The following is a 57671-nucleotide window of genomic DNA, read 5'->3' as shown; positions in this document are numbered from 1 at the left end:
GCGCGGCGCTGCGGAGCCGCGCGGCGGGTGTCGATCGACATCTCGTCACATACCTTCCCGGGTCGACCGCATGGACCCGAAGCCGCTGAGGCGGACCATGACAAGCGAGATGCTCGTGGCCACCACGACCAGTGCCGTGGCGATGGCCGCCGCATAGCCGAGGTCGTACGTCTGGAAGCCGGTCCGGTACATCAGGTAGGGCAGGATCGTCGTGTCCGTGCCGGGACCGCCCTTGGTCATGATGAGCACGGTGTCGAAGTACGTCAGCGAACCGACGATCATCAGGACCGACGAGGTCGTCATCGTGTGGCGGAGCTGCGGCAGGGTGATGTGGAAGAACTGCCGCACCATGCCCGCGCCGTCGATCGAGGCGGCCTGGTAGAGGACTTCGGGGATCTGCCGGGCGCCGCCCTGGTAGATCAGCGTGTGGAAGGGCATGAACTGCCAGCCGCCGACGAACGCCACGACGAGCAGGGCTCCGGTGGACGAGCCCATGACGTTGGGGTCGACACCGATCCAGGGCCCGATCGTCTGGATCACACCGAAGTTGGGGTCCAGCAGGGCGTGGAAGAGCATGGCGATCGCCGTGGTGGAGAGCAGCAGCGGGATGAAGAAGACGGCGGAGAGGAAGGCGCGGCTGCGCTGGCGCCCTGCCGCCCACACACCCAGCAGCAGGGCCACCGGCGTCTGGAAGACCCAGCTGATCGTGGTGAGCAGCAGGCTCAGCCAGGCGGCCTGGCCGAACTCGGAGTCCTTGAACAGCCGGGTCCAGTTGTCCAGGCCGGTCAGGGTCGGGGAGTTGAGTCCGTCCCATCGGCAGAAGGAGAGGTAGACGGCGATCGCCAGGGGGACGATCGCGAAGAGGGCGAAGAAGAGGATGCCGGGGACGGCCCAGGCGACCGGCGGGCGGCCGACGTTGCCGACGGCCGCCTTCCCGTCTCCGTGCCTCTTGGCGACCGGAGTGTGGTGGGACATCGTTACTTGGCGGCCTTCATTGCTTCGACGAACTGCTCGGGAGTCGTCTTGCCGGCGAACAGCTTGCTGATCTCCGTGAGCAGTGGCGTGGCGTACTGGGCTTCGAGTGCCTGGTCCCACGAGAGCGTGAAGCTCGGGGCCTTCTGCACCATCTCGTACTGGTCGGTGGCGAACTGCGGGTTGGGGGAACCACTCAGCATCGAGGCCGCGTTGGACGTGGTCGGGACGTCACCGTTGTCGACGAGGGCCTGCGCGTAGGACTTCGACGCCATCGTCTTCAGGAAGGCGACGGCGGTGTCCCTGTGCTTGGTCCGGGCGTTGACCGACCAGTAGTTGGTGGGGTTGCCCACCACGTTGGCGGGGTCTCCCACCCCTCCGGCCACCGTCGGGAAGCCGGTCCAGCCGAGATCCTTCTTCGCGAACTCGGGAGCCTTCCCCAACTGGGTGGAGTACTCCCACGAGCCCATGAGGTGCATGGCGGCCTTGCCCTTGTTGAGCAGGGTCGGGGCTCCGCCGTTGCCGTAGTCGACGGAGTTGAAGTTCTTGCCGAACGCGCCCTCGTCGATCAGCTCCTTGACGGTCTGCGCCGTCTTGAGCACCGCGGGATCTCCCCAGCCGTCGGTGTCGCCGTCCTGGATCTTCTTGAAGACCTCGGGACCGCCGATCCGGTCGAGCAGGTACTCCATCCACATCAGCTCGGGCCACTTGTCGGAGCCGCCGAGTGCGAAGGGGGTGATTCCGGCGGCCTTGAAGGTCTTGATGGCCGCCTGGAGGTCCTCCCAGGTCTTGGGGGGATCGACCTTGTGCTCGGCGAAGAGGGACTTGTTGTAGAAGAGCATCACGGGCTGCATGCCGCGCATGGGCACCCCGTAGACCTTCCCCTCCAGGCCGCCGGCCGTCATGATCGACGGAAGGAAGCCGTCCTTGAGCGTGGCGTCGTTCTTGACCGTCGACGTGAGGTCGACGAGCTCCTCGGAGTCGACGTAGGGCTTGATGGACCCGCCGCCCCAGTTGAAGAAGACGTCCGGAGCGCTGGGCGATCCCATGGCGCTGCGCAGCTTGTTGACGTATTCGGTGCCGGGGACCGACACGAGCTTCACCTTGACCTCGGAGGTCTTGTTGAAGGTGTCGACCGCGGCCTGCTGGACCTTGACCGCGTCGTCGCCGTAGACGTAGGCGGTGATGGTTCCGCTGCCGCTGCCGCTGTTCCCGGACCCGCAGCCGGCCAGCACGCCGGCCATGACCATCGCCGCACCCGCCGCGGCCCATCTCGTCGTACGTGTGCCCTGAGTGAATATCCCCGACCGCATGACCGCACCCTCTGTCGAATGTTTCGGCGTGCCTTTCGAATGTTGCCGGAACCGTACGGTCGTGTTTCGGGCCAGTCAAGAGGGCAGGAGCAAGGATTTACGAACCTTGCCCAGCCGCGTATGCGGGGCGGCGGGCGAGCTACGATTCGTGCATGAGCCCTGCAAAGGTCCAGCCCCAACAGGAGAAGGCGCCCGCCGGCGAGCCGTCGGAGAGCACCGCCACGCTGGCAGAGATCGCCCGAGCGGCCGGAGTTTCGGCTCCGACAGTTTCGAAAGTGCTGAACGGCCGCGCCGACGTCGCCCCGGGTACGCGCACGAGGGTGGAGGAGCTGCTGCTGCGTCACGGCTACCGCCGCAGGCGGGGCGCCTCGCAGCAGTCGCAGCTCATCGATCTGGTCTTCCACGAGCTGGACAGCGCCTGGGCGATGGAGGTCGTCCGGGGTGTCGAGAACGTCGCCAGGGAGGAGGGCCTGAGCCTGGTCCTCTCGGAGAGCGCCGGCCGGCTCACCCCCGGCCAGACGTGGGTGGACGGCGTCCTCGCCCGCCGCCCGGCCGGAGTGATCCTGGTGCTCTCCGACCTCGACGCGGCACAGCGGGCCCAGCTGACGAGCCGCTCCATCCCCTTCGTCGTCGTCGATCCGGCGGGTGATCCCGGCGACGACATCCCGTCGGTCGGGGCCGCCAACTGGCAGGGCGGCCTGGCCGCCACACGCCATCTGACGGGTCTGGGCCACCGGCGGATCGGTGTCATCGGCGGACCGGCCCGCATGATGTGCAGCCGCGCCCGGCTGGACGGCTACCGTGCGGCCCTGGAGACATCCGGCGTCCCGATGGACCCCGAGCTCGTCCGGGAGGGGGAGTTCAACCACGAGGACGGCTACACGGCGGCCCTCGAACTGTTGCGGCTGCCGGAACCGCCCACGGCCGTCTTCGCCGGGAACGACCTGCAGGCACTCGGCGTCTACGAGGCCGCCCGCGAGCTGGGGCTGCGGATCCCGGAGGACCTCAGCGTGGTCGGCTTCGACGACCTGCCGCTGACCCGCTGGATCGGCCCCCCGCTCACCACGGTGCGCCAGCCGCTCATAGAGATGGCGGAGACCGCTGCCCGGCTCGTGCTCGACCTGGGCCGGGGCAGGCAGCCCGCGACCACCAGGGTGGACCTGGCGACGAGCCTGGTCGTCCGCAGCAGCACGGCCCCGCCGGCGCGCTGAGGGGGCGGGCCGTGCGCCCGCCCCCACCCCTCGCGAGATGCCCACCGCGACCGGCGCATCCTCGCCACGACCGCTGTGACCTGGGCCGACACCCCAGCTCCCGGCCGCTGTCAGTGGCCGGGTGCAGACTGGCCCCTGTCCGGCACAACGGCGTTTCGGGAGGTCCTGTCATGACCGATGTAATCCTCACCGTGGGCACCCGCAAAGGGCTCTTCATCGGCCGCAGACGCGGTGGGACATGGGAGTTCGGCGATCCGCACTTCAACGCCCAGGCGATCTACTCGATCGCGATCGACACCCGGGGAGCGACGCCCCGGCTGCTGGTGGGCGGGGACAGCGCGCACTGGGGCCCCTCGGTCTTCCACTCCGACGATCTGGGCGGGACCTGGGTGGAGCCGCAGCAACCCGCCGTGAAGTTCCCGCGGTTCACCGAGGCGTCGCTGGAGCGCGTCTGGCAGCTGCATCCCGCCGGCCCCGAGGCCCCGGACGTCGTCTACGCGGGGACCGAACCGGCCGCACTGTTCCGTTCGGACGACCGCGGCGAGAGCTTCGAACTGGTCCGTCCGCTCTGGGAGCATCCGACACGGTCCGCGTGGGTGCCGGGCGGGGGCGGTGAGGGGCTGCACACCATCCTGACGGACCCGAGGGACGCCCGGGCGGTCACCGTCGCGGTGTCCACCGCGGGCGTGTTCCGCACCGAGGACGGCGGTGAGCGCTGGGCCCCCTCCAACAAGGGCGTCTCAGCGGTCTTCCTGCCGGATCCCGATCCCGAGTTCGGCCAGTGCGTGCACAAGGTCACCCGCGACGCCGCCGATCCCGACCGGCTCTACCTGCAGAACCACTGGGGTGTGTTCCGCAGCGACGACGGCGGGAGGCGCTGGAAGGACATCGGCGACGGCCTTCCCTCGGACTTCGGCTTCGCCGCCGCCGCGCACCCGCACCGCGCGGACACGTTCTACGTCTTCCCGATCAACGCCGACGCGGACCGCGTCCCCGCCGGCCACCGCTGCCGGGTGTACAGGACCCAGGACGCGGGCGAGACCTGGGAGCCCCTCACGCGCGGGCTTCCGGACGACGACCACTACGGCACGGTGCTGCGCGACGCGCTCTGCGTGGACGACGCCGACCCGGCCGGCGTCTACTTCGGCAACCGCAACGGCGAGGTGTTCGCGAGCGCGGACGACGGCGACACCTGGCAGCAGCTGGTCTCGCACCTGCCGGACGTGCTGTGCGTACGGGCGGCGGTGCTCGGCTGACCGGCTGCTGCCGGGGCGCGTTCGATCAGCTGAAAACCACGGACCGGACCTTCAGCCGCTCCGAGGCGCCCCCGCCCGGGCGCAGGGTGTAGTAGACGTCGCCCTCGCAGTCGGCCCCGAGGAAGACGGTCGCCGTCGCGTCCGTGACGTTCTTCGGCGCGTAGGCGGGTGGCAGTGCGTCCGAGTCGGCACCGGGGAGGCTGATGCACTCCCCACTCGGCGGGTCGTTGAGGAACCCGACCGCTTCGTAGCCCTCGTCGGTCTCGTACGTGTACCTGAACTGGCCCTCGGCAGCCGAGGCCGGGGCGGGCAGGGTGACGACGAGCGCGAGTGCGCCGAGGGCGGCGGCTGCATGGTGGCGGAGGCGCATGGAGGCATTCCTTCGTGGGAGGTGGGTCAGGTGCACCCCAGGCTTCCCCGGTCGGACCGCCGGATGACCGTCTCCCACTCCGACGGCGCGGCAGAATCGTTCCCCCCTCACTCCGGTGGAGGGCTGCCCTTCCCTGACCGCGCCCCGTCACGGCGCTCCGCCCGGCTCACTCCTCGGTCGGCACGCACAGCACCGGAACGGTCGACAGGTGCAGGAGCTTGTGCGGGGTGGAGCCGAGCAGCGCCCCCCGCATCGGGCTCTCACCCCAGCTGCCCACCACGATGACCCTCGCCGCGTGACGCGAGGCGGCTTCGATCAGTGCTTGCGCAGGACTCAGGTCGATCACCTCGACGGTGGTCGGCACATCGGCCTCCTCCGCAGCGGCGACCGCCCGTTCCAGCCCCGTACGCCCCGCCTGGCGGATGGCCTCGTAATGGGCGCGGTACTCCTCGCCGGTGGGGCCGGGCGGGGCCGCCCCGTAGACCAGGACGAGCTGCTCTCCGAAGGCGGAGGCCACCTCGATCGCCGCGCGCAGGGCACGCGCGGCACCCGGTGACTCGTCGTACCCGAGGACCACGGACATCTCAGGGCTCCTTGCCGTGTACGAGGTCGGGGTCGACTACGCCTCGGCGCTCCGCCCAGAAGGCCGGCGACCGGAGGCGCAGCACCACCATGAGCACCACTCCGACGAGGCTGATGCAGATACCGATGACGAGGGGCGGGCCCAGCCCGAACCAGGAGGTCCCGCTGTAGGAGTTCGCCGGGTCGGACATGTCCATGACCGACCGGACGAGGAGCCAGGTCAGCAGGCCGGCTCCGACCACCGGGCCGAGACCGATGAGGAAGAAGTTGCGCGCGCTCTCGGTGAGATGCCTGCGGTAGTAGACCGCGCACGCCACCCCGGTGAGCGCGTAGTAGAAGGCGATGAGGAGGGAGAGCGCCGTCAGTGAGTCGAAGAGGGCGTTCTCGCTGATCTGGTTGACGACGAGGTACCAGGCGATGGCGATGACAGCCACCCACCAGGTGCTCACGTCGGGGGTCCGGAACCGCGGGCTGATGTGTCCGAAGTGCGCGGGCAGCGCGTGACGCCGGGCCATCGACAGGGCCGTGCGCGAGGCCGGGATGATGGTGGTCTGCGTCGAGGCGAGCGCCGACGTCGCGACCGCGAGCAGCACGATCCAGTCCCAGCCCCCCATGACCTCGCCCGCGAGCAGGGCGAAGATGAACTCCTCCTCATCGGCGTTCTCCGCGAGGTAGGCGGGGCCGGCGAAGGCGACGACCGCGAAGCCGACCGACAGGTAGGTCACCAGCAGGATGACCGTCGACCACACGCCCGCCCTTCCGGGAGCGGTCGCGGAGTTCTCCACCTCCTCGGTGAGGTTGACGCACGACTCCCAGCCCCAGTAGATGAACACGCCCAGCAGCAGTCCTCCCGTGAGCGCCGCGCCGCCCGCCCCGAAGGGGTTGAGCCACTCGACGGAGGGTCTGACGTAGTCGAAGTCGGTCGTGCCCGCGTAGACCCGGTAGAGCGCGACGATCACGAAGACGAGGAGGAACGCCACCTGAGCCAGGATCAGGACGTTCTGCACCTTGGCCGAGATCTCGGTCCCGATGACGCACAGGCCGGTCATCACCACGATGAGGATCACGGTGAGCAGCTGGCGGACGAATGTGTTCTCGGCCCAGCTGTCGAGGCCGACGGCCAGCAGCCCGAAGCTGACGGCCACGTCCGCCAGTGACCCGACCACGAGGACACCGGTCATGGTGATGGCCCAGCCACCGAGCCACCCGGTCCACGGCCCCATGGCGCGCGTCACCCAGGAGAAGGTCGTCCCGCAGTCCTGGTCGACCTTGTTGAGGTAGTAGAAGGCGGCGGCGATGAGGAGCATCGGCACGAAGGAGGCGAAGAGCACTCCGGGTGCGTAGATACCGACGAGCGCCACGATCGGACCGATGACCGCCGCCACCGAGTAGGCCGGTGACGTGGCGTTCAGTCCGATGACGAGCGCGTCGACGAAGCCGATCGCATTCGGCTTCAAGCTTGCCGGCGGTCGTGATCCGGCACGGTCCTCTGCCACGCTCCCTCACTAGGGTCACAGGCCTGAAGAGAAGGCGGAATATGTCGATTCGTATGTTATTGAGCTACGTCGATGTGCGCATGTCCGGCGGTGTCCCCGGGACCGGCCGCAGGAGCGCTTCCCGGGGCCTTCATTGCTCGCGGAGGCCCCACGGCGCGCCGTACTCGGTCAGGAGATCGAGGAACGGCCGGGGCGGCATGGCCTCGGGGCCCAGCACCCCGGTGCCGCTCCAGATGCCGCCCGCCATGAGCTCGAGCGCGGCCACGGGGTTGATCGCGGTCTGCCAGACCACGGCCTGGGAGCCGTACTCACGCATCGACCACTGGTTGTCGACCACGTGGTAGAGGTAGACCTCGCGGGGCTTCCCGTCCTTGCTGCCCTTCACCCAGGTGCCCGCGCACGTCCTGCCGTGCATCCGCTGCCCCAGCCCGGCCGGATCGGGCAGGCAGGCGGCCACCACGTCCCTCGGCGAGACCTGGGCGGCGCCGGTTCCGCTCTTCACGGACACGGGGTCCGTACGGTCCAGACCCAGCTTGTGGAGCGTGCGCAGCACCCCGATGAACTCGTCGCCCAGGCCGTACTTGAAGGTGACGCGACGGGCCTTCAGCCAACGGGGGACGAGCAGCACCTCCTCGTGCTCGACGTTGACGCACTCGACCGGCCCGATGCCCTCGGGGAAGTCGAAGACCTCCGGTTCGCTGAAGGGTGCGGTGGTGAACCAGCCCCGCCCCTCCTCGTAGACGACCGGTGGATTCAGGCACTCCTCGATGGTCGTCCAGATGCTGAAGGACGGGGCGAAGTCGTAGCCGTCCACCGTGAGGTCCGCGCCGTCACGGATGCCGATCTCCTCGATCTCGTCGAAGAGCTCGTCGGAGGCGTAGCGGGCGAACACGTCCGAGAGCCCGGGCTCCACCCCCATCCCGACCAGCGCGAGCAGCCCTGCGGCCTCCCACTCCGCCGCGCGGTCGAACTGGGCGTCCCCGAGCTTGACTCCGCACTCCTCGTACGGGCGGGACGGATGCGGCCTGGACAGCGACATCGCCATGTCGAGGTAGTGGACCCCTTCGGCGAGTGCCGCCTCGAAGAGCGGCATGACGAAGCGCGGGTCGGTGGCGTTCAACAGGACGTCGCAGCGGTGTTCGGCGAGGGCGGCGCGCACGGCCACCGGGTCGGAGGCGTCGAGCCGGACGGCACTGAAGCGGTCCCCGCGCTCCCCGAGGGCGGCGACAGCGGTCTCCGCCCGTTCACGGTCGTAGTCGGCGACCGTCATGTGCTCGAAGAAGGGCCGCCGGGCCGCGATCCCGGTGATCGCCGTGCCCACTCCTCCCGCGCCGACCAGGAGAACACGCATGGGACACCACTCCTCTGCCGATTCTGCCGATGGCACGGCCGGGCCGGCCGGTCCGGTGGAGTGGGGACGCTAACAGCCCCGCTCCCGGGCGGCGGGCAACGTCGGGCCGGTGTCCCGTGTCCCGGCGGTACGCGCACCGGGGAGCCACCCGGACGGCTCCCGGCACCGGGCGAGGACGACGCGGCGGAGCGGTCGGGCGACATCCACCGCCGGATGCTCAGGACCGGACGGTCACCGCGGCCCGGAGAAGGAGCCGGCCCCACCGGCGGGGGGATGCCGGTGGGGCCGGGTGCTCACGGAGGTGCGGGGGGCACCGCCCGGAGCTCGGGTCACAGGGTCTCGTGCCCCGGTTTCGAGAACCTATGCACCGTGTCGGCGTGTGCGTCCCGGACCGCCGGCGGATCCGCGCGGCCTCGGCGCCCGCGTCCCGGGCCCCGGTCCGCCGGAGGGACCGGCTCCGGCGTGGTGCGTGGTCCGCGGGGCACCGCTCACGGGAGGCGCCAGTCCACCGGCTTCTCTCCCACGCCGGCCAGGAAGTCGTTGGTGCGGCTGAAGGGCCGCGATCCGAAGAAGCCACGATCCGCGGACATGGGAGAGGGGTGCGCGGACTCGATCGCGGGCAGGTCCCCGAGGAGCGGCCGCACATTGCGCGCGTCCCGGCCCCACAGCACGGACACCATCGGCCTGCCACGCGCGGCGAGAGCGCGGATGGCCTGCTCGGTCACCTCTTCCCAGCCCTTGCCCCGGTGGGCGGCGGGTTTGCCCGGTGCTGTGGTCAACGCCCGGTTGAGCAGGAGCACGCCCTGCCGCGTCCACGGCGTCAGGTCTCCGTTGGAAGGCCTCGGGAGGCCGAGGTCGGAGTGCAGTTCCCGGAAGATGTTCTCCAGGCTGCCCGGGAGGCGCCGCACGTCGGGGGCGACCGCGAAGCTGAGGCCGATCGCCATGCCCGGGGTCGGGTAGGGGTCCTGACCGACGATCAGGACGCGCACGTCGTCGAAGGGCTGCTGGAAGGCGCGCAGGACGTTCGCCCCCGCAGGCAGGTAGGTGCGGCCCGCTCCGATCTCCGCGCGGAGGAAGTCCCCCATCGCCGCGATCCGGCCGGCCACGGGCTCCAGTGCCTGAGCCCATCCGGGCTCCACAAGTTCACTCAACGGTCGCGCTGCCACACGTGTCACCCTACCGGCCTACACCGACAACGTGATCATGCGGTCCCCCTCCAGAGGCGCCCGGGGGTAGGCTGCGCGGCGTCGTCAGTCCTCCAGTCCCCCGGAGCCGTTCCATGAGGTCGCTCAGGCGGTGTCGCCCCCAGTGATGGATACGGTCGAACAGCGGTCGGCCGAGCGGTGGTTGCCGTGACCGGCGCCCGGGGCCCGTTCGTCCTCGGTGTGGACTCGGGCGGTTCCGGGCTGAGGCTGGCCCTGGGTTCCGCCGACACCACGCGCCCCGTCACCACGGACGTCTGCGCCGAGCCGGTGCGGACCGGGCCGGCCGGTATCGACGCCGGACACCTGCTGGAACAGCTGCTTCCGGCCGCCCGGCGGCTGCTGGAGCGGGAGGGCCCCGGGGCGTCCGTCTCCGCCGCGGCGATCGGGGCCGCGGGCATGGCGACGCTCGGTGACCAGCTGCGCGCCGAGGTGCCGGCCGCACTCGCGGACGCGCTGGGTGTGCGGCGGGTGGCCCTGGCTGCCGACGCGGTGACCGCGTACGCGGGGGCGCTCGGGCAGCGGCCCGGGGCGGTGGTCGCGGGCGGTACGGGAATGATCGCGCTCGGCACCGATCTCAGGACGTGGCGCCGGGCGGACGGCTGGGGGCATCTGCTCGGGGACAGCGGCGGGGGTGCCTGGATCGGCCGGGCGGGGCTCGACGCGGCGATGCGGGCCCATGACGGCCGGCGCGGTGGTTCGCCCGCGCTGCTGGAGCGGCTGGAGGCGGCCTTCGGTCCCGTCACCGGTCTGCCGGGCCTGCTATATCCGCGTACGGACCGTCCCGCGCTGCTCGCCTCCTTCGCCCCCGAGGTCGGTGCCTGCGCCGTCGCCGACGAGGTCGCGGCGGGAATCCTGCGGGACGCGGCGGCACACATCGCCGAAGCCGCGGCCGCGGTGTGTCCCGGCCCCGCCGACTCCGGTGGCTGTGAAGTCGCCTTCACCGGTGGGCTGTTCCGCATGGGTGAGCCGCTCCTCGCACCGTTGCGCGGAGAGCTGGCCGAGCAGGTCCCGCAGGCGCGCGTGGTGCCGGCGGCGGGCGATCCCCTGCACGGTGCGCTGGAGATCGCCCGGGCTCTCGCCGGACCGGGGCTGCGCATCCCACCCCACCCGCACCTCTTGTTCGTACCGGGAGTAACGTAGACGATTCGAACGATCCTCCGCCCGGACAGAGCAGGTCAGTCGCCTGTTTTGCCACTCAACAGACATATACGGACAGATGACGCCTGGCCGCCCCCTCCCCGAACAGAGGGGCACCCAAAACCAGTAGCATGCGGCGCCATGAGCACCCCCACTGGGCCCGCTTCCGGCCTGCCTGTACGAATGCCGCGACCTCGCCAGTCCGGACGGCACCGCCGCCCGGAGCCCGTGGTCGCACCTGAGGGCGCTGCCGCGCTCGTTCTCGCCCTTCCCGGTACCCCTTCTCCGGCCTCCCGCAGCCTGGCCGAAGAAGTGATCAGCATCGCCCGGTCCGAGCTGCCCGGTCTGAATGCGCAGATCGGCTATCTCGACGGCGACGACGCCGAATATCCCGCGCTCGCCTCCGTACTCACCCATGCCGCCACCGAGCGCACCGCGCGCTACGAGCAGGCCATCGCCGCGGGTCGCGAGGTCGCCGAGCCCTCGGGCCCGTCCGCCGTGGTGGTCCCCCTGCTCGCGGGGCCCGACAGTGCCCTCATCCGGCGCATACGGAAGGCCGTCATGGACAGCGGCACACAGGCCGAGCTGACCGACGTACTGGGTCCGCACCCGCTGCTCGCCGAAGCGCTGCACGTGCGCCTCTCGGAGGCCGGCCTGGCCCGCGCCGACCGCGCGAGGCTCTTCACCGTGGCGACCGCGGCCGACGGCATCGTCCTGGCCACGGTCGGCGGCGAGGAGGCCGTGCAGGCCGCCGGCATCACCGGCATGCTGCTGGCCGCCCGGCTCGCGGTGCCCGTGATGGCCGCGGCCCTGGACGTGGAGGGGTCGGTGGCCTCGATCGCGGCACAGCTGCAGGGCTCCGGCTCCGCCCAGCTCGCGCTCGCGCCCTACCTGGTGGGCCCGGAGATCGACGCAGGGCTGCTGGACGCTGCCGCGAAGGAGGCCGGCTGCGCGACCGCCGAGCCGCTCGGCGCGTACCCGGCCATCGGCAAGCTCGTGCTCTCGCTGTACGCGACGACACTGGGGATCACCCCGGCGACGCCGCAGGGAGCCCAGGCGCACTGATCCGGCGCCCGGGACACCATGAGGCGCGGACCGGTTCCTCCGGTCCGCGCCTCATGGTGTGGCGGCCACGTGTCAGGCGAACACCACGCAGGAGGCGGCCGGGACCTCGATGGAGCCCGCGTGCTCGGGGATTCCCGTCTCCGCGTCCACGGCGAACCAGCTGACGTTCCCGGAGTGCTCGTTGGCGGCGTACAGCCACTGCCCCGAGGGATCGAGGGTGAGATCGCGGGGCCAGCGGCCCCCGCAGCCCACGGCCGCCGCCAGGACGGGCTTCTCGGCCGTCTCGTCGAGCGTGAGGACCGAGATGCTGTCGTGCCCCCGGTTGGCGGTCCAGAGGAACCGGCCGTCGTGCGAGACCACCACCTCCGACGGATACGTGCGCACGGCATCGCCCTCGTCGTGGCTGTACGGCAGCACCGGCGCCTCCCCGAGCGGCTCGAGCAGCCCGGCGGCAGCGTCCCAGCGGCACACGGTGACGGTCGGTTCCAGCTCGTTCAGGACGTAGGCGTGTCCCCCGGACGGGTGAAAAGCGAGATGGCGCGGCCCCGTGCCCGGCCGCAGTGACGTCTCGGAGTGAGTCCGCAGGGAGCCCGTGCCGGGGTCGAGGGCGCATACGCGTACGGAATCGGTACCGAGGTCCACACTCAGCACCCACTCCCCCGACGGGTCGGCCAGCACCTGGTGCGCGTGCGGGCCGGACTGCCGGCCGTCGTCCGGACCGCGGCCCTCGTGCCGCAGCACGCCGGCCGCCGGGCCGGGCGTGCCGTCATCGCGCACGGGCAGCGCGGTGACGCTTCCGGACCCGTAGTTGGCGGTGAGCAGATGGCCTGCGGCGAGAGCCAGGTGGGTGGGGCTGCTCCCGTCCACCGGCCGGACCTCACCGATCAGGCGCGGAGTTCCGTCGGCGTCGACAGAGAAGGCCGCGGCGGCGCCTTCAGGGGCCTCACTGACGGCGTACAGCACGGTGCCGCCCGTGCCGGGAGCACGCCCGACCGCCAGGAAGGACGGGTCGGCGACGACGTCCGTGGACGCGAGCACCGTCGGCGCCCCCGTGTCCCGGTCGACGGCGGCGACGGTGATGCCACGGCCCCCCGCCGAGGTGAACGACCCTATGAATGCCCGCTTTGCGTGGTCGGCGCCCATCGCGCTACCCCTCTTCACGTCCGTCACGATCTTCCCGGCCGACGGTAGCAGGCAGCGCTTTCTGGTCCAGACCAGGAAGAGGCCTCAGAGAGGGGCGCGCGAGCGCGCGGCGTCAGGGATCCGGGCGTCGCCCGTGACCCGGCCGGCGCCCCGCACGCGCGACGGCTCAGGCGCCGGCCGGGAGGCGGCCGGGCCTCCGCAGGGGCACCGCGAGTTCGAGCAGGGCCCGCTCCAGCGCATGGAGGTGGGCGAGCACGTGTTCGGCGCCCGTCGGCCCCGCAGCCGTCGCGTCGTCGAGCTGCGGGTGCCGCCCGGCGGCCGGCGCGTCGGTGAGGGCCTCGACAGCGACCTCCACCCGCCAGCAGGCCGCGGCGAGCCGGATGTCGTGCGAGGCCTCCGGATCCGCGGCGACGGAGGCGAGACCACGCACCTCACGTGCGCAGTCGTCGAGCAGCGCGAGCACCTGCCGCGCCCGCCGCTTACGAGCCTTCATCGGGTTGAGCGGGTGCACCAGCGGGGCGAGCGACAGGCGCACCCGGCCGAGGATCGCCTCCAGCTCGGCCACGCGCCGGGGCGGGTCGGCGTCCTCGCTCCCGGCGAGCCGGGCGGCGGCCTCCGCCGTGCAGGCGTGCACACAGCGCAGCGCCCGCTCCACCCACGCCTCGGTCACCGAGTGCGTGGTCACCGGCAGCACGAACAGCACCGCCAGCACGGCACCGAGCGCCCCGACCGCCGTCTCGGTCACCCGCAGCATGAGCAGACCCGCGTCGAGCACGCCGAGCAGCCCGTAGAGCATGCTCGCCATCACGGTCACGGACAGCATCATCCAGGTGTAGGAGACAGCGGCGGTGTAGAAGATCCCGAACACGCTGATCGCCACGACCACGGCGGCCACGACCGGCTCATGGTGCAGCGGCACGGCCACGGCGAAGCCCAGTCCGATCCCGAGCACCGTCCCCAGGAAGCGTCTGAAGCCGCGCACGACGGTCTCGCCCCGCGAGGTCGTGGCCACGAACACCCACCAGGTGGCGCCGACCGCCCAGTACCAACGCTGGTCCGAGAGCAGCTGGCCCACCCCGAGCGCGAAGGCCGCGCCCAGTGTCGCCTGCACGGCCTGCCGCGTCGTGATCCGCCCGAGCCCCGCCGCCCCCGTGGGAGGGACGACTGCCACGGGTGCCGCGAGCCGCCGCTCGTAGCACCACACCCCGAACCGCACCACCGACGACGCGATGAGCGACAGCAGCACGGCCGCGTACAGCTCGGGCAGCCGGCCGGGCACGGTGTGCAGGAACTGGGCGGAGAAGTAGGCCATGAAGCCGAACACGCCCAGCGAGTGCCCCCGGGGCCCCCACCGTCGCGCGTACACCCCCGCCCCCACGACGGCGAGGAACGCCAGGTCGCGGGCGACGGGCACATCGTGCAGCACCGCGGCGAGCGTGAGTGCCGGAAGACCGACGACGGGGAGAAGCGCGGTCGTGGTCGCCTGCCCACGCACCGTCGGGTCGGTCACCGTGAACAGTGCGAGCAGCGCGGCCAGGCCACCGGTGATGGCGGCGGCCAGCGACTGCCCGGCCGCCCCGCACAGCGCGACGGCGAGCCCGATGCCGAGCACGGCCCGGGACGCGAACCGGAGCCGTATCCGGCCCGGATCGTTCGCGACGAACGCCCTCTTCAGCAAGTTACCCCGCACCTTTCGTACATGGACCAGCGCAGACATGAGAAAGGCGCCGCAGAAATCCCCGGGGGGACCCGCAGCGCCATTGATGGACATATCTCAGCATCTGAAGGGCTGATGGTTCAACCGGGACCCATTTCACTGTGCCAATGGCTCAGAATCAGCGCGCCTTGCACGGCCACAGCAGAGCCAACGGACCAGCCCGCACGCGCCACCGGTCCGCGGACGGCGGACAGCGCTGCGGAGCCTGGGTCCGATCACTGAGGGGAGCCGCGCGCCGCCGGCCGGACAGGGAGCGCCCCAGCGAAGAGGCACCGTGCCGGGCGCGGCCCGTCCCTGGCCGAACGGGGCGGCGACCTATCGACGAAAATGGTCGGGCTGCGCCGTGCCGGATCCGCCACGCGAGAACCGCCGGCCTGCGGCGCGGGCGGCCGGAGGGGCCGCCCTGTGCCGGCCTCCTGGGATGCCGACAGCGTGCCTGGACGTCAGGAGCGCGCCATCAGCGTGGCCAGGGCGGCACGGGAGGCGACGTCGGTCTTCCGGTACACCCGGGAGAGATGCGTCTCGACGGTGCGCGGACTGAGATAGAGCCTTTTGGCGATCGCCTGGTTGGTGAGGCCCTCGGCGACCAGCTCGGCGACCTCCCGTTCACGTGCCGTCAACGACGCCAGCCGTTGCGGGACGGCGTCAGGCGCCGGAGGTGCGGGCTGCCGCGCCATGGCCGCCAGACCGGCGAGCAGGTGGGCGCCTCCGGCCGTGGCCAGCCGGTGGCCCTCCTCGCGCGCCGCCTCACCCCGTGCCGTGAACCCCGCAGCCGTGAGAGCCGGGGCGGCGAGCAGTAACGACCGCGCCTCCCAGAAGACCGCACCGGACCGTGCGCACTCCTCGGCCGCCTCGGAGAGCAGGGCCGCCGCTGCGACCGGGTCGCCGCCGTGCAGCGCCAGCTGAGCCGCGCTCCGCATGGCGGAGGCACGTTGGAGGGGCAGGCCGAGTCGGTCGGCCTCCCTGCGCGCCCGCTCGGCCCATGCCGACGCGGAGTCGACGTCCCCCGTGAACATGGCGGCGGTGACGAGCAGTTCCAGGAACAGTGGGCGCATCGAGGGCTGCAGACCCTGCAGGTCGTCACCGCCCGCACGGAGCAGGGCGTCCCGGGCGCGGTGCGGGTCACCGCCGGTGAGCGCCGCGTACCCGAGCATGCACCAGGCCATGGAGGCCCGCCAGTTGTCGCTCGGTCCCATGCAGGCGACTGCTTCCTCGGCCACGGCCAGTGCCTCCGGAGCCCCGGGCGCCGATGCCACCACCAGGACCTGCGCCTTGTTGGCCAGGACGAACGCGAGCAGCTCGCGGCTGCCGATGCCTCGTGCGATGTCCTCGGCCTCGTCGGCCAGTTGCCTCGCCGACCGCAGCCGGCAGGTCTGGATCCGGACGTGCGCCACGCACAGCAGCAGGAGCGGGAGGAGATAGACCTGCCCGCTGCGCCGTGCGATGTCGAGGCCCCGGGTGGCGTGGCGCTCGGCGTCGGCGAAGCGGCCCAGGAACGCCTCCGCCCAGCCGAGTCTGGCCAGCGGCTCGCACAGCGATGTGAGGTCGTCGTCGGGCAGGCCGTCCATCAGCTCCGCCGCCTGCCCGGCGAACCCGGCCGCCGTGACCGTGCCGCCCTCGTAGGCTTCGCCGAAGGCGGCGAGCGCCAGCGCACCTGCTTCGCCCGGTTCGTCCAGGAGTGAACGGGCGGCCGCGAGGGCGCGGACTATCTCGCCCCGCACCTGCGGATAGGGGGTGTTGTGCGGTGCGGTCGAACCCAGTTCGATCCCGATGGCAATCCTGTCCGCCGGCGACAGCCCCACCTGCCGCCTCAACTCCCGGCGCAGCAGGGCTATCGCCTCGGGATATCTTCCGAGGTGCCGCTCCATCAGGGCGCACAGCACGACGGCCGACGTCCTGACGTCGGCCTCGCCCGGACCTGAGGTACTGAGGACCTGGTGCAGCAGTTCCCGGCTCTCCCGAAGACCGCCGGCGACACCGAGCGCACGTGCGCGCCCCAGCATCAGCCGGCGTCGCTCGGCGGTGTGTTCGGCGGTGTCCGGAAGGAGCCGGAGCACGATGCCCAGCCAGTGTGCGCAGCTCGTCGGGGCCGTCGACGCGGTCTGCTCGGCGGCCTGCTTCAGCACGGCGATCGCCCGGGGGTCCCAGGTGGTCACCGAGCGTTCGATGTGCTGCGCCTGCTCGATGGCCGGTGCTCCCGCGCGAGCCAGCTCGACCGCGGCCGTGCGATGGATGTCGACGCGCCGCCGGGCCGCGGTGGACTCGTACACCAGAGTACGGAGGACCGGGTGGCGCAGCATCGACCGACCGCCCGGTCCGGTGCGCACGAGATCACGCCGGGCAAGGGCGTGCAGATCCTCGTCGAGCTCGGCGTCGGTACGGCCGGCCGTCGGACCGATCACGGGCGGTACGGCGTGGTCGCCGAGCGCGGCGACCACCTCCAGGGTCCGGCGCTGCGCAGGGGTGAGCGGCGTCAGCTCGTCCAGCAGCAGCGGTCCGAGGCCTGCCGGCAGCCCCTCGGAGACATCACCGGCCGAGGTGGAGGCCGGAGCACCGCGGTGCACGGGGCCCTCGCGGTGGGCGTGCACCAGCGAGAGGAAGTAGAGGGGGTTGCCCTCGCTGGCGGTGTAGAGCTGCGCCGCCCGGACGCGCGGCAGCTCGGGGGCCAGCCCTTCGGCGCATTCCTGTTCGGCGAGCGGGGAGAGATCGATCCGGATCACCGCGTCGGTGTCGAGTCCGCGGGTGAGCGCCACTGCGAGCGCCGGCGGAGTCTGGCGGTCGCGGCGCGCGACGACGAGGACGACCGGGCCCGGCACCGGGTGCCGTACGAGATGGTCCAGGAGCTCCAGCGACGCCGGGTCCGCCCAGTGCATGTCGTCCAGCGCGACCACCAGGCCCGACCCGCCGAGCTGCGCCAGCAGCCGTGCCGTCGACCGGTGGAGGGCAAAGCGGTCGACGGCCGATGGGCCCGTCACGGAGGAGGGCCCCGTGGCCCGGCCGCCGAGGATCGGGGACATCGCGTCGAGCAGCTCGGACGCCGCACTCGGACCGCGGTCGTCCACGTCGGCGAACGCATCGGCGAACGGCCGGAAAGGGAGGTGCTGTTCGAACTCCGTGGCCCGGCCCCGCAGGACCGCCGCACCACGTTGCCGGGCACGCAGACAGAACTCTCCCACCAGCCGGCTCTTGCCGATTCCCGCCGCGCCCGTGAGGTCGACGATCGCCGGGCTCCCCCGGCCCAGGCGATCCAGCACGGCATCGAGCTGCACCAGTTCGGCCGTGCGCCCGACGAGCGGGTTCCCGCCGTCGCGGTCCGTCGCGGCCCCGGGCGCCGCCCCCGCCTGTGTGATCCCTCTGGCGAACTCCACGGCTTTGTCTACCACGTCGGCCGGGCGCGGGGGTGCGGCACCGGGTCCGAGGAGCACGGCCGGGGATCAGGACCGCATGCCGTCCCCGGCGACGGTGAGGCCCGGGCGCCTCAGCCGAGCAGGGCCCTGACCACCTCCACCACGAGGGCGGCGCAGCCGAGGACCAGCGGGGAGAAGGGCATCGTGAACAAGAAGAAGACCACGTAGCCGTTCCCGCGAGCCCAGTCGGCGTGGCGTGCGCTGATGAGCAGCCAGATCGACACACCGAGGAACGGAGCTGTCAGGAACCAGGTGATGGACGTCCACACCGTCAGCGCGGAGCCCGAGTACTCGTGTGCTTTCCCGCCCGCCGTCCGCACCTCCACGAGGGTGCCGTCCTCGTACTTCTCGTCGGCGTGGTGGAGGGTCATCTCCCACTGCGGCTGCCTTCCTCCCTGCGGCCCGGCGGCCGATCGCGGTGTGTACACGCCCTCACAGGCGTAGCCGTCGGGATCACCGTCCGCATCGGTCGCTTCGTAGCACTCCGTCACCTTCATGGTGCCGTCCACGGGCCCGACACCCACTACGGCCGCCAGGTGGGGGACGGGGACCGACCAGACCAGCCACCCTGATACGGCGAGGCTCAGCGCCGCTCCGGCGACGGCAGCCCCCCGCGCCCACCGGGGCACCTTCCCCGCCACACCGCCTCCCCTCCGAAGCCTGGTCGCTGAGCCGGCCGGTCACCGCTCCCCCGGACCGCCCAGACCCCCGTGTCGGCCGGACCGGTCACCAGCCTGCCCGCCGGTGCGGTGTCGCGCGTCCGTGGTTTCCCTGATCTGCGCTACGTACATCCGACGTCGGCCCACGTGTGTTCCGGGGAACCCGCGGCGGGCCGCACAGGGCCTGACCGCCCTCTACGTAGGGATATACGTGATTCCACCGACGCCGCCCGGGACGAGCGCTGAGAGCATCGGCCTCCGGGGCGCAGTGGTACCACCTGGACAGAACCCGCGGGAACGCGCCTGCAGCTCGCCGGTCGAATGGAAGGTGCTCTTCGTGTCACACCGAGTCCGCGTTCCGCACATCCTCGGAGTAGCCCTGGCGCTGTCTCTCACCGCCTGCGGGTCCACGGAGGAGGAGGCTCCGGGCGCCAGGGACACGGCAGTCGCCGACCGTGCGGCCGGCGCCCCCGATCCCGGCGCATGTCCCGACAAACACGCGGTGACCGTGGACGACGACGCGTTCGGGGGGACGGCCGACATCGACCTCTGCGCACTTCCCGACGTGCACCGGACGGCCGTCAGCGCGGCCTGGCTCAGGGTCTACGACCGCCCCACCGGCGCACCGCTCAACACCGCGCCGGTCTCCTGCACCGGCGCGTCCGAGGACAGTTGCACGGAGATCAAGGCCGGCGCCGCCGATCAGTGCAATCAGGCCAAGCCCGACTGCCACCCGCGGCGCGGCGAGGAGGTGCCCGTGATCTGCTCCACCACGGACCCTTTGAATCCCACCACTCAGTGGTACGGGGTACTCCTCAACAGCAAGCGCCTGCTGGCCATGGGGACAGGTCACGACCGTCGATTCACCAAGGACTTCACCGACAAGGGGACATCCCCGTCGGCTACGTGGACATCAAGGGCCTCGACCGGGTGTCGCGCCGGCTTCCCGCCTGCGACGGCTCCCTGCTTCACGGCTCGGGAGCCCGCTTCCTCGCGGAGATGAAGGGTCTGACCCTCGACTGATCTCACGTCACCGAGACTCCGGAGACAGAAGTCGTGCCCTCCAGCGGTGTTCCGAGGCCGGGCCGCGACAGGCCGGTTCGGGGCACCGGTGGTGCGGGCGTGCCGTGCGGTCCCCCGCGCACGCCGTGCGCGCGGATCCAGCTTCGACCGAGGGAGCATCAGTGCGCGACAGAGTGGCCGGCCTGGGGCTCGGCGGGATACGCAGCGATCACGCCATCATCACCCCTGCGATCGGCTCCATGATGCAGACGCTGAGGGGATTCCTGCTGGTTGCCTGGGTCGTCATGCTCGTCACCACGGTCGTCAACCCGTCCGCGGTCGACGACAATGCCGTCGGCACGACAGCCGTGGTGGCCGCGGTGTACGCCCTGAAGTACGGATGGCGCCGGCTCACCGCCCTGCTCGGCGTGAACAGGTGCTACCTGTGCACGGACGGTGTGGCTGTCACCGACCGGTTCGGGCGGATACGCGACTCCGTGGCCTGGAGCGAGGTGGCCGGGGTGCAGCAGACGGCGTTGGTGGGTCTCGTGACGGGCTGCCACCGCGTCGAGATCTTCAGGAGCCCTTCCGTCGGGCCCCTCTGGTTCGTGGCGCCGGGAGCGAAGTCCGCCCTGGTGCAGGATCTGCTCGACGAGGGCAGGCGCAGCGGCGCCCTCCAGTGAGCGTCCCGCAGGCGCGGCCCGGGCAGCCCCTCACCCCGCCGCGCGTGCGACCGAGCACCACGCGACGGACGCGACCTCACGGCCCGCCGCACGTGCGGGCGGGCCGTCAGCGTCCGTACGTGGCGCGGCACAGGTCGACGATCTCGGCGGACGCGACCCCGCGGCCGGTCGCGCAGACGGTCCGCATGTCGTGCTGCTGCTGCGGCCGGGCCACGCGTGGGGGGCGGGCGTGACGGGGCTCGGGGCGGGGCCGGGCCCGGTGTCGCGGCCGGCTGTCGGCCTGCCGGCGGACCGGGGGCACGACGGCCTCCGGCTGCCGGACCGGCGGACGCACCCTCTCCGCCTTCTTCCGCTTCCGCTCCTCCTTGCCGCGCGGCCGCTCCTCGGCTTTCCCCAGTGCGTCGTGCACCGCCGCCGGCGCCGTGGGCGCCGTGGAGGCCAGCGCGCCGGGGGCGTTGCCGGAATGCACGGAGGCCACAGGGGCCGGTCCGTCCGTCTCGGCCGGTACGGACACACAACCGGCCGTACTCAGCAGGGCCACGAGCGCGAGGGACATCGACCGCAGGTTCATGCCTTGATCAACGACGCTGCGATCCACGGGACACGTCCGGGGCGTCCGGGGCCGCACACCGCCGCACTCAGCCGGAGAGACCGGCCCCGGCGATGCCCAGCGCGCGAGCGATCTCACCCGGCAGCGAGCCCGGCCGCGGGTCGGCACCCCAGGCCCACTGCTCGACGGCGATGCGCAGCGCGCCGTTGAACAAGGTGGCCTGCACACGTGGTTCGAGGTCGTCCGGCCCCCGGCCCGTGCGTTCTGCGATGACCTCGGCGAAGACCCGCTCCGCGTCGTGGTGGACCTGGAGCCAGACGGCCCGCAACCCGGGCTCGCTGCGGGTGAGCAGGACCAGGTCGCGCAGCGCTTCCGCGTCGGTGGAGGCGGACGCGTCCGTGAGCGCGGACGGGCCGCCCGCGACGGCCTCGGCCAGCGGCCGGTCGCGCGGCCATGCCCTCATGAGCACGGTGACGGAGTCGAGGGCGTAGGTCAGCAGCGGGCTGACGCACAGCTCCTTCGACGAGGTGTAGCGCCAGAGCGTCCGCTGCGAGATGCCCGCCGCCGCGGCGATCTCGTCGGCGGTCGTCGCGGCCACGCCGCGCTCCGCGAAGAGGCGTACGGCCTCGCGGGCGATCTCCAGCCGGGTGGCGGCCTTGCGGCGTTCGGTCAGCGGGGGGCGCCCGAGGCGCGCTCCGCCCTGCGTCCCCGTTCCGGCGCGGGCGGGACGGCCCTTCGTCCCGTCGGCGTGTGCGGTTTCCACGGCGTTCGGCCCCTTCCTTCCCGGTCGCACCCATCGTATCGACCTCTTTTCCGGCAGAGCTCGCCATTGTGGCACCGCACGCCAATAAAGTAGCGTGACGACGGAATCAACGATCGCAAGGAGCATCTCGTGAGCGTCACCACCAGCGGCCCCGGCCGCAGCGTCATCGTCACCGGCGCCGGATCGGGCATCGGCCGGGCCGTGGCCCTGCGCTTCGCGACGGAGGGCGCGCGCGTCGTGATCGCCGACGTCGACCCCGCGGCGGCCGACAAGGTCGCCGCGGAGGTGACGCGAGCCGGGGGCACCGCGGTCACCGTGATCGGGGACCTGCGGGACCAGGCCGTCGTCGACCGGGTCGCGGCAACAGCCGCGGAGGAGTTCGGCGGGATAGACGTCCTGGTCAACAACGCCGGGATCATGGACAGCATGTCGGCGGCCGCCGACACCGGCGACGACGAGTGGGAGAGCGTCATCGGCATCAACCTCACGGCCCCGTTCCGCCTCACCCGGGCCGTGCTGCCGCACATGCTCGCCGTGAGCAGGGGCGCCATCGTGTTCACCGCCTCCGAGGCCTCCCTGCGGGGCAGCGCGGCGGGCGCGGCCTACACGGCCTCCAAGCACGGCATCGCCGGCCTGACGAAGTCGCTGGCGGTCATGTACCGCGAGAAGGGGATCCGCTCCAACGCCATCGCCCCGGGCGGCACCATCACCAACATCCGGGTGGAGGCGGACCGGGGCGCACACGGGCCCGCGGCACTCGCGCCCTACATGGGCAACGTCGGCACCCTCGCACAGGCGGACGAGCAGGCGGCGGCCATCGTCTTCCTCGCGTCCGACGCGGCGAGCAACATCAACGGGGCGATCCTGCCCGTCGACAACGGCTGGTCCGCCGTCTGACACTTCTCATGTTCCGTCGGCGCTCACCGTCACCTCCGGTGCGCACCGACGCGACGCGGCGCACTTCGGCGCAACCGCTTCCGGCCATCCGCGCGAGCGCCCCACGCACCCCGGCGCACGGCAGGAGTCGGCCTCCGCGCGGGTCGGAGGCCATTTCCGGACAGCTCGAGCACACCTCTGCCCGACCTTCGATATGTATCGACCACACGATATGTATGCTGCACTCACGACGTGCGGACCACGACGCGAGTATCCCGAGGAACGGGCGGAGTCGTCCGTGGACACCCCCGGCCGGAGACTCCGCGGGCGGCGAGTGACGGCCGCTCCCCCGCCCCGCTCCCCCCGCCCCCGGCCGCTCGCCGGACATCGGCCCGCATCCATCCCCCAGACGAATGCCGAGGAACGAGGCCCACATGACCTCCCCCCACACATCACCCGCGCCGCCCGACGGCACCCATGCGCACCAGCAGGACTTCGATCCCGAAGCGCTGCGCCTGAAGTACCGGCAGGAGCGCGACCGGCGGATACGCCCCGAAGGCAGCGCCCAGTACCTGCGCACGACCGGTGAGTTCGGCTACTACGACGCCGATCCCCATGCCGACCCGGACTTCACCCGGGAGCCCTTGCGGGACCAGGTCGACGCGGTGATCGTCGGCGGCGGGTTCGGCGGACTGATCGCAGCGGCGCGACTGCGCCAGGCGGGCGTCGAAACGATCCGTGTGATCGAGAAGGGCGGGGACTTCGGCGGTACCTGGTACTGGAACCGGTATCCGGGCATCCACTGCGACATCGACGCGTACACCTACATGCCCCTGCTCGAGGAGGTCGGCTACGTCCCGAAGTGGAAGTACGCCCCGGGCGAGGAGATCCGCGAGCACTCCCAGGCGATCGCACGGCATTTCGACCTCTACCGCGACGCCTGCTTCCAGACCGCCGTGACCGAACTGCGCTGGGACGACGGCGCGTCGGAGTGGACGGTCGGCACGGACCGGGGAGACCGCATCAGGGCCCGCTACGTGGTGGTGTCCAGCGGGACGCTCAGCCAGGCGAAGCTCCCCGGCATCCCGGGCATCGAGTCCTTCGGGGGCCACACCTTCCACACCAGCCGCTGGGACTACGACTACACCGGCGGCGACCAGACCGGCGGCCTGACCGGGCTCGCCGACAAGCGCGTGGCACTCATCGGTACGGGCGCGACCGCCATCCAGGTCGTCCCGCATCTCGGAGCCGACGCACGTCAGGTGTACGTGTTCCAGCGCACCCCGTCCTCGGTCGATGTGCGGGAGAACCGGCCCACCGACCCGGACTGGGCCGCGTCGCTCGAACCCGGCTGGCAGCGCCGCCGGATGGACAACTTCCTGAAGGTCGTCACCGGCAAACCGGTGGCCGAGGACCTGGTGGACGACGCCTGGACGAGCACCGCCCGTCTGCAGGAGAAGCTCATCCCGACCGACGCCTACACGGACGTTCCCGCCGCCGACCGTGAACGTGCCTACGAACTGGCCGACTTCCAGAAGATGAACGAGATCCGCGCCCGCGTGGACTCCGTCGTCGAGGACGGCGAGACCGCCGAGAAGCTCAAGCCGTGGTACCGCTACATGTGCAAGCGGCCCACGTTCAGCGACCACTACCTCCAGACCTTCAACCGGCCCAACGTGGCCCTGGTCGACACCGCCGACAGCCACGGCGTCGAGCGCATCACCCACAACGCGGTGGTGGTCGGCGGTGTCGAGTACGAGGTCGACTGCATCATCTTCGCGACCGGCTTCGAGGTCGGCGTCTCCGGCGTGCTGTCCGGCCGGCTGCCGGTGTACGGGCGGGACGGCGTACCCCTGCTCCAGGCCTGGAGGGAGGGCCCCAGGACCCTGCACGGGTTCTACAGCCACGGCTTCCCGAACTTCTTCCAGCTCGGGCCGCTGCAGAATGCCAGTGCCGTCAACTACGTGCACATCCTCGACGAGCAGGCCACGCACGTCGCGGAGGTCGTCGCCGAATCACGCGAGCGCGAGGCCCGGTTCGTGGAGCCGACGGTCGAGGCGCAGGACGCGTGGGTCGCAACGATCCGTCAGAAGGCAGCGAGCCTGCACGAGTTCCAGGCGGAGTGCACGCCGGGCTACTACAACAACGAGGGCAGGCCACGGGCGCGGAGCGAGTCCTTCGGTGACGGCCCGGTCGCCTTCCACGAGCTGCTCAGGGCCTGGCGCGAGGGCGACGGCATGAACGACGTCATGGCCGAGGCCAGGTGAGCGGGGTGCGCGACGGGGCCGGGCGGGCGGACACCCGTCCGAGCAGGTTCGACGCAAGCGGCCGGCGGGGCGCACACCCGTCCGCCGAGAGGCTCAACCCGGCCAACCCGCTGTGGGGGTCGAACGGCATCGCCTTCGGCCCGGACGGGCGGCTGTACGTCGCCGAGTTCCTGGGGGGCCGGATCAGCGCGGTCGATCTCGACGGGGGTGACCTCGACGTCGTCGTACCGGCGGGCGGACCCGTCCGGTCACCCGACGACCTCGCGTTCGGGGCGGACGGCTCGATGTACATCGCCGACCTGGTGCCGGGCCGTGTCTGGCGGCGCAGCCCGGGGGGCGAGTACTCCCTGGTCAGCGACGAGGTGAAGAACCCCAACGGGATCACCTGCGTCGGCGACCGGCTCTTCGTCAACGAGATGAAGCCGGGCGGCCGCCTGCTGGAGCTCTTCCCCGACGGCGGCGAACCGGCCGTGCTGACCGCGGGACTCGCCATGGGCAACGCGATGCAGCGCGGGCCGGACGGCTACCTCTACTACCCGCACATGATCAGCGAGCAGATCTGGCGCATCCCCCCGGACGGCGGTGAACCCGAGATGGTCGCGGACCAGGTGGACCGTCCGGTCGCCGTGCGCTTCGACCGCGGCGGCGTACTGCACGTCCTGTCGCTCGGGCCGGAGGGCTGGGTGACCCGGATCGACCTGCACGGCACGGGGTCACGGACGCTGGTCACGAGCGGTCTGGCCGGCCTGGACAACGCGGCGTTCGACGCGGACAACCGCATGTTCGTCTCCAGCTACGCGAGCGGCGGCATCACCGAGATGCACCCGGACGGGCGGACCCGGGTGATCGTGCCACGCGGGTTCGACGGGCCCTACGGGGTGACGGTCGACCTCGGCGGCACGGTGTACGCGGCCGACCACTACCGGGTGGCGTCACCGCCGGCGCCCCCCGGAGGGGACGGCGGCACCGACGCGGAGGCGGGCGAGCCGACCAGCCATGTCCTCGCCCCCTTCGTGCACGGCATCGCGGCGGACGGTGGACTGCTGCACCTCACCTCGCAGTTCGGGAACCTCCGGACCTACGACCCCGAGCAGGGGTCGATGCGGATCCGCCTGGAGGGACTGAACCGGCCCATGGGCATCGCGGTGGATCCGGCCGGCTCGCTCGTCGTCGCCGAGGCGGGAGGCGGCCGGGTCCTGTCCGTCGACGGGAGCGATCTGGTCACCGTGCTCGCGGAAGGGCTCGGCTGCCCGGTCGACGTGGCCTTCGACGCGGCGGGGCGGTGCTACGTCAGCGATGAGCAGGCCGGCGCCGTACTCAGGCTGGAGGCGGACGCCACGACGACCGTCGTCGCCGACGGCCTCGGCTCTCCGCAGGGACTGACGGTCGTGGGCGACGAGCTGTACACGGTGGAGACCGCGCACCGCCGCCTGCGCGCCGTCTCCCTCGTCACGGCGGAGAGCTGGACCGAGGCCGAGGACCTGCCGGTCGGCCCGTCACCGGACTCCGTCCCCCTTCCGCCGGACGCCGGACCGGCGCTGTTCGCCAACGGCCTGCCGGGACTCGTCGGCCGCTTCGCCGGGATCGCCTCCGCGCCGGACGGTTCACTCGTCCTGTCGGCCGACGGGGAGGGCACCGTGCTGCGACTGACCCCGTCGGGACCCCGGTAACGGGAGTACGGACGGCCGCTCCGCCACGACACGCCCGTGCCGCGGCGGAGCGGCCGCCTTCCCGCTCGCCTCCCTGCTGGAGGCCGGGGACCGGCGGATACCGGGCGCGACCGCCTCGCGGCTGCTCCTCCATCCGGCCGTGGCGTCCTCGGACGGCGGCAGGACGTCCCGGCCGAGCCGGACGCGGGCGAAGCAACGGCGATCCCCGGGGCCGAGCCCCGTACCCGGCCGGCCGGGCGTGACCGGCGGGGCCGGGGCTTCCAGCGGTCGGCTCCCGGGCCGTCCCCATACACTGGCCGTATGGCATGCCGCATCAGCGAGTTGGTCATCGACGCCGCCGACCCCGACCGGCTGGCCGCGTTCTGGTCCGAGGTCCTCGGCTACGTCGAGCTCGGCCGTGAGGACGACGGAAGCATCGAGATCGGTCCGCCCGGCGCAGGCTTCGGCGGCCCGCAGCCCACCCTCGTCCTCGGCTCCGGCCGCGACCCGCGGGCCGGGAAGCTCCCGCTGCACATCGACGTCAGCCCCTCCGACCGCGACCAGGACGCAGAGCTGGAGCGACTGCTCGCCCTCGGCGCCAGGCACGCCGACGTCGGCCAGACCGGCACCGAGAGCTGGCACGTCCTGGCCGACCCCGAGGGCAACGAGTTCTGCCTCCTGCGCACCCGGCTGCAGCCCCTCTGACCTCACCGGGCCGGCCGGTGCCGCACGCCGGCGTCCTGCCCTGGGTACAGTCGGGCGAACGATCACCGAGCCAGGAGGAGCACAGCCGGACATGGCGGTGGACGCCCTCGACACCCGCATCCTTCGACTGCTCATCGAGCAGCCGCGCACCAGCGTGCGCGAGTACGCCCGCCTCCTCGGCGTGGCGCGCGGCACCCTCCAGGCCCGGCTGGACCGTCTGGAGCGGGACGGGGTGATCACGGGGACGGGCCCCGCCCTCTCCCCCGCCGCGCTCGGCCACCCGGTGCTCGCCTTCGTCCACCTGGAGGTCACTCAGGGGCACCTGGACGAGGTGGGCGACGCGCTCGCGGCCGTACCGGAGATCATCGAGGCCTTCTCGACCACCGGGGGCGGCGACCTCCTGACGCGCGTGGTGGCCCGCGACAACGGTCATCTCGAGGACGTGATCCAGCAGCTGATCCAGCTCCCCGGTGTGGTCAGGACCCGGACCGAGGTGGCTCTGCGGGAGCGGGTTGCCCACCGGGTCCTGCCGCTGGTCGAGGCGGTGGGGCGAGCGGCGGGCGGTGCCGCCTGATCGCCGTCGGGCATGCTGGACGCCATGAAGACCCCGCACCCGCCGGCCCCGTCGGTCCTCTTCGATCTCGACGGCACCCTCATCGACAGCGAGCCGAACTACTACGAGGCGGGACGCAGGCTCCTCGCCCGTTACGGCGTGCGGGACTTCAGCTGGGAGAACCACACCCGCTTCATCGGGATCGGCACCCGTGAGACCCTCACCGTCCTGCGCCGGGAATACGGGATCGAGGCGCCGGTCGACGAGCTCCTGGCCGGTAAGAACGCCCTCTACCTGGAGCTCGCCGGGGCATCCACCACCGCCTTCCCCGAGATGCGCGCCCTCGTCGAGCGGCTCCACGGGGACGGGGTGCCGATGGCGGTGGCGTCGGGATCCTCCAGGGCCGCCATCGCGGCCACGCTCGCGGTCACGGGGCTCGACGCGTACCTGCCCCTGTACGTGTCCGCCGAGGAGGTGGCGCACGGCAAGCCGGAGCCCGACGTGTTCCTGGAGGCGGCGCGCCGGCTGGGTGTGGCGCCGGATTCGTGTGTGGTCCTGGAGGATGCCGTCCCCGGCGTCCGGGCCGCACACGCGGCAGGGATGCGCTGTGTCGCGATTCCCGACACCGAAGCTGCGGTGGACGGGGCGGCGTTCGGGGAGGCGGAGCTGCTCTTCCCCGGCGGACAACCTGAATTCACCGCGGCCGCTGTGCTCGACTGGCTCTCCGCAGGGTGAGAACAGGCCGCCCGGGCCCACCGACTGGCCGGATCCGGCGTTCAGTTCGCCGGCTGGGCGAGCGGAGGTCCGGGGGACGGATATCCTGATCATGCCGCGCACCCCGACGCACCGTACCGAGGCGATGAGCCCGTTCAGGTCGCCGCCGCGGCAGTCGGAACGGGCCACAATTCGAGATTGGTGTGCACAGGTGCTGGTTGCTGGACGGTACCGGCTGATATCCCCCATCGGCCGTGGCGGTATGGGTGAGGTGTGGCGTGCCACCGACGAGGTGCTGGGGCGGGCCGTCGCGGTGAAGCTGCTGCTGGGCGACCAGGCCGATGCCTCGTCGACCGCGCGCTTCCGCCTCGAGGCGCAGACGGCGGCACGCCTGAGCCACCCCCACCTGGTGGCCGTCTTCGACTTCGGTTCCTGGGAGGACCGCTTCTACCTGGTGATGGAGCTGGTCGAGGGCAGGAGTCTCGGCGATCTGCTGCAGGCCCAGGAGACGGTCCCCGCCGAGCAGGTCGCCCGGATCGCCGGCGAGGCCGCCGCCGGCCTCGCCGCGGCGCACCGGCAGGGCATCGTGCACCGCGACATCAAGCCGGGCAACCTGATGCTGGACGCCGACGGGTCGGTGAAGATCGGGGACTTCGGTATCGCCCAGTTCGTCGACGATCCCTCGACGGCGCTGACCACGGCCGGCCACATCGTCGGTACGAGCCTGTACCTGGCTCCGGAGCGGGCCCTGGGACGGACGGCCGACTCCGCGTCCGACATGTACTCCCTCGGCTGCGTCATCTACCAACTGCTTGTCGGACAGCCGCCGTTCCGCTCGGACACGGCGACCGCGACGCTCTATCAGCACGTGGACACGCCTCCGGTGCCGGTCAGGCAGCGGGGCGCGGACGTCTCCCCCGCCTTCGACTCCTATCTGCTCGGTCTGCTGGCGAAGAAGCCCGAGGACCGGCCGACCGCACAGCAGGTGTCCGACTGGTTCCGTACGGATGCCTGGCGCGGGCGGCCCGAGCCGCTGCCCCAGCACAGACCCGCAGCCCGGCGGTCCACCACTCCGGCACCTTCCGCGCCGGCTCCCGGCGCCCCGGCCGGCGGGGGCCAGTCGACGTACCGGCTGCCGCAGGCCACCGGCCGCAGACGGGCCGCTCCCGCCCCCCGGGCGTCCAGATCCGCGGCCAGGTCCGCGACCACCCGCAGGATCAGCACGGGCGAGGCCATCCGCCGCCGTCCGCGCGTGGCGAGCGCGGTGGCCGGGACGGTCGCCTTCCTGGCGGCGGTCTATCTGGGCACGGTCCTCTTCGCGCCGGACACCGGAGCCGCCGACACCCCGGATCCTGGTACCACCCCGACGGCCGGGCTCGAATCGCCCGCGCCCGCCGACCCCGCGGTGGCTCCCCCCGGGGAGGGCGACGGCGAGGACGACTGAGCCCGCGGCTCACCAGCGCGGGTGGACCTCCGCGCGGATGCGGCGGTCGTACAGGTCGCGCACGGCGTCCAGGGTGCTCTGCGGCAGCGGCGGAAGCGCCGCGGCCGCCGCGTTGGCCCTGGCCTGCTCCACGGAACGCGCACCGGGGATGACGCTCGTGACACCGGGCTGCTGGATGATCCAGCGCAGCGCGGTCTGCGCCGGGGTGGCGCCCTCGGGAGCGAGCCCGGCGAACTCGGAGGCGGCGGCCACACCGGTCGCGTAGTCGACGCCGGAGAACGTCTCGCCCTGGTCGAACGCCTCGCCGTGGCGGTTGTACGTGCGGTGGTCCTCGGCCGCGAAGACCGTGTCGGCGGTGTACTTCCCCGACAGCAGCCCGGACGCGAGCGGAACGCGCGCGACGATGCCCACTCCGGCCTCGGCCGCCGCCGGGAGGACCTCGTCGAGCGGCTTGAGGCGGAACGGGTTGAGGATGATCTGGACGCTGTCGACTCCGGGCCTGGCGATCGCCGCGAGAGCCTCGGCGCAGGTCTCGACGCTGACCGCGTAGGCCGCGATCCGCTGTTCGGCGACGAGCGTGTCGAGGGCGTCGTACACGGCGTCGGAGGAGTAGACGGCGGTCGGCGGGCAGTGCAGCTGGACGAGGTCGAGCGTGTCGACACCGAGGTTGGCTCGCGAACGGTCGTTCCAGGTGCGGAAGTTGTCCAGGACGTAGTTCTCCGGGAGCTGTTCGACGCGTCGGCCCATCTTGGTCGCGACGAAGACGTCCGCGTCCGGCCGGTCCTTGAGGTAGCGGCCGATGAGCTGTTCGCTGCGGCCGTCGCCGTACACGTCGGCGGTGTCGAAGAAGGTGACTCCCGACTCGACGGCGGCGTCCAGGACGCCGAAGGCGTCGGCCTCCCGCACCTCGCCCCAGTCCCCGCCCAGCTGCCAGGTGCCCTGTCCTACGACCGATACGTCACGGCCGGTCCTGCCGAGTGTGCGCTGCTCCATGCGGATCATGCTACGTCGGTGCGCGGGGGGCGGCGACGGTCACCGCCGCCGCCCCCCGCGCCCGTGCTCAGTCGCCGGTGGTCACACGGACGTAGTCGACCACGAGTTGCTGCGGGAGAGCGGTGCTGCCGTCGGGGTCGCCCGGCCAGTAGCCGCCGACGGCGAGGTTGAGGATGAGGAAGAACGGCTTGTCGAAGACCCAGGCGTTGCCGTTGAGGTCCGCGGGGGTGCGCCGCTGGTAGACGGTGCCGTCGACGGTCCAGGTGATGGAGTCGGGGGCCCAGTCGACGGCGAAGGTGTGGAAGTCGTCGGCGAACGCCTGCCCGCCGGGCAGGGTGTACCCCGCGCCGATGCCGCCGGAGCCGGAGTAGCCGGGGCCGTGCAGGGTTCCGTGGACGGTGCCGGGTTCGAAGCCGACGTTCTCCATGATGTCGAGCTCACCGCTGTTGGGCCAGCCGACGCTGCCTATGTCGGCGCCCAGCATCCAGAAGGCGGGCCATATGCCCTGCCCGCGCGGGATCTTCATCCGGGACTCGACATGACCGTAGGTCGCGGTGAACCTGCCGGAGGTGTTGAGGCGGGACGAGGTGTACTCGCAGGTCCCGTACCAGCACTGGTAGTTGCCGGGGTTCTCCTTGCGGGCGGTGATGACGAGGTTGCCCTGGCCGTCGAGGGCCGCGTTGTCGGTACCCGCCGTGTAGTACTGCCGTTCGTGGTTGCTGACGTTGTCGCCGGTCTCCGTCAGCCACTTGCCGCCGTCGACACCGGAGCCCGCGGCCCCGTCGAAGTTGTCCTCGAAGGCCACGGCCGCTGCCTTGGGGGCCGTGGAGGACGCAGCCGTGTGGGGGTCGGGTGCGGCCGAGGCTCCGGCGGGAAGTGCGGTCATGACCACGGAGCAGAAGAGCAGGGAGAGTGCGGTGGAGAGTGTCGCGCGTCGCCTCCTGGAGGGACGGCGCTCGGCGTGGTGGGGGGAATGCACGGTCATCACATCATTTCGGGTGGGGGGAAATGACAGTCATGCGCATGACAGATACACACGAGAGGTGAACGATTGACGCACACGCCCCGGGCGTTTCTTTCAACACTTGATTTAAGGCAGCTGCCCGAGGCGCGTCAAGGATCTGGTCCGGACCGGATGGCTCCGGATAGAAGTCGCCACGGCGGGGAACGGACAACTCATGCGCATCCGTACCGAAGCAGCCCTCGGCCTGCTGTCGGGCGACCCCGCGCACCGCGGGCGGACCTTCGGCGCCGCCGCTCCGGGCGCGCCGGACGGGATCCGGGTCTGGGAGCCGGTGACGACCCGGTGGCACCGTTCGAGCGCGGCGGCGGACGCGGCACTCGAGCGGCACACCGGCTGACCTGCCCCTTCCGCGCGGGCTCCGCGTCGGCCGCCGCCGTGCGGCGCACGGTCCACAGCGGCACAGTGGAGGGACGGACTGTGCGGGGCTCGCGGGGCCCCGACCGGGCAGCCGCCCATCGTCCGACCGCATCCCGGCGGAAGGATCAGACGTGGACAGCGAGAGCACACGGCGTTTCGTGGTGCAGATCCACGACGCCCGGCGCATGCACTTCGACTTCCGTCTGGAGGTGGACGGCGTCCTGAAGTCCTGGGCCGTGCCCCGCGGCCCCTCGGACAATCCGAGCGACAAGAGGCTCGCCGTGCCGACGGACGACCATCCCCTGGAGTACCGCGAGTTCGAAGGTGTCATCCCGCAGGACGAGCAGGGCAGCGGCACCGTGATCGTCTGGGACCAGGGCACCTACCGACCGACCAGCCACGACCTCGCGGGTTCCCCCGTACCGTTCTCCGAGTCCCTGGAGCGCGGGCACGCCACCTTCTGGCTCGACGGGGCCAAGCTGCACGGCGAGTTCGCGCTCACCCGCTTCCACATCGACGACGGGGACGGGACCCGGGGGCCGGAGGCCTGGCTGCTGATCAAGGCCAACGACCGGCAGGCGGTACACGACCGGCAGGGCACCCCGGATCCGTACCACGCCCGTTCGGCCCGCACCGGCCGCACCCTCCACCAGGTCGCCGTGGCGGAGCGGGAGAGCTCTCCCTGAGGCTCACGGCGGGGGCGGCACCCGGACGGGCCCGGTGAGCCGTTCGAGCACGTCCGTGTAGCGCGAGCGCCTGTCCGGACGGGCGTGGCCGACGGCGTGGCGCAGCGCGGGAACCGCGGCTCCGCCCATTCTCAGCAGTCCCTCGGCGGCCTCCGCGCGCACGGTCGGCCGCGCGTCGTCGAGCAGGGCCACCAGCGCCGGGACGGCGGGTTCCCAGGCCGCGCGGCTGAGTGTCCTGATCGCCATGCGCCTGATGTCCGGCTGGGGGTCGTCCAGCAGGGCGGCGGTACGGAGCAGGTGGGCCGGCCGGTCCAGCATGGTGCGCGAGGTCCGGTGGGCGTGCAGCCTCACCTTCGGCCGGGGGTGGGTCAGCAGTTCATCGATGACCTCCCGCAGGGCGGGGTCCCTGTCCGGTGCCCGGCCCGCGTGTTCCTCCACGAGGCGGGAGAGCGCCCTGCGTATCTGCTCGGGCCCTCCTGTACGGGCCAGGCGCAACAGTTCCGCGCGCCCGGGCCGGCCGGGGCCGGGGGGCTCCGTAAGGGGGCGGGAGTCCGGGCCTCCGTCCAGGAGCAGTGCTTCGGCGAGGTCGTCGCGCCCCTCGGCGCGCAGCCGGTCCCGGATCCGTCTCAGTTCCGGGGAGCCCAGCAGCGGGCGGCCGACCAGCAGGTCCAGGAGGCCCCAGGCACCCGTGTCCAGCCGGGCGCCCAGGTGGTGGGCGAGCACGTCGGCGGGCGCCGAGCGCAGGGCGTGACCGGCTTCCGTGCGGAGGGCGGCGGGACCGTCCTCCCACCATCCGAGCAGCAGGGGGATGAGGGGCACGAGGTCCCAGGGCCCGAGCTGCCGGGCGAGCCGGACCACCCTCTCGGGCAGGATCTCCCCCGACCGGAGCTCCGCGGGATCGACGGTGACCAGCGAACCTGCCGTCCCGCCCCCCGGCGGCAGGGGGATGCGTCCTCGGAGGTACGCGTCGAGGACGGCCCGTGCCGCCCCCGGTTCCGGCCGGCCCAGGAGCTGCCGGGCGGCATCGGCTCTGCGCCCGGGGTCGGGCCCGTCCAGCATCTCCAGCAGCCGTGTGCGCCGCGCGGCGGACCACGGCCGGTCACGCTCGCGTACGACTTCCGAAGCCGGACGGGCCGTCTCGGCGAGCGTCCACGGCGGCACACCGAGGGGCTGGAGGTCCGTCATCCAGTCGAGCAGAAGGGCGCGTACCCCGTCGTCGCCGGCGTCGGGGTAGGCGGCCATGAGGGCGGCGAGGCGGTGCCGGGAGTCCGGTGTGCGCCGGTCGCCGCTCCGGAACTCCTCCACCGCGCGGCGTGTGCGGAGGGCGGCGCGCAGCGCGGAGCACCAGGCCTCCACCTCGCTGTCGGGCGCGGGCGGGGCCTGCCTGCCGAACGCCTCACCGAGTACGGCGGTTTCGGCCCCCCGGTCGTCGGTGTCGAGGCGGGCCGCGGCGAGGGCCCGGTCCAGATCGTCCCTGACCGGTACGGCTCCACAGGCCCGCAGCACCCGCAGCGCGCGCACGTGCGGCGGAGGTGACATGGCACGCACGGCGTCGGCGACCTCCATCCGCCCGGTGCCGGGCAGCAGGGGGGCCACGGCCTGGAGTACGGAGAGGAGTCCGGGCCGGTTCTCCCGCTCGCCCGCGAGTCCCTCCGCGAGCACGTGGGCCGAACCGGCGAAGTGCTCCAGTTCGGCGGCCGACCACTGCCCCTGGCCCAGCCGCAGGACGAGGCCCAGCACCCGGTCCCGGGCCGCCTGTGGCACGGCCCCGGCCAGCCAGAGCCAGTCGGGCAGCATCGTGCGCAGCTCCCACAGCCGCCCGATCCGCGGAGCCTCGGGGCTCTCCGCGAGGCGCAGGGCGAGCCTGGCGCTCCAGCCGTGGTCGACGAGCGCGGCGGCCAGGAGCTCCGCGCCGGCGGCGGGCGAGGCGAGTGCGGTCACGGTGATGCCGTGCCCCGCCCACAGCTCGGCGAGGTCGGCTGTGCTTCCCGCGCCGAGGCGGATCCGGCCGTCCGCCACCAGGGCGAGCAGCTCCGGCACGAGCGGCGAATCCTGTTCGGCCAGGGCGAGCACCGTGCGGGCGGAGAGGGTGCCGTGGAGGCTCCGCAGCAACAAGGTGCGCTCGCGGGGACCCTGGCGGTGCGCGGCGGAGAGGACCGTGGCGGTACAGGCCTCGCCCAGGACAGCCCGCAGCGCGTCGACGAGCCCGGCGCGCAGCCCCGGGTTGTCGTGACGGCCGAGGGCGCGGAGGAGGCCGGGCACGGCGGCCGGTGTCCCGGCGCGCAGCAGGGCCGCCGCCGCGGTCTTCCTGATGTTCATGGTCGGGTGGTCGAGCAGGGCGGTGATCGCAGGGCAGGCCCAGCGGGCCTCCGCGTGGCCGAGGGCGAGCAGCGACTGACGTACGGTCCGGATGTCCTCGGACCGTGTCAGGGCGATCAGCGTGGCCGACAGTGCCTGCGCGTCCTCGCCCGAACCGCCTGCGGCCAGGAGCGCGATGACCTGCTTGCGCACATACGGATCGCGGTGGTGCAGCAGGCGGTGCACACGGGGACGGGCCTGTGCGGACGGCGCGCGCCGCAGGACTTCGAGGAGCACGGCCTGCTGACGGGACGACAGGCCGGGCCGTTCCAGCAGGTCCAGCACGAGCCCGGCCACCAGCGCGTCGCCCGCCTCCACGGCGTCCCGGGCGTCGAGCAGGCAGGCCGGCCTGATCCTGCGGCGTTCGTACAGCCGACCGCCCAGAGCCCGTAGGGCCGCCACGATCTCCCCGGGGACCACGGGCTCCTCGGCCCGGTCCGGCTCCGGGTGCGCGTCCGTCTCCACGGCCTCCCACGACGCCGCCAGTTCACTCACGACCCGCATCAGCAGGGCGGTGACGGCAGGCAGGGTGGCCGCGCTGCCGCGGGACGCGAGCGCACACAGTGCCGCGACCGCGTCGGCGGGAGCCGGCAGGGCCGGCTCCGGCTCGTCCGGGGCACCGAGGCCGGCCGCGACGGCCGGCGGCGGCGCGGCGGGATCGACGCGGGCCAGGAGGTGGCGCCGGAGGACAGGATCGGTGTTCAGCTGCCACAGGAGCTCGAGTGCCCGGTGGCGTACCGGGCGGAGGAAGGGGGCCGTCCCACTGCCGTCGGTCTCCGGGCCCAGGGCTTCGGTCAGAGCGGCGACCGTACGGTGTCCGCCGATGGCTTCCAGGGTGTCGAGGGCCGCCGCCGGGGCCTCGGGCAGCAGAGCGAGCACAGCCTCCTCGGCGCCCTCGTACCGGAGACGGCGGACGGCGTCGAGGAAAGGGCCGGGCAGGCGCGCGGCGGGGAGCAGGCGGGTGACGGCCGCTCCGATCGGCAGGTCTCCCGTGCCCTGGCCCGCGAGGGCCACCAGCAGGGCGAGCCTGCGGGGCATGCCCGGGTCGTCGGCCGGGGCATCCACCAGCAGGTCGAGCACCGTCCCTCGGCAGGTGTAGAGGATCGTCGCGACCGTCCGGGGATCGACCGAGTGGTCGGTCAGGGCCAGGCCGATGAGGACGGACGCCTGGGACGCGTCGGGGAAGTCCCCTCGCCGGTGGAGTCCTTGCAGACAGGTCACCAGGGGTCCGGCGAGCAGCAGCGGGTCCTGGGCGGCGACGTCCAGCAGCGCGCCGATGTCGCCGCGTCCGGCCAGGTCGCCGAGGAGCTCCAGGGCCGGACGTCGCACCGCGGGAGGAACGGCGGGGTCGGCCGCCGTCCGTTGCAGCAGTGCGCCGTGCCCGTGGCGGGCCGCGGCGGTGAGCGCGAGCGCTGCGACCGGGACCGCCCGGGCGGGGTTCAGGTACGGGGCGAAGCGGGCCGCGGGCAGGGGGTCCGCCGCCGCCCAGGGCTCTGCCAGTTCCTCCAGGGCGGCGGCCGCCGTCGCCGTGCTGTCCGGCTCCTCGTCGAGCAGCCCTGCCAGATGGGTCCGGGCGTGGCCGGGAGCCAGCAGGCCGGCGTGCAGGCCCTGCCGGATCAGCCGGACCGCCTGCGTGCGCAGGACGGGGTCACGGGTTCCCAGGAGTTCGTCCACGAGCAGGTCCGGGCGGTGGGCGCTCCGGGCGTCGATGCTCCGCACGGCCTGGTAGAGCGGTTCGCCGGGCTCCTCGTCCCGCAGCGCCATGGGGTCCGTGAGGAGTTCCGCGCGGAGCCAGGCGATCCGTACCTGCTGCGGCAGCCGGGCCGTACGCCACGCGGGCAGCCGCCGGTGCGGGAGGTGGATTCCCAGCCGCTGGTGGAGCCCGGCCAGGAGGAGTGACTCCTCCGGCGACTCCGGCACACCCGGCGGCAGCAGTCCCGCCAGCTCGGCCGCGTCACCGGGCGGCAGCAGGGGCGCGCCGGCCCACTCCGCGAGCAGGGTGAGCCCCCGGTACCTCGTGCGACGGTCCGCGTGCCCGACGAGTGCGCCGAGCTCGGGAACCGAGCAGACCTCGGCGGCCGGGCCGCGCATCGGACGGCCGGTGGAAGGCTGCTGCGGCCGGGCGTCGGGGAGCGTGGTCACCGTCGGATGGTAGGTGCGTACGGCACGGCCCGGCCACCGGGTACACCGGTGCTTACGGCACTGCCCGGCCACCGGGTACACCGGTGCCGTCAGCGGCTCGACGGGCCCACGGCCCCTACCCGGGAGGCCAGTTGATCGCGCAGCCGGGTCAGGCGGGCGATCTCCGCGTCGAGCACCGCAAGCCTCCGTGCGGCGACCCCGGGGCTCCCGGTGTCGCCGTCGCCCGAGACCGCGCAGCGCTGCGGTGGATCGTCCATCAGCAGGTCGAGCCGGTCGGCGCACCTTGCCAGGTCGTCCACGGTGAGCCCCAGGGCGAGCAGCTCGCGGATGAACCCGATCCGGGCCACATCGCGTGGGCCGTAATGCCGCTGGCCCGTTGTGCTGCGTGCCGGTGGAGGCAGCAGCCCTCGCTCCTCGTAGAACCGGAGCGCTCTCGGTGTGGTCCCGGCAGCCGCCGCGGCGTCACCGATCCGCATCCCCCACCTCCGTCACCACTGTGCCGTCCCGGTGCTACAGCTCGACCAGGACCGCGCCGAGATGGCGACCGGCCATCAACTCGTGCAACGCACGAGGGGCGTTGTCCATGCCCGCGATCCGCGCATGCGGAAAGGTGATCTCACCGGAGCGCAGCCAGTCGCCGAACTTCCGGTTCCATTCGGCGTGGACCTCGGGATGGTCGAGCCCGCTGATCCCCCGCATCGTGATCCGCTTGACCACCAGCTGGTACGTGTCGATCTCGACCGGCGCGGTCGTGCCGCCTCCCGTATCGGACAGCTGGCCCGCCAGCGTTCCGACCAGGACGAACCGGGCGCCGGGCCGGGCCGCCCGGACTGCCGCCTGCAGTTGCTCACCCCCGACCATGTCGACGAGGACATCGATTCCCCCGGGGGCGGCTTCGGCCAGCCGGGCGGAGAAGGAACCCTCCGGCCCCCTCGGCACGACGGCGTCGTACCCGAGGCCGCCGGTCATCCGGTCGGCCTTGGCGGGTGAGCCCGTGCTCCCGATCACGCGTCCGGCCCCGAGCAGCCGGGCGATCTGCCCCGCCATGGAGCCGGTCGCCCCCGCCCCGCCCGACACGAACACGGTCTCGCCCGGACGGAGTCCCGCGATCCGGGTGAGCGCCGTGTACGCCAGGGAGCCCTGGGACAGGTGTGCCGCCGGGTCGGGGAGTTCGCCTTCGCCGAGCGGGGTGCACCCCTCGGCGGGCACCACCGCGTACTCCCGCCAGCCGAGGAAGTGCGAGACCCAGGCGCCCAGGGGCGGTCCGGCGGGCCCCGGCCGGGCCACGACCTCACCGACGGCCGGTCCGAGGAGGGGGTCCCCGGGGGCGACGCCGGAGAAGGGCGCACCTTCCACTCCGCCGCCCACGAGGGTGCGCACGGCGGGGAAGACCTGGAAGTACCGGTTGCGCACCAGCACCTCGCCCGCACCGGGCCGCGGCATCGGTGTCTCCACGACGTGGAAGTGCTCGGGACGCGGCAGGCCTTCGGGGAGCGCGGCGAGCCGTACCTCGCGGGAGGCGCGGGGCAGGGCCGGGGGTGCGGTCATGGGCGGACTCCTCGTCTGCGTGCTCCGGGCCGGCCGGCCCGGAGCACGCAGACGCTAAGCCCTCACCCGTGCGTCAGGGGCAAGGGCCGGGGCGCCTCAGGCGCTCTTCGACGAGGCCAGGTGGGCGAAGACCACCACGTTGTCCTCGTAGTCCTTCTTCTTCTTGTCGTAGACACCGCCACAGGTGATCAGCCGCAGCTGGGCCGTGCCCTTGTCCGCGTACACCCGCTCGTCCGGGAAGTCGGCCTTGCTGAACGTCTCGACCGAGTCGACCTCGAAGGTGGCGACGGAGCCGTCCTCACGGGTGATGTCCACCGTGTTCCCGGCCTCGAGCGTGCTGAGCAGCAGGAACACGGCGGGGCCCGTCTTCGTGTCGACGTGCCCCGCCACGACCGAGGTGCCACGCTCCCCGGGGGTGGCGCCGTCCTTGAACCAGCCCGCCAGATTCGGGTCGTCCGCAGGCGGGGCCTCGAGCTGCCCGGAGGGTCCGACCGCGAGCGAGGTGAACGGGGCGTCGACCGCGATCGCCTTGATGGAGATCCGCTCGGGGTAGGACGGGGGCAGCTCGCGCGGACCGGTGGACTCGGAGGCGGAGGGGGCCTTTGAGGCCGGGGCCGCGGGGAGCGAGACCACCGCGGGGGCCGGCGGAACTCCCGCCGACGCGTCGAACGAGTTGTAGACGAGGAGGAAGCCCAGCCCCACCGCCGCGACGGGCCACAGCAGGGAACGGCCGAGGGCAGGGGAGGCGGGTTCTGATTCGGACGGCTGCGGGGCGGCCATGCGCATGCTGCCTTTCGCGTACGAGAGGGACGGGCGGCTGTACGGGGAAATCGGCGCGGCCACCGCCCGGGTGAGGGGCGGCGGCCACGACAGGATTCATTCAGCGGTACGGGACGCCCGTCAGACGGCCGCGGCACCCGAGGCGTTGCGGCGGCGCAGCTTGTACGCGACGGCACCCAGACCGCCGAGCATCAGCACCGAACCGGCGGCCAGGCCGCTGCCGGACAGCGCCATCGCTCCGCCACCGGTGTGGACGCCGCCCTCGGGCTTCTCGTGCTTCCAGGTCTTCTCGCCGTCCGTGCTGCCGCTGTCGGAGCCGGACTCCTTGTCCTTCTCCCAGTCATCGGCCGACACACCGGCCAGCGCACCGCCACCGGCGTGCACACCGCCCTCGGGCTTCTCGTGCTTCCACGAGTCCGGCTTCTCACGGTCGTCGTTGCTGCCGGAGCCGGACTCCTTGTCCTTCTCCCAGTCATCGGCCGACACACCGGCCAGCGCACCGCCACCGGCGTGCACACCGCCTTCCGGCTTCTCGTGCTTCCACGAGTCCGGCTTCTCACGGTCGTCGTTGCTGCTGGCGGAGGAACCGCTGTCCTTGTCCCAGTCGTCCGCCGAGGTCACGGCGTATGCGGCGGGGACGGAGACCGCGAGGACCGCCGTGACGGCGGCCGATGCGAACAGGGTGCGGGCAGAGCGCATGGATACACAGTCCTTTCGCCACCCCCGCGCTGGCCGGCTGGTTGTCGGCTCATCGGATCACGGGTGCGACGTGATCCACCGTCAGCTGAAATCCGGCGGCCCACCACTCGGGAGGGCCGCATTCGAGGGACTCCGTGGGCCCATCGTGTGACAGGGAGCCAGATGTCACCCGTTGGAGGGCACGCCACGCCGAGCGAAGGTTTGGGCGGAAACGATCATCGGTGTAAGGGCCTGCGGGGTGCTCGTAGGATCGGCGCCATGAACGACATCGCACCGGCCGGCTGCTGCTCCCCCGGCCGCGGGAGGTCTGACGGCCTGTCCGGGACCACTCCCTCCGCGTCCTCGGAGCGGGGGCCGGCGGAGAGTGCCGCCCCCTCCCCGGTCACCGGAGGCGGGACGGCCACCGGAGGTACGAAGGCCGCCGGAGGCGGAACGGTTCTCCTCCCCGGCGGAACGTTCCTCATGGGGACCGAGGACCCGGAGGGGTTCCGCGCCGACGGCGAGGGCCCGGTCCGCGAGGTGCGGGTCTCCGCCTTCCGCATCGACGCCCACGCGGTGAGCAACCGGCGCTTCGCGGAGTTCGTCTCGGCCACCGGTCACGTCACGGAGGCGGAGCGCTTCGGGTGGTCGTACGTCTTCGCCGGCTTCCTCCCGGCCGCGCTCCGGCGCGGCGCCGGGCGACCCGACGGCACCCCGTGGTGGTGCGGCGTGGAGGGCGCCCGGTGGGACGCGCCCGAAGGGCCCGGCAGCGGGATCGATGGCCGCGAGGACCACCCGGTGATCCATGCCTCGTGGAACGACGCACGCGCGTACTGCCGTTGGGCGGGGGCCCGGCTGCCGACGGAGGCCGAGTGGGAGTACGCGGCCAGGGGCGGCCTGGCGCAGGCCCGCTACCCGTGGGGCGACGAGCTGACCCCGGGAGGGGAGCACCGCTGCAACATCTGGCAGGGGCACTTCCCCACGAAGAACACCGCCGAGGACGGCTACGCGGGCACCGCACCCGTCGACGCGTACGAGCCGAACGGGTTCGGCCTGTACAACATGTCCGGCAACGTCTGGGAGTGGTGCCAGGACTGGTGGGGCACCACCCACCCCTCCGTGCGCCGCAGCGACCCGCGCGGGCCGCGCACGGGTGACACCAAGGTGATGCGGGGCGGCTCGTACCTGTGCCACCGCTCGTACTGCAACCGCTACCGGGTGGCCGCCCGCACGGGCAACACACCGGACAGCACCACAGGGAATCTCGGGTTCCGCTCCGTGCGCACGGCCTGAACCCGCCGTCATTGCGGCAACATGAATATTTTTCCGGGTCATTGACGAAAAAATCGCGCGGTCATCATGCTGGGCGCCATGCACTCACACGGTGGACCTCTCTCGCGGCTGAGGCGCGGGCACGAGGAACGCGTACTCGGCCTGCTGCGCCGGCACGGACCACAGAGCCGGGCCGAGCTCGGGCGTCAGGCCGGACTGTCGCGCACCACGCTGTACGACATAGTCGGGACCCTGGTCGCGAGCGGTGCCGTCGTGGCGGCCGCCGCCGACCCGGGCCCGCGCAGGCGCGGCCGGCCGGTGGAGCACCTCACGCTCAATCCCGCGGCCGGCCAGGCCGTCGGCATCGACTTCGCCCGCCGCGCCGTCCACGTGGCCGCCGCCAACGTGGCGCACGAGGTGATCGGTTCGGCGAGCCGGGCCCACCCGCCCGGGCTCTCCTGGGAGCGACGGGTGGAGCTGGCAGAGCGGCTGGTGGCATCGCTGGCCGGAGGCACCCTGCGCCTGTCCTCCCTCGGCACGACCGGCGCGGTCGGAGTCGGGGTCGTCGGACCGGTGCGGACGGCCGGGGGCGCGCCGGAGGAACCGCTGGCGACCCTGGCCGAGCTGCTGGGCAAGCGGTTCGGGGCTCCTGTCCTCCTGGACAACAACACCCGGCTCGCCGCCCTCGCGGAGTCCACCTGGGGGGCGGCCGCATCGAGCCAGGACGTGCTCTACCTGCGGCTCTCGCACGGAGTGGGCGGAGGACTCGTCGTGAACGGCTCGCTCCACCGGGGCGTGGACGGTCTGGCGGGCGAGCTCGGGCACATCACGGCCGATCCCGCGGGCGAGCCGTGCGAGTGCGGGGGCAGGGGGTGTCTGGAGACCATCGCGTCGATCGGGCCCGTCCTCGCCTCCTACCGCGCGCTGGGCGGCCGCGCGGACGACGTCCCGACCCTCCTGCGGGCGGTCGGGAACGGCGACCGGGCGGCGCACGAGGTCCTGCGGGCCGCGGGGATCCGGACGGGGACGGTGCTCGCCGGGGTCGTCAACGCGGTCGGTCCGGGGGTGATCGTGCTGGGCGGTGAGCTCGCCCGGGCGGGGGAGGCACTGCTCGCACCGGTGCAGGAGGCGCTCGACGCGCATGTCATGCCGCTGGCCCGCGGGCGCGTGACATTGCTGCCCTCCGGGCTCGGCGAGGCCGGCGGCGCGCTCGGCGGCGTCGCCCTCGCCCTCCATGAATCCCCTCTGCTGGCCCGCTATCCGGATGCGGGCGGCGACGACCTTCCCGAGGACGCCACATGAGTTCCACGGAGACACCCCTGAAGCGGGCCGCACCCGTGCCGGAGGCGGTGGAACGCACCCGTGAGCCGCGCCGGAAGGGCACGCGCGTCCCCGCGTTCGCCCTGAATCTGATCGCCCTCGTGGCAGGTGTCGGCCTGTGGGCCTGGCTGGCCTCGCTCGGGGTCCAGGCGCTTCCCGGCCCGGCCGCCGTGGCGGGCAGGGCGGGCGAGCTGATCGCGGACGGCACGCTGGCCGAGGACTCCCTGGCCAGCCTGCGGCGTGTCCTGACCGGCTTCGCGCTGGGCACCCTGCTCGCCGTGCCCGTGGGCTTCCTGATGGGCTGGTACCCGGTGGCGCGCGGACTGCTGGAGCCATACGTCCAGTTCTTCCGCACGGTGCCGCCCCTGGCCATGATTCCGCTGGCCATCGTGCTGCTGGGCATCGGCGAGCTCCCCAAGATCTTCGTGATCTTCCTGGCCGCGTTCCTGTCGAGCGTCGTGGCGGCGTTCCAGGGCGTCGTCGGGGTCGACCGGACACTCGTCGACGCGGCGCGGGTGCTGGGCGCGCGTGACGGGACGATCTTCCTCAAGGTGGTCGTCCCCGCATCCGCGCCGTTCATCCTCGTCGGGATGCGGATCGGACTGGGCTCCGCCTGGGGAACCCTCGTGGCCGCGGAGCTGATCGCCGCGCAGGAGGGGCTCGGCTACCAGATGCAGAAGGCCCAGCTCTACTACGACCTCCCCACCATCTTCGTCGTCCTGATCACCATCGGCCTCCTCGGTCTCCTGATGGACCGGCTGCTGCTGCTCGCCGAACGACGCCTCACCCGCTGGCAGGAGACCCGATGAACGCCAAGATCTCCTTCCGGAAGGTCTCACGGACCTTTCCCCTGAAGAAGACCACCTTCACCGCCCTGGACGAGGTGTCGCTCGACATCGGCGACGAGGAGTTCGTCACCGTCGTCGGCCCGTCCGGCTGCGGGAAGAGCACCCTGCTCAATCTGGCGGCCGGGCTCGCCATGCCGACCTCGGGCGAGGTCCTCGTCGACGGCCGGCCGGTCACGGGCCCCGGGCCCGACCGGGGGGTGATCTTCCAGCAGTACGCACTGTTCCCCTGGCTGACCGTGCGGGGCAACGTCGAGTTCGGGCTGAAGCTGGCTTCCGTGACGGCTGCCGAGCGGAAGCTGCGGGCTGAGCGCGCCATCGAACTGGTCGGGCTCGGCGACTTCGCCGACGCGCTGCCGAAGACGCTGTCCGGCGGGATGAAGCAGCGCTGCGCCATCGCCCGGGCCTACGCCGTCGATCCGCAGGTGCTGCTGATGGACGAGCCCTTCGGCGCACTGGACGCGCTGACCCGGGTCCAGATGCAGGACCAGCTCCTGGAGACGTGGAGCCAGGACCGGCGCACGGTCATGTTCATCACACACGACGTGGACGAGGCCGTGTACCTCGCCCGGCGTGTCGTGGTCATGGCCGCCAAGCCGGGCCGGATCCACTCGGTCGTACCTGTCGACCTGCCCTACCCGCGTACCGAGGCCATGCGCCTCTCCCCCGCGTTCGCCCGGATCCGCAATGCCGTGTGGACGGCCGTCTACCACCAGACCCCTGCCGCTCCGGCCGCCTGAAGCCCCACCCGATCACCCGCTCCCCCGAACTCCCGAACTCCCTTAAGGAACCTGCGTCATGCGTCTACCTCAGCGTGCCCTGACGGCGGTCGTCGCCGTGTCCGCCCTGGCACTCTCCGTCACCGGCTGCTCGGGCGACTCGTCGGCGGACGGCGGCTCCACCGTCCGTTTCGGCTACATCAGCGACTACAACGGAGCCAGTCTCCTGGCCATCGCGGACAAGCAGGGGCTGTGGAAGGAACAGGGGCTGAGCCCCGAGTACAAGACGTTCACCAACGGCCCCCTCCAGATCCAGGCGCTCGGATCCGGCAACCTCGACTTCGGCTACATCGGCCCCGGCGCCATGTGGCTGCCCGCTTCGGGCAAGGCGAAGGTCGTCGCGATCAACACGCTCGCCCGCGCCGACCGGGTGATAGCCCAGCCCGGCATCAACTCCATCGAGGACCTCAAGGGCAAGAAGGTCGGTGTGCCCGAGGGCACCTCCGGTGCGATGGCACTCAACCTCGCCCTTCAGAAGACCGGGATGTCGGAGAAGGACATCGAGAAGGTGCCGATGGACCCGTCCACGGTCGTCTCGGCGTTCGTCTCCGGGCAGATCGACGGGGCGGGCCTCTGGTATCCGCTGATCGACACCATCAAGGACAGGAAGCCGGGGCTCAACGAGGTCGCCAGTACGGCGGACTTCAAGGACCGGGCGTTCCCCACGGCCTTCGTGGCGCCCGCCAGGAGCGACGAGAAGCTCAACGCCAAGGTCGTCGAGGTCCTCCAGAAGGCCAACGACTGGCGGGCCGCCCATCCCGACGAGTCCATCGACGCCGCGGCCTCGCTGCTGAAGATCGACCGCGCCAAGGTCGCGGCGGACGCGGCCAACGTGGAGACGCTGTCGACGGCCGACCTGGTCGCCAGGACCGAGGACGGCACCGTGGACGGCTGGCTGGACGGCCTCGGCACGTTCTTCGTGGACACCGGCCAGCTCAAGAAGGCCCCCGCTGCGGACACGTACTACGAGGGCGACCTCTACACGAAGGCGTACAAGAAGTGAACCTGCTGTTCCTGATGACCGATCAGCACCGGGTGGACACCCTCGGGTGTTACGGCAATCCGCATGTCGCCACGCCGCATCTGGACCGGCTGGCGGCCACCGGCACGCGCTTCGACCGCTTCTACACGCCCACGGCGATCTGCACCCCGGCGCGGGCGAGTCTGCTGACGGGGCAGGCGCCGTTCCGGCACCGGCTGCTCGCCAACTACGAACGCAACGTGGGCTACCTGGAGGACCTGCGCGAGGACGCGTTCACCTTCCCGGCGGCGCTGGCCGAGCGCGACTACCGGCTCGGCCTGATCGGCAAGTGGCACGGCGGCACCCACCGCAACGCCGCTTCGTACGGCTTCGAGGGCCCCGATCTGCCCGGCTGGCACAATCCGGTCGACCACCCGGACTACCTGGCGTACCTGAAGGAGAACGGGTTCCCGCCGTACCGCATCTCGGAACCGATCCGGGGTACGGCGCCGGGCGGGAACCCGGGGAACCTGCTGGCCGCCCGGCTGCACCAGCCGGTGGAGGCCACGTTCGAGCACTACCTCGCCACCCGCGCCATCGAGCACCTGGAGCGGTACGCGGCCGGCGACGAGCCGTTCTTCCTGGCCACGCACTTCTTCGGTCCGCATCTGCCCTATCTGCTGCCCGACGCCTACTACGACCTCTACGATCCGGCGCTCGTCGAGCTGCCCCCTTCGATCGCCGAGACCTTCGAGGGCAAACCGCCGGTGCAGCGCAACTACAGCGCGCACTGGGCCTTCGACACCATCCCGATCGAGACGACCCGCAAGCTGATCGCCGTCTACTGGGGCTACGTCACCCTGATCGACGAGCAGATCGGGCGCATCCTGACCCGCCTCGACGAACTGGGCCTGAGCGAGGACACATCGGTGTTCTTCACCGCGGACCACGGCGAGTTCACCGGTGCCCACCGGCTCCACGACAAGGGCCCGGCGATGTACGAGGACATCTACCGCATCCCCGGGATCATCCGGATCCCCGGGGCCGCCCCGCAGGTCAGGGATGAGCTGGTCAGCCTCACCGACTGCACCGCCACCCTGCTCGAACTGGCGGGCTGCGACCCGTCCCCGGCGGTGGACAGCCGGAGCCTGGTGCCGCTGGTCAAGGGCGAACGGCCCGACTGGCCGGGCGAGCTGGTGGCGGAGTTCCACGGCCACCACTTCCCGTACCCGCAGCGGATGATCCGCGACGACCGCTACAAGCTCGTCGTCAACCCTGAGTCGGTCAACGAGCTGTACGACCTGGTGGCGGACCCGCACGAGCTGAGCAACCGGTACACGCACCCCGAGTTCGGAGCGGTGCGCGCCCGTCTGATGCGGCGGCTCTACGAGCTGCTGCGGGACAGGGGCGACAACTTCTACCACTGGATGACGTCGATGTACGACATCGGCGCCTCCGACCACGACCCGAGCCTCAGCGCCTTCGAGACCGATGACACGACCTGGACCGCGGCCGCGGATCCGGGCGGGACACTCACGGAGACCCCATGAGACGCACACGAAGGACCGCGCGCACCCGCTCCCTGCCCCGGTGGGCGGCCGGGGCGGCTGCCCTGGTCTGGATCCTGACCCTCGCCTCCGCTCCGTCGCACGGTGCGCAGAGCGTTCCGGCCGGCGCGAGCGCGCACGGCCGTCCGGCCGCCGCGGCGACGACGTACACCAACCCGGTGTCCACGGGCGCCGTGGACACGTTCCCCGATCCCGCGGTGATCCGCGGCAAGGACGGGCTCTGGTACGCCTACGGCACCCAGAACCCGGTCATGCAGAGCAAGGGCGAGGACGGCGAGCGCATGCTGCCGATCCTGCGCTCGGCCGACATGGTGACCTGGGAGTACGCGGGCGAGGTCTTCACCCCGGCGAACAAGCCCGCCTGGCACCAGGGTTCGCGCCTGTGGGCACCCGATGTGCGCTACGCGGCCGGCCTCTACCACCTCTACTACTCCGTGCCCGGGCGCAACACGGTCGGCCTGGTCACGTCGACCACCCCCACGGGCCCGTGGACCGACCGGGGCGCCGTGCTGCCCTCGCCGAGCGGATGCCCGGCGGGCAACATCGACCAGGCGCAGTTCACGGACACGGACGGCACGCCCTACCTGTACTGGGGCAGTTACGACACGATCTGCGTGGCGAGGATGAACGCCGACCTGACGCGGACCGAGGGGGAGGTCACACAGGTGGCCCGGGGCCGCCGGGTCGAGGGCGGCTTCGTCGTACGGCGTGAGGACTTCTACTACCTCTTCTACTCCGACGCCGGGTGCTGCGACGGCGCGTACAGCGGGTACCAGGTGAAGGTGGGCAGGTCCACCAGCCCGACCGGGCCGTTCACCGATGACGAGGGCACCGATCTCATGGCCCTCACCAGCAAGGCGGGCGTGGTCGCCGGAGCCAACGGCAACCGGTGGATCGGTCCCGGCCACAACTCCCTGCAGACCGATCTGGCGGGTCAGGACTGGCTGGTCTACCACGGCATCCCCGCCGAGTCCCCCGACCTCGCTCCGGCCTCGAACGGCACCCTGAAGCTGACCCGGCGTCCGATGCTCGTCGACCGGCTCGACTGGATCGACGGCTGGCCCGTCGTCCGGGCCGGCGCGGGCCCCTCGGACGGGCCGACGGCCGCACCGGTGACCTCGCCCGTCGCCGGTGGGACGTTCAACGGCACCGGCCTGAAGGGCTGGCGGGCCGAGGGCGCCTCCGGCTGGTCCGCCGCGACCGACCCCGATGCGCTCGGCTACGCGGCGCACACCCCGGCCGGCTCCGGTTCCGGCACGAGCACCTCGTACCTCCTGGCCGGGGAACGCGCGCCGGCGGACCTGCGCGCCGAAGCCGATCTCAAGGTGACGGCGCAGAACGGCGCGGCGGGGCTCACCGTCGCCTACCGGGATCCGGGCAACCGGATCGTGGCCTGGCTCGACCGGGCACGCGGCGCCCTCGTCACCGACGTGCGGGTGGGCGGCAGGAGCCGCGGCGAGCAGGTCACCGCACTGCCGTCCGGATTCTCCTGGGACACCTGGAACAACGTGTCCGTCGAGCTGCGCGGCACGCGGCTGACGGCCGAGGTGACCGGCGACCGGCTGCGGGACCCGGTGGCCGTGCACACCCGCGACCTGCCCGCCGCAGCCGTGCGCAAGGGTGCGGTCGGAGCCGCCGCGCGGGGCGCGGGCGCCGCGGCGGACAACGTCGGCGCCACCGCTCTGTACCGGCCGGTGACGAAGCGGGTGGCCGCTGCCGCGCCCGGGCCGCTCCTTCCCGGTCACAGCGACGAGTTCGACACCACCACGGTCCCCGGCACGAGCACCGGTTCCCCCTGGCAGTGGGTGCGCGGACCGGCGGCGGGCGTCACCGTGTCCGGAGGTGAGCTCTCCTGGCCGACCCAGAACGCCGAGCTGCACCTGGGGAGCAACACGGCGTCAGTGCTGCTCCGGGAAGCACCGAAGGGCGACTACACGGTCGAGACGAAGCTGCGGTTCGCCCCCGACCAGGCTGCCCAGCAGGCCGGTCTCGTGCTGTACGAGAACGACGACCGCTGGTTCAAGCTCGTCCACTCCGTCCTTCCGCTCACCAACGGCGACGGCGCGCTGCTCGATGTCAGTGAGTTCGGCAAGGAGGGCGAGCGCCCCACGACCACCCCGCCGACCGCCGTGGCCAACGCCCCGATGTTCGGGGGACCCACGGCCGACACGATGTGGCTGCGGATGGCCTACCACCACGACTCCGCGCACGGGGAGCACGAGGTACGCGCGTCCACCAGCCGTGACGGCGTCCACTGGTCGACGGGCAGCGTCTGGACGCTCCCGGTCCGGGGCGAGCTGAGGATCGGTCTCGTCTCCCACAACCGGTCGGGTGTGACCGCTGATTTCGACTACGTACGGACGTACGCCGCACCGTGAACCGCGCCGCCATTTCCTGAATCCAGGACCCGTCAGATCTCACACTCAGTCACCTGACAGGCCACACAGAGGGGGTCATCAGCTGGACCCAGTCGTCAGTTCTTGTCGACAACAGGCCCTGATACATCTGTTGTTGCACATCTCTTGACGCGTTCGTAACAAGGGTGGAGTATCTCGCACAGCCGGAGAGAGCGCTCTCTGGCTGTGCGCGTCGTGTACCCGCCCCACGACTCAGGAGAATCCCCCATGTACGCACCCCCGAACCTCCACAGACCCCTTCTCGCCCTGAGCGGGAGACGCAGCGGTGTGCTGGCCGTCATCGCCGGACTGGTCCTCTCGCTCCTCGCGTTCGTCCCCCAGACCTCCGCCAGCGCCGCGCCCACGCTGCTCTCCCAGGGGAAGACGGTCACCGCCTCCAGCCAGGAGAACGGCGGCACCCCCGCCACCGCCGCGGTGGACGGCAACACCGGCACCCGCTGGGCCAGCGCCTTCTCCGACCCCCAGTGGATCAAGGTCGACCTGGGCGCGGCCGCCTCGGTGAGCCAGATCGTGCTGCGCTGGGAGGCGGCCTACTCCACCGGCTACCGGATCGAGTTCTCCTCCGACAACAGCAGCTGGAGCACCGCCTACTCCACCACCACCGGCCCCGGCGGCACGGAGACCCTGAACGTCTCGGGCACAGCGCGCTACGTCCGGCTGACCGGCACCGCCCGCGCCACCGGATACGGCCACTCCCTCTGGGAGTTCCAGGTGTTCGGCACGACCGGCGGGGGCGACCCGCAGATCCCCGGCGGCGGTGACCTCGGCCCCAACGTCCTGGTCTTCGACCCCTCGACGCCCAACATCCAGGCCAAGGTCGACGCGATCTTCAAGCAGCAGGAGTCCGCGCAGTTCGGCACGGGCCGCTACGCGCTGATGTTCAAGCCGGGCACCTACAGCAACATCAACGCCCAGATCGGCTTCTACACCCAGATCGCGGGTCTCGGCCTCAAGCCCGACGACACCACCTTCAACGGTGATGTCACCGTCGACGCCGGCTGGTTCAACGGCAACGCCACCCAGAACTTCTGGCGCTCGGCCGAGAACCTGGCCCTCAACCCGGTCAGCGGCACCAACCGCTGGGCCGTCTCCCAGGCCGCACCCTTCCGCCGCATGCACGTCAAGGGCGGACTCAACCTCGCACCCAACGGCTACGGCTGGGCCAGCGGCGGCTACATCGCCGACAGCAAGATCGACGGCCAGGTCGGCCCCTACTCGCAGCAGCAGTGGTACACCCGCGACAGCTCGATCGGCAGCTGGGGCAACGGCGTCTGGAACATGACGTTCTCCGGCGTCGAGGGCGCCCCCGCCCAGAGCTTCCCCGAGCCGCCGTACACCACCCTGAACAACACCCCGGTCTCCCGCGAGAAGCCCTTCCTCTACCTCGACGGCAACACCTACAAGGTCTTCGTCCCCGCCAAGCGCACCAACGCGCGCGGTGTCTCGTGGAACGGCACCCCGCAGGGTGAGTCCATCCCGCTGAGCCAGTTCTACGTGGTCAAGCCGGGTGCGACCGCGCAGACGATCAACGCGGCCGTCCGCCAGGGCCTGCACCTGCTGTTCACCCCGGGCATCTACCACGTCAACGAGCCCATCGAGATCAACCGCGCGAACACCGTCGCCCTCGGCCTCGGCCTCGCCACGATCATCCCGGACAACGGGGTGACCGCGATCAAGGTCGGCGACGTCGACGGCGTCAAGCTGGCCGGACTCCTGGTCGACGCCGGGACGCAGAACTCCTCGGTCCTCGTCCAGGTCGGGCCCGAGGGCGCGGCAGCCGACCACTCGGCCAACCCGACCAGCCTCCAGGACGTCTTCGTCCGGGTCGGCGGCGCGGGCGCCGGCAAGGCGACCACCGGCATGGTGGTCAACAGCGACGACACCATCATCGACCACACCTGGCTGTGGCGTGCCGACCACGGTGACGGGGTCGGGTGGGAGACCAACCGCTCCGACTACGGACTCCGGGTGAACGGTGACGACGTGCTGGCCACCGGCCTGTTCGTCGAGCACTTCAACAAGTACGACGTCCAGTGGTACGGCGAGAACGGGAAGACGATCTTCTTCCAGAACGAGAAGGCGTACGACGCCCCGAACCAGGCCGCCATCCAGAACGGTGACATCAAGGGGTACGCCGCCTACAAGGTCGGCGACTCCGTGACCACCCACGAGGGCTGGGGCATGGGCAGCTACTGCTACTTCAACGTCGACCCGACCATCCGCCAGCAGCACGGATTCCAGGCCCCGGTGAAGCCCGGAGTGAAGTTCCACGACCTGCTCGTCGTCTCGCTCGGCGGCCAGGGACAGTACGAGCACGTCATCAACAACACCGGATCCCCCACATCCGGAACGTCGACCATCCCGTCCCAGGTGGTGTCCTTTCCCTGAGCCGGGGTGAGATGAGCGGAGTCGGCTCATCGGACGGCGCGGGGCCCGGCAGGCACTGCCGGGCCCCGCGTCATGTCCGTCCCCCTGCCGTCCGGCGCTCCCGCCACGCCCTCAGGTGCCGTAGAGCGTCTCCAGGTAGGCGCGCGGCTCCGGGCCGTCCGCCGGGGCCGCGCGCACGCCGACGTACCCGTCGGGCCGCACGAGGACGGCCTCCCCACCCCGCACACGGTACGTACGGCGGAAGTCGCCGAGGCTGTCGTGCACGGCGGGCAGATCGGGCGTGGGCGTGCGCAGCCCCGGGGCGAGGACCACGCAGGTGTTCAACAGGCCGTGCGCGGCCCGGGCCGCGGCCGTCGCCACCTCCTCGAACGGCGCCGTCTGCTCCTCGTGATCGGCATAGAGCAGCAGGGTGTGCTCCCGCTCCCTCAGCAGGCTGAACAGCCGGACCGGGAAGGTCCCCAGGACGTACAGGAGACCACCGCAGTCCGGCGCCCGGTCGCCCGGTGCGGGGCCGTCGTGCGCGGAACCGCCGGGGCCCACGACCGAGCTGCCCCGGTAGCCGAGCAGGAGCTGGGCCTCCCGGAGCAGGATCGTCTCCGGGGCGTCGGGGTCGGCCTGGACTCCGCCCCGCGCGTGACGCAGCGTCCGCGCGACGACTTCCTCGCCGACCGGACGGCGTTCGGCGTCGTAGCTCTCCAGCAGTCCCGGACCCGCGTGGCCCCGTACGGCGGCGGCGAGCTTCCATGCCAGGTTGAAAGCGTCCTGGACCCCGGTGTTCATCCCTTGGGCACCCGTGGGCGGGTGGATGTGCGCGGCGTCGCCGGCCACGAAGACCCGCCCCCGGCCGTACCGGTCGACGATCCGGTGGCTGATGCGGAAGACCGAGGACCAGCGCAGCGAGGACGCGGTGGTGGGGCGGGGGGAGAGCCGGTCGAGCACGGCCTGGATGTGTTCGATCCCGGGCACCGGGCCCTGACCACCGCTCAGCCCGTGCGCCACACCGTCCGCGTCTCCCCGCGGGGCCCGGGAGAGCTCGGGCGGCGTCGCCATCGACATCCGGTAGCGCCGGTGGCCGGGGAGCGGGATGCACACCAGGATGTCGTCCGTGCGCCCGTCGACGACGTGCGAGGCCCGGATCCCGTACCCCTCCGGCAGGTCCCAGTCGACCTCGACGTCTCCCAGCATGTACTCCTCGGGAAGGGCCGCGCCCTCGAAGGACAGCCCGAGCCCCTTGCGTACGGCGCTGTGAGCACCGTCGCAGCCCACGAGATAGCGGGCCGTCAGCTCCTCGGTGCCGCCCGAGGGCAGGGAGAGGAGTGCCCTCACCTCGCCGGAGTCCTGCTCGAAGGAGAGGAGTGCGGTGCCGCGTTCGACCTGGCCTCCCCACCGGAGCAGGAGTTCCTCGAGAAGCCGCTCGGTCTCGTACTGCGGGAGGGCGGCGAAGCCGTAGGGCACCTCCGGCGGCAGCGCGAGGTCGGTGCGCGGCCCCTCCTCCCCGTTGACGTAGAGCAGTTGCCCCTTCAGCGGCACGGCCGTCTCGAGCGCCTCACGGACCATCCCCATCCGGTCCCACATCTCCAGCGTCCTCGGCTGGACGCCCACCGCCCGCGCGTAGGGAAGGCGGGCGGGGAGCCGGTCGACGACCCTGCACGACACACCCCGCCTGCGCAGCTCGGACGCGGCTGTCAGTCCCACGGGACCCGCCCCCGCGACGAGCACATCGACATCGACCATGGGTGCCTCCAGGCGAGGTGCAGTCACTTCAATGCATCACACCGGGGGTGATATGTCCATTTCGGTGCTGTGCGGGCCGGTGCGGGGAGGAGTGCCCTCCGTGCACCGGCACGCTGGCGTCAGCCGACGGTGCAGGCCTCACCGCCCAGGGTGAAGGCGGCCGGCTCCGCGTTGGCGCCCGTCCACGTGCCGGTGAAGCCGAAGCCCGCCGAGGATCCGGGGGCCACCTTGCCGTTCCAGCCGACGTTCGTCGCGGTCACCTTCGCCCCGGACTGCTGGTGGGAGGCGTTCCACATCTGGGTGACCTTCTGGTCCCCGGGGAACGACCAGCCCAGCTGCCAGCCGTCGTAGGGCGTGGTGCCGGTGTTGGTGACCATCACGTCGGCCTGGAATCCGCCCGACCACTGGTTGGTGACCTTGTACGTCACGGAGCAGGCGGAGTCACCCGGCTCCGGGTCGGGATCCGGGTCGGGGTCGGGATCCGGGTCCGTCCCCCCTCCGCCGGTGTCCGAGGTCTCGCCGACCTGGATCCCGCGTCCGTTGGTGGAGACGTAGACGCGCCCGTACACCCTGGGATCACCGGTGATGGCCGCCCCGGTCCACGCCCACTGGTGGGCGTCGTCGTTGATCCTCGTCCAGGTCGCGCCCTTGTCGGTGGAGCGGAAGATGCCGCGCACCCCGCCGATCTTCGCGCTGACGTAGACCGTCCGGTACGAAGCGCCCGGAGCCGCCTTGCCGAAGCCCACGCTGTCGGCCTGCTCGACTCCGGCGAACTCGGTGAAGGTCGCGCCCGAGTCGGTGGAGCGCCACAGACCGTAGGAGCCCGTGGCCGCGCCACCCGCGAACCAGATGTCGCCCTCGCTGCCGGGTAGTGCCTTGAAGCGCACGTTGCCCTCGGCGGGCAGGCCCGTCGCCCTGGCGGTGAAGCTCGCGCCGCCGTCGGTCGACACGTAGAAGGTCCCGGCCTTGAAGCCGTAGAACTTCTTCGGGTTCACACGGTCGGACTCGACCGTCGCGCCGGCCGGGATCCCGGTGGACGCGGTCCACGTGTTGCCGTAGCCGGTGGTGCGGTGGACGCCCGCACCCTCCGGACTCCACACGAACCCGCTGCCGTCGGCAGCCGCGGCGACCGTGCCGCCGGCGGTGACACCGGAGGGCTCGGAGGCCTGGAACCAGTTGGCCCCGTTGTCGGTGGAGAAGCCGATGTGCGGAGCGGTGTCGGCGTTGCCCACCCGTACGACCGTGCCGGGGGACGCTTCCGCGAAGTCCAGGCTGGTGGTGGAGTCGAGGTTGGGCGAGGTGAACATCATCGCGGGCACGGCGTCGAGGTCCGTGTGCCGGAAGCCTCCGATGTCACCGAGCGCGCTGAGCAGCGGCGCTCCGGAGGGCGGGCTCGCGAGGTCGTTGACGGCCGTCTCCTCCAGCCCCTTCACCATGGGCGTGATCTTGAACTGGCCCCCGGAGTCCCAGGACGTGAGGTTCTCCGTGCCGTAGACCGTCGCGCCGGTGCCGTACATCATGCGGTCGGAGTCGAACGGGTCGATCTCCAGCGCCTCCGTCATCCACCCCAGCTTGGGGGAGGTCTCGGGCGGAGACGGGTTGGCGCCCCAGCTGAGCCAGGGCACGGAGGAGACGTCCAGCGTGTAGCGGTTGGAACGGTTCGGGTAACTGGTGTAGTCCCAGGCCCTGGTCCAGGTGGCGCCGCTGTCCGTGGAGCGGAAGATCTGGGTGTCGGGCCACCAGGAGCTGTAGGCGGTGGCCATCAGGGTCCCGGGCTTCTGCCGGTCGACGGAGAGGCCGCTGAAGCCGTAGTAGGTGTCGGCCTCGGCGACGGGGCTGACGTCCGCCCACGCGCCGGACTCCGTGTCGTACCGCCAGATCCGCCCCTTGGCGCCGTCGTAGGGGCCGCCCGTGTCGCTCAGCGTCAGATAGAGGTGGCCCGTCGAGGAGTCGAGCACGCCCTTGTGCGCGAGGTATCCGGTCGGCTGGCCGGCGATCCGGGACCAGGTGCCGCCGCCGTCCGTGGAGCGGTAGACGGTGTTCTCCTTGTCGGCGACCCCGACGTAGATGTCCTGGGTCGCGCTGCCCGCGCTCCCGGAGCGCTCGTCGAAGGTCACCCACACGACGCCCTGGTTGTCGTTGCCGTATCCGCTGGTGTCGGAGGGGTCGGAGGCGTAGTTGCCCGGGTTGGGGAAGGCGGTCACCTGCGACCAGGTGACGCCGGAGTCCGTGGACCGCCACAGGCCCTTGCCGCTGGGGGCCCCGAGATACAGCACGGAGTTCTTGTTCGGGTCGACCGCGAGACGCTCCCCCATCCCTCGTCCCGGCATGTTGCCGCCGAGCTTGAAGGGCAGCGTCGCCGCCTTCCAGGAGGCGCCCCGGTCCGAGGAGCGCAGGACCGCCCCGTTGGTCGGGTCCCAGCTGTTGGTGTACGTGCCGACGGCGGCGTACACCTTGTCCGGATCGACAGCGTCGGAGGCGAGACCCACCACCCCGGACCAGCCCCACCGGTCCCAGTCCACCCAGTCCAGCAGCGGGGTCCACCGCTTGCCCGCCTGGTCCCAGCGGTAGGCACCGCCGATGTCGGTTCGCGCGTAGGCGAGGTTCTTCTCCGACCGGTTGAAGACGATGCCCGGCACGAAGCCACCGCCGTCGATCCGTGCGTTCTTCCAGGTGTACGTGTCCGCGGCGACGGACACATCCGATGCTTCGGCCGCCGCGGGCCTGTCGTCCGGGCGTGCGACGGCCGGGGTACCGGTGACCGACAACCCGGCGGTGAGGGCAAGTGCCGCCATTAGGGCGGCGATTGGTCTGGCGCTCAAGCGCACGGAAACGTCCTCTCCGAGCTGGACCGCCGAACAGTGGCGGTACGGGGCTGACACAGAGATGGGAGCGCTCCCATGAAGCATCCCGATGGTAGCGCCGCGTGTCGCCCGAGAGAAGGGTGATGCAGTCGTTTCATCGGATGAATGTGGACAGCGGGTCGGCCTTCGCGGAGCGGGCTCGCGCGCGGGCGCCGCACCCTTCCTGTCGCACGCATACCGGCGGCCGAGGTGACGGCACACCTTCTCCACACATCCGGAGGTCGCGTGGCATGACGGCCACGCGTTCCGTGAAAACACTTCATGAATGCGTGGCCCATTCATGGCCGGTACACCGCAGGAAAATAGAGTTGTGTTCACCTTTTACAATGACGTGAATACCGATACGTTCCGAACTTTCCGTGGGGCCCCGCATCACCCACCTCCGGAATTACGAAGGCCCGCGATCGGGGAACCTGCACACGGCGTGCGCACACCGATCACGCACCCCGGTACGAAATGCCAGGTCCGGGAGGGTGCGTGAGCCGATTGGGGTGGACTGTCCCACTTGGCGTACGCGAAGGTGCGACGACATGGAATTCATCCTGTGAAGCTCGTGAAGAACCTGCCGCCATGAAATGAACACTTCTGCACGTAAGTCGATTGCGACAGGCCGATAACCACAGATCCGCCGCAGTTCGATTGGCTGTACGAGGCAGAGGCGTGCTTTGATCCTGGGCCATACGGAGGTCGCACCACGGGTTTCCGTATATAAGCAATTTCCATACGAAGGGCAGCGCTCATCATGAACTACACCCCCCAGGTCGAGACCGCCGAGATCTCCGACAACGACCTCGACAACGTCTCGGGCGGCCTCGTCGGCGGCGTGCTCGGCAACGTCACGGGCACCGTCGAGGGCATCGTCCCGGT

47 protein-coding genes (2 of these 47 cut by a window edge) are annotated in these 57671 nt (G+C 71.8%); 24 read left to right on the top strand and 23 right to left on the bottom strand.

The window, feature by feature from the left end; translation table 11 throughout:
* The 3 genes in view from ACFUNE_RS09335 to ACFUNE_RS09325 are tightly spaced (at most 4 nt apart) and all read right to left on the bottom strand, a layout consistent with a single transcriptional unit that may run on beyond the window.
* Positions 1–41 carry the 5' end (the start) of a carbohydrate ABC transporter permease gene (locus ACFUNE_RS09335; protein WP_383564356.1) on the bottom strand. It extends 859 nt beyond the left edge of the window, so 41 of the gene's 900 nt are visible here — the first part of the coding sequence; it begins with the start codon at positions 39–41; its stop codon lies off the left edge, out of view.
* 4 nt (positions 42–45) lie between these two features.
* On the bottom strand, positions 46–975 hold the full coding sequence (locus ACFUNE_RS09330; protein ID WP_383564354.1) for a carbohydrate ABC transporter permease: 930 nt from the start codon (positions 973–975) through the stop codon (positions 46–48).
* A gap of 2 nt (positions 976–977) precedes the next feature.
* A complete protein-coding gene (locus tag ACFUNE_RS09325) occupies positions 978–2222 on the bottom strand; it encodes an extracellular solute-binding protein (protein ID WP_383564977.1) in 1245 nt (414 codons plus the stop codon).
* 215 nt (positions 2223–2437) lie between these two features.
* Between ACFUNE_RS09325 and ACFUNE_RS09320 the strand changes: the two genes are divergently transcribed.
* Complete coding sequence (locus ACFUNE_RS09320; RefSeq protein WP_383564352.1) at positions 2438–3496, top strand: LacI family DNA-binding transcriptional regulator; 1059 nt, start codon at positions 2438–2440, stop codon at positions 3494–3496.
* Between the two features lie 170 nt (positions 3497–3666).
* Positions 3667–4752 carry a WD40/YVTN/BNR-like repeat-containing protein gene (locus ACFUNE_RS09315; RefSeq protein WP_383564350.1) on the top strand — a complete coding sequence of 362 codons (1086 nt, stop codon included), beginning with the start codon at positions 3667–3669 and terminating at the stop codon, positions 4750–4752.
* A 25-nt stretch (positions 4753–4777) separates the two neighbouring features.
* Here ACFUNE_RS09315 and ACFUNE_RS09310 read toward each other — a convergent pair whose 3' ends face one another.
* The 5 genes from ACFUNE_RS09310 to ACFUNE_RS09290 all read right to left on the bottom strand — a co-directional run bounded on the left by ACFUNE_RS09310 (position 4778) and on the right by ACFUNE_RS09290 (position 9717).
* Positions 4778–5122 (bottom strand): hypothetical protein, encoded by a 345-nt coding sequence (locus ACFUNE_RS09310; protein WP_383564348.1) that lies wholly within the window; start codon positions 5120–5122, stop codon positions 4778–4780.
* Between the two features lie 166 nt (positions 5123–5288).
* The gene (locus tag ACFUNE_RS09305) at positions 5289–5705 is read right to left on the bottom strand and encodes a universal stress protein (RefSeq protein WP_383564346.1); all 417 of its coding nucleotides are present in this window, start codon (positions 5703–5705) and stop codon (positions 5289–5291) included.
* A 1-nt stretch (position 5706) separates the two neighbouring features.
* Positions 5707–7200, bottom strand: coding sequence for an APC family permease (locus ACFUNE_RS09300; protein ID WP_383564344.1), 1494 nt, complete (start codon positions 7198–7200; stop codon positions 5707–5709).
* A 130-nt stretch (positions 7201–7330) separates the two neighbouring features.
* On the bottom strand, positions 7331–8551 hold the full coding sequence (locus ACFUNE_RS09295) for a saccharopine dehydrogenase family protein (protein ID WP_383564342.1): 1221 nt from the start codon (positions 8549–8551) through the stop codon (positions 7331–7333).
* 488 nt (positions 8552–9039) lie between these two features.
* On the bottom strand, positions 9040–9717 hold the full coding sequence (locus ACFUNE_RS09290) for a uracil-DNA glycosylase (RefSeq protein ID WP_383564340.1): 678 nt from the start codon (positions 9715–9717) through the stop codon (positions 9040–9042).
* A gap of 177 nt (positions 9718–9894) precedes the next feature.
* Here ACFUNE_RS09290 and ACFUNE_RS09285 point away from each other — a divergent pair, with 177 nt between their 5' ends.
* Positions 9895–10896 (top strand): N-acetylglucosamine kinase, encoded by a 1002-nt coding sequence (locus ACFUNE_RS09285; protein ID WP_383564338.1) that lies wholly within the window; start codon positions 9895–9897, stop codon positions 10894–10896.
* Positions 10897–11034: 138 nt separating this feature from the next.
* The gene (locus ACFUNE_RS09280; RefSeq protein ID WP_383564336.1) at positions 11035–11958 is read left to right on the top strand and encodes a sirohydrochlorin chelatase; all 924 of its coding nucleotides are present in this window, start codon (positions 11035–11037) and stop codon (positions 11956–11958) included.
* Between the two features lie 72 nt (positions 11959–12030).
* Here ACFUNE_RS09280 and ACFUNE_RS09275 read toward each other — a convergent pair whose 3' ends face one another.
* The 4 genes from ACFUNE_RS09275 to ACFUNE_RS09260 all read right to left on the bottom strand — a co-directional run bounded on the left by ACFUNE_RS09275 (position 12031) and on the right by ACFUNE_RS09260 (position 18866).
* Positions 12031–13101, bottom strand: coding sequence for a lactonase family protein (locus ACFUNE_RS09275; protein ID WP_383564975.1), 1071 nt, complete (start codon positions 13099–13101; stop codon positions 12031–12033).
* A 166-nt stretch (positions 13102–13267) separates the two neighbouring features.
* A complete protein-coding gene (locus ACFUNE_RS09270; protein WP_383564334.1) occupies positions 13268–14779 on the bottom strand; it encodes an FUSC family protein in 1512 nt (503 codons plus the stop codon).
* Positions 14780–15261: 482 nt separating this feature from the next.
* Positions 15262–18168, bottom strand: a complete 2907-nt coding sequence (locus ACFUNE_RS09265) for an AAA family ATPase (protein ID WP_383564973.1) — start codon at positions 18166–18168, stop codon at positions 15262–15264.
* 128 nt (positions 18169–18296) lie between these two features.
* Positions 18297–18866, bottom strand: coding sequence for a hypothetical protein (locus ACFUNE_RS09260; protein ID WP_383564332.1), 570 nt, complete (start codon positions 18864–18866; stop codon positions 18297–18299).
* A gap of 355 nt (positions 18867–19221) precedes the next feature.
* Here ACFUNE_RS09260 and ACFUNE_RS09255 point away from each other — a divergent pair, with 355 nt between their 5' ends.
* Together ACFUNE_RS09255 and ACFUNE_RS09250 are read left to right on the top strand one after the other, a co-directional pair.
* On the top strand, positions 19222–19887 hold the full coding sequence (locus ACFUNE_RS09255) for a hypothetical protein (RefSeq protein WP_383564330.1): 666 nt from the start codon (positions 19222–19224) through the stop codon (positions 19885–19887).
* Positions 19888–20068: 181 nt separating this feature from the next.
* Positions 20069–20569: a hypothetical protein gene (locus ACFUNE_RS09250; protein ID WP_383564328.1), complete on the top strand. Its 501-nt coding sequence runs from the start codon at positions 20069–20071 to the stop codon at positions 20567–20569.
* 106 nt (positions 20570–20675) lie between these two features.
* Here ACFUNE_RS09250 and ACFUNE_RS09245 read toward each other — a convergent pair whose 3' ends face one another.
* Together ACFUNE_RS09245 and ACFUNE_RS09240 are read right to left on the bottom strand one after the other, a co-directional pair.
* A complete protein-coding gene (locus ACFUNE_RS09245; RefSeq protein WP_383564326.1) occupies positions 20676–21125 on the bottom strand; it encodes a hypothetical protein in 450 nt (149 codons plus the stop codon).
* Positions 21126–21207: 82 nt separating this feature from the next.
* On the bottom strand, positions 21208–21882 hold the full coding sequence (locus ACFUNE_RS09240; RefSeq protein ID WP_383564324.1) for a TetR/AcrR family transcriptional regulator: 675 nt from the start codon (positions 21880–21882) through the stop codon (positions 21208–21210).
* A gap of 129 nt (positions 21883–22011) precedes the next feature.
* On the opposite strand from ACFUNE_RS09240, the gene ACFUNE_RS09235 reads away from it, so the two are divergent.
* The 7 genes from ACFUNE_RS09235 (at position 22012) to ACFUNE_RS09205 (ending at position 30090) form a co-directional block, all read left to right on the top strand.
* On the top strand, positions 22012–22779 hold the full coding sequence (locus tag ACFUNE_RS09235) for an SDR family NAD(P)-dependent oxidoreductase (RefSeq protein WP_383564322.1): 768 nt from the start codon (positions 22012–22014) through the stop codon (positions 22777–22779).
* Between the two features lie 413 nt (positions 22780–23192).
* Positions 23193–25025, top strand: coding sequence for a flavin-containing monooxygenase (locus tag ACFUNE_RS09230; RefSeq protein ID WP_383564320.1), 1833 nt, complete (start codon positions 23193–23195; stop codon positions 25023–25025).
* A gap of 5 nt (positions 25026–25030) precedes the next feature.
* On the top strand, positions 25031–26695 hold the full coding sequence (locus tag ACFUNE_RS09225; protein WP_383564318.1) for a hypothetical protein: 1665 nt from the start codon (positions 25031–25033) through the stop codon (positions 26693–26695).
* Positions 26696–26995: 300 nt separating this feature from the next.
* Positions 26996–27379, top strand: coding sequence for a VOC family protein (locus ACFUNE_RS09220; RefSeq protein WP_383564315.1), 384 nt, complete (start codon positions 26996–26998; stop codon positions 27377–27379).
* A 91-nt stretch (positions 27380–27470) separates the two neighbouring features.
* Positions 27471–27953 (top strand): Lrp/AsnC family transcriptional regulator, encoded by a 483-nt coding sequence (locus tag ACFUNE_RS09215; protein ID WP_383564313.1) that lies wholly within the window; start codon positions 27471–27473, stop codon positions 27951–27953.
* A gap of 24 nt (positions 27954–27977) precedes the next feature.
* A complete protein-coding gene (locus ACFUNE_RS09210) occupies positions 27978–28667 on the top strand; it encodes an HAD family hydrolase (RefSeq protein ID WP_383564311.1) in 690 nt (229 codons plus the stop codon).
* 241 nt (positions 28668–28908) lie between these two features.
* Entirely contained in the window at positions 28909–30090 is a 1182-nt protein-coding gene (locus tag ACFUNE_RS09205; protein ID WP_383564309.1) for a serine/threonine-protein kinase, read from the top strand.
* A 9-nt stretch (positions 30091–30099) separates the two neighbouring features.
* Here the strand turns inward: ACFUNE_RS09205 and ACFUNE_RS09200 are convergent, their stop codons facing one another.
* Both ACFUNE_RS09200 and ACFUNE_RS09195 read right to left on the bottom strand, forming a co-directional pair.
* Positions 30100–31092 (bottom strand): aldo/keto reductase, encoded by a 993-nt coding sequence (locus tag ACFUNE_RS09200; RefSeq protein ID WP_383564307.1) that lies wholly within the window; start codon positions 31090–31092, stop codon positions 30100–30102.
* A 58-nt stretch (positions 31093–31150) separates the two neighbouring features.
* Positions 31151–32068 carry a family 16 glycosylhydrolase gene (locus ACFUNE_RS09195; protein ID WP_383564305.1) on the bottom strand — a complete coding sequence of 306 codons (918 nt, stop codon included), beginning with the start codon at positions 32066–32068 and terminating at the stop codon, positions 31151–31153.
* A 193-nt stretch (positions 32069–32261) separates the two neighbouring features.
* Between ACFUNE_RS09195 and ACFUNE_RS09190 the strand changes: the two genes are divergently transcribed.
* The gene (locus ACFUNE_RS09190; RefSeq protein ID WP_383564303.1) at positions 32262–32444 is read left to right on the top strand and encodes a hypothetical protein; all 183 of its coding nucleotides are present in this window, start codon (positions 32262–32264) and stop codon (positions 32442–32444) included.
* Between the two features lie 151 nt (positions 32445–32595).
* Positions 32596–33150, top strand: a complete 555-nt coding sequence (locus ACFUNE_RS09185; protein WP_383564301.1) for a DNA polymerase ligase N-terminal domain-containing protein — start codon at positions 32596–32598, stop codon at positions 33148–33150.
* 3 nt (positions 33151–33153) lie between these two features.
* On the opposite strand, the gene ACFUNE_RS09180 is transcribed toward ACFUNE_RS09185, so the two are convergent.
* From ACFUNE_RS09180 to ACFUNE_RS09160, 5 genes are all read right to left on the bottom strand, one after another.
* Positions 33154–37650 carry a HEAT repeat domain-containing protein gene (locus ACFUNE_RS09180; RefSeq protein ID WP_383564299.1) on the bottom strand — a complete coding sequence of 1499 codons (4497 nt, stop codon included), beginning with the start codon at positions 37648–37650 and terminating at the stop codon, positions 33154–33156.
* A gap of 89 nt (positions 37651–37739) precedes the next feature.
* The gene (locus tag ACFUNE_RS09175; RefSeq protein ID WP_383564297.1) at positions 37740–38126 is read right to left on the bottom strand and encodes a MerR family transcriptional regulator; all 387 of its coding nucleotides are present in this window, start codon (positions 38124–38126) and stop codon (positions 37740–37742) included.
* 34 nt (positions 38127–38160) lie between these two features.
* On the bottom strand, positions 38161–39198 hold the full coding sequence (locus ACFUNE_RS09170) for an MDR family NADP-dependent oxidoreductase (RefSeq protein ID WP_383564295.1): 1038 nt from the start codon (positions 39196–39198) through the stop codon (positions 38161–38163).
* Between the two features lie 96 nt (positions 39199–39294).
* Positions 39295–39978, bottom strand: a complete 684-nt coding sequence (locus ACFUNE_RS09165) for a class F sortase (protein ID WP_383564293.1) — start codon at positions 39976–39978, stop codon at positions 39295–39297.
* A gap of 120 nt (positions 39979–40098) precedes the next feature.
* Positions 40099–40677: a hypothetical protein gene (locus tag ACFUNE_RS09160; protein ID WP_383564291.1), complete on the bottom strand. Its 579-nt coding sequence runs from the start codon at positions 40675–40677 to the stop codon at positions 40099–40101.
* 258 nt (positions 40678–40935) lie between these two features.
* Here ACFUNE_RS09160 and ACFUNE_RS09155 point away from each other — a divergent pair, with 258 nt between their 5' ends.
* The 8 genes from ACFUNE_RS09155 to ACFUNE_RS09120 all read left to right on the top strand — a co-directional run bounded on the left by ACFUNE_RS09155 (position 40936) and on the right by ACFUNE_RS09120 (position 52206).
* The gene (locus ACFUNE_RS09155; protein ID WP_383564289.1) at positions 40936–41949 is read left to right on the top strand and encodes a formylglycine-generating enzyme family protein; all 1014 of its coding nucleotides are present in this window, start codon (positions 40936–40938) and stop codon (positions 41947–41949) included.
* Positions 41950–42015: 66 nt separating this feature from the next.
* On the top strand, positions 42016–43230 hold the full coding sequence (locus ACFUNE_RS09150) for an ROK family protein (protein ID WP_383564287.1): 1215 nt from the start codon (positions 42016–42018) through the stop codon (positions 43228–43230).
* Positions 43227–44057, top strand: coding sequence for an ABC transporter permease (locus ACFUNE_RS09145; protein ID WP_383564285.1), 831 nt, complete (start codon positions 43227–43229; stop codon positions 44055–44057). Before ACFUNE_RS09150 ends, ACFUNE_RS09145 begins: the two co-directional genes overlap by 4 nt.
* Positions 44054–44833: an ABC transporter ATP-binding protein gene (locus ACFUNE_RS09140; protein ID WP_383564283.1), complete on the top strand. Its 780-nt coding sequence runs from the start codon at positions 44054–44056 to the stop codon at positions 44831–44833. Before ACFUNE_RS09145 ends, ACFUNE_RS09140 begins: the two co-directional genes overlap by 4 nt.
* A gap of 58 nt (positions 44834–44891) precedes the next feature.
* Positions 44892–45875, top strand: a complete 984-nt coding sequence (locus ACFUNE_RS09135) for an aliphatic sulfonate ABC transporter substrate-binding protein (RefSeq protein WP_383564281.1) — start codon at positions 44892–44894, stop codon at positions 45873–45875.
* Positions 45872–47383: a sulfatase-like hydrolase/transferase gene (locus ACFUNE_RS09130; RefSeq protein ID WP_383564279.1), complete on the top strand. Its 1512-nt coding sequence runs from the start codon at positions 45872–45874 to the stop codon at positions 47381–47383. The genes ACFUNE_RS09135 and ACFUNE_RS09130 overlap by 4 nt, the downstream gene beginning before the upstream one ends.
* Positions 47380–49779 carry a family 43 glycosylhydrolase gene (locus ACFUNE_RS09125; RefSeq protein WP_383564277.1) on the top strand — a complete coding sequence of 800 codons (2400 nt, stop codon included), beginning with the start codon at positions 47380–47382 and terminating at the stop codon, positions 49777–49779. The genes ACFUNE_RS09130 and ACFUNE_RS09125 overlap by 4 nt, the downstream gene beginning before the upstream one ends.
* A 246-nt stretch (positions 49780–50025) precedes the next feature.
* Entirely contained in the window at positions 50026–52206 is a 2181-nt protein-coding gene (locus ACFUNE_RS09120) for a discoidin domain-containing protein (protein WP_383564275.1), read from the top strand.
* Positions 52207–52317: 111 nt separating this feature from the next.
* Here the strand turns inward: ACFUNE_RS09120 and ACFUNE_RS09115 are convergent, their stop codons facing one another.
* Both ACFUNE_RS09115 and ACFUNE_RS09110 read right to left on the bottom strand, forming a co-directional pair.
* The gene (locus ACFUNE_RS09115) at positions 52318–53940 is read right to left on the bottom strand and encodes an FAD-dependent monooxygenase (RefSeq protein WP_383564273.1); all 1623 of its coding nucleotides are present in this window, start codon (positions 53938–53940) and stop codon (positions 52318–52320) included.
* A 119-nt stretch (positions 53941–54059) separates the two neighbouring features.
* Positions 54060–56735, bottom strand: a complete 2676-nt coding sequence (locus tag ACFUNE_RS09110) for a cellulose binding domain-containing protein (RefSeq protein WP_383564971.1) — start codon at positions 56733–56735, stop codon at positions 54060–54062.
* 811 nt (positions 56736–57546) lie between these two features.
* Here ACFUNE_RS09110 and ACFUNE_RS09105 point away from each other — a divergent pair.
* Positions 57547–57671: the 5' portion of a type A2 lantipeptide gene (locus tag ACFUNE_RS09105; protein WP_383564271.1), read on the top strand. 103 nt of this gene lie beyond the right edge of the window; only the first 125 of its 228 coding nucleotides appear in the window; it begins with the start codon at positions 57547–57549; its stop codon lies off the right edge, out of view.

Source organism: Streptomyces sp. NPDC057287 (assembly GCF_042667905.1).
Classification (GTDB): domain Bacteria; phylum Actinomycetota; class Actinomycetes; order Streptomycetales; family Streptomycetaceae; genus Streptomyces.
The sequence above is the reverse complement of the archived record's forward strand: the minus strand, read 5'-3'. Positions and strand labels throughout refer to the sequence as shown.

Excerpts from the sequence above, each read along its gene's own strand:
- ACFUNE_RS09330 (WP_383564354.1), bottom strand. The coding sequence starts at position 975 with ATGTCCCACCACACTCCGGTCGCCAAGAGGCACGGAGACGGGAAGGCG.
- ACFUNE_RS09325 (WP_383564977.1), bottom strand. The coding sequence starts at position 2,222 with ATGGTCATGGCCGGCGTGCTGGCCGGCTGCGGGTCCGGGAACAGCGGC.
- ACFUNE_RS09320 (WP_383564352.1), top strand. The coding sequence starts at position 2,438 with ATGAGCCCTGCAAAGGTCCAGCCCCAACAGGAGAAGGCGCCCGCCGGC.
- ACFUNE_RS09315 (WP_383564350.1), top strand. The coding sequence starts at position 3,667 with ATGACCGATGTAATCCTCACCGTGGGCACCCGCAAAGGGCTCTTCATC.
- ACFUNE_RS09310 (WP_383564348.1), bottom strand. The coding sequence starts at position 5,122 with ATGCGCCTCCGCCACCATGCAGCCGCCGCCCTCGGCGCACTCGCGCTC.
- ACFUNE_RS09305 (WP_383564346.1), bottom strand. The coding sequence starts at position 5,705 with ATGTCCGTGGTCCTCGGGTACGACGAGTCACCGGGTGCCGCGCGTGCC.
- ACFUNE_RS09295 (WP_383564342.1), bottom strand. The coding sequence starts at position 8,551 with ATGCGTGTTCTCCTGGTCGGCGCGGGAGGAGTGGGCACGGCGATCACC.
- ACFUNE_RS09280 (WP_383564336.1), top strand. The coding sequence starts at position 11,035 with ATGAGCACCCCCACTGGGCCCGCTTCCGGCCTGCCTGTACGAATGCCG.
- ACFUNE_RS09275 (WP_383564975.1), bottom strand. The coding sequence starts at position 13,101 with ATGGGCGCCGACCACGCAAAGCGGGCATTCATAGGGTCGTTCACCTCG.
- ACFUNE_RS09245 (WP_383564326.1), bottom strand. The coding sequence starts at position 21,125 with ATGTCCCTCGCGCTCGTGGCCCTGCTGAGTACGGCCGGTTGTGTGTCC.
- ACFUNE_RS09230 (WP_383564320.1), top strand. The coding sequence starts at position 23,193 with ATGACCTCCCCCCACACATCACCCGCGCCGCCCGACGGCACCCATGCG.
- ACFUNE_RS09220 (WP_383564315.1), top strand. The coding sequence starts at position 26,996 with ATGGCATGCCGCATCAGCGAGTTGGTCATCGACGCCGCCGACCCCGAC.
- ACFUNE_RS09215 (WP_383564313.1), top strand. The coding sequence starts at position 27,471 with ATGGCGGTGGACGCCCTCGACACCCGCATCCTTCGACTGCTCATCGAG.
- ACFUNE_RS09210 (WP_383564311.1), top strand. The coding sequence starts at position 27,978 with ATGAAGACCCCGCACCCGCCGGCCCCGTCGGTCCTCTTCGATCTCGAC.
- ACFUNE_RS09205 (WP_383564309.1), top strand. The coding sequence starts at position 28,909 with ATGGGTGAGGTGTGGCGTGCCACCGACGAGGTGCTGGGGCGGGCCGTC.
- ACFUNE_RS09200 (WP_383564307.1), bottom strand. The coding sequence starts at position 31,092 with ATGATCCGCATGGAGCAGCGCACACTCGGCAGGACCGGCCGTGACGTA.
- ACFUNE_RS09195 (WP_383564305.1), bottom strand. The coding sequence starts at position 32,068 with ATGACCGTGCATTCCCCCCACCACGCCGAGCGCCGTCCCTCCAGGAGG.
- ACFUNE_RS09190 (WP_383564303.1), top strand. The coding sequence starts at position 32,262 with ATGCGCATCCGTACCGAAGCAGCCCTCGGCCTGCTGTCGGGCGACCCC.
- ACFUNE_RS09175 (WP_383564297.1), bottom strand. The coding sequence starts at position 38,126 with ATGCGGATCGGTGACGCCGCGGCGGCTGCCGGGACCACACCGAGAGCG.
- ACFUNE_RS09170 (WP_383564295.1), bottom strand. The coding sequence starts at position 39,198 with ATGACCGCACCCCCGGCCCTGCCCCGCGCCTCCCGCGAGGTACGGCTC.
- ACFUNE_RS09165 (WP_383564293.1), bottom strand. The coding sequence starts at position 39,978 with ATGGCCGCCCCGCAGCCGTCCGAATCAGAACCCGCCTCCCCTGCCCTC.
- ACFUNE_RS09160 (WP_383564291.1), bottom strand. The coding sequence starts at position 40,677 with ATGCGCTCTGCCCGCACCCTGTTCGCATCGGCCGCCGTCACGGCGGTC.
- ACFUNE_RS09155 (WP_383564289.1), top strand. The coding sequence starts at position 40,936 with ATGAACGACATCGCACCGGCCGGCTGCTGCTCCCCCGGCCGCGGGAGG.
- ACFUNE_RS09150 (WP_383564287.1), top strand. The coding sequence starts at position 42,016 with ATGCTGGGCGCCATGCACTCACACGGTGGACCTCTCTCGCGGCTGAGG.
- ACFUNE_RS09145 (WP_383564285.1), top strand. The coding sequence starts at position 43,227 with ATGAGTTCCACGGAGACACCCCTGAAGCGGGCCGCACCCGTGCCGGAG.
- ACFUNE_RS09140 (WP_383564283.1), top strand. The coding sequence starts at position 44,054 with ATGAACGCCAAGATCTCCTTCCGGAAGGTCTCACGGACCTTTCCCCTG.
- ACFUNE_RS09135 (WP_383564281.1), top strand. The coding sequence starts at position 44,892 with ATGCGTCTACCTCAGCGTGCCCTGACGGCGGTCGTCGCCGTGTCCGCC.
- ACFUNE_RS09125 (WP_383564277.1), top strand. The coding sequence starts at position 47,380 with ATGAGACGCACACGAAGGACCGCGCGCACCCGCTCCCTGCCCCGGTGG.
- ACFUNE_RS09120 (WP_383564275.1), top strand. The coding sequence starts at position 50,026 with ATGTACGCACCCCCGAACCTCCACAGACCCCTTCTCGCCCTGAGCGGG.
- ACFUNE_RS09115 (WP_383564273.1), bottom strand. The coding sequence starts at position 53,940 with ATGGTCGATGTCGATGTGCTCGTCGCGGGGGCGGGTCCCGTGGGACTG.
- ACFUNE_RS09110 (WP_383564971.1), bottom strand. The coding sequence starts at position 56,735 with ATGGCGGCACTTGCCCTCACCGCCGGGTTGTCGGTCACCGGTACCCCG.